This is a genomic window from Streptomyces sp. NPDC001514 (genome assembly GCF_053597075.1).
In genome coordinates, this window is the sequence record NZ_JBSFHO010000003.1 from 264,058 (window position 1) to 319,086 (window position 55,029).

The following is a 55,029-nucleotide window of genomic DNA, read 5'->3' on the forward strand; positions in this document are numbered from 1 at the left end:
GCTCACGCTGATCGGCGACGAGCCGTACGAGCCCTACGACCGGCCCCCGCTGTCCAAGCAGGTCCTTCTGGACGTGGCGACTCCCGAACGCACCGCTCTGCCCCGGCGCCGGAAACTGGACGCGCAGTGGCGGCTGGGTGTCCCCGCCACCGGGCTGGACATGGCGGCCAAGCGGGTGCGGCTGGCCGACGGCGACGAAGTGGAGTACGACCGGCTGCTCATCGCCACCGGCGTACGCGCGCGCCCGTGGCCGAAGGAGACGGAAGCCGGGCTCGACGGCGTCTTCGTCCTGCGCACCCGCGACGACGCGACCGCGCTGCACCGACGGCTCGCGCAAGGACCCCGCCGGGTGTTCGTGATCGGCGCAGGCTTCACCGGCTCGGAGATCGCCTCCGCCTGCCGTGAGCGCGGCCTGCCCGTCACCGTCGCCGAACGCGGAGCCGCGCCGCTCGTCGGTGCGCTCGGCGGCGTCGTCGGCGAGGTCGCCGCCGAGCTGCAGCGCGAGAACGGAGTGGACCTGTGCTGCGGTGTCATGGTCACCGCCCTGGAGGGCGACTCGGCGGGACGCGTCCGAGCGGCCCACCTCTCCGACGGTTCCACCGTGGAGACCGACGTCGTGGTCGTCTCGCTCGGCGCGACGCGCAACACCGAGTGGCTCGCCGGTTCGGGCCTGGGCGCGGGGCCCCGGGGCATCGCCTGCGACGCCGGCTGCCGGGCCTTCGACATCCGGGGCATCGTCACTGACGACGTCTTCGTGGCCGGTGACGTGGCACGGTCCCCCCACCCGCTGTTCGCGTACCAGTTCCTGTCCCTGGAGCACTGGGGCAATGCCGTCAGCCAGGCCGAGACCGCGGCGCACAACATGCTCTGCGAGAGCGTGGAGCGCCGTCCCCACATCTGGGTCCCGGCCTTCTGGTCCTCGCAGTTCGGCGTGAACATCAAATCGGTCGGCGTGCCGTCCATGGGCACGGAGATCCTCATCTCACAGGGCTCGCTCGCCGAGCGCAGATTCGTCGGTGTGTACGGGTTCCAGGACCGCGTCATCGGCGCCGTCACCTTCGACCAGGCGCGGTGGCTGCCGTTCTACGAGCGGCTGATCGAGGCCACGGCGCCGTTCCCGCCGCAGTTCCCGACCGTGGACCGCCGTACCGAGGGCATGCGACCCGTGCCGGCCGACTTCCCCGACCCGTCGGTGCCCACCCACGCACCGACCGTCACCCTCAGCGGCTATTCGCCGTCCGACCGGCGGATCACCTTCACACCCGGCCGGCACTGACGCCGTGCGCGACCCCAAGGACTGGTCATGACCCAGGACAGTCTGCTGCGGCAGATCCTCGACTACGGCAACCGTCACAACCCCTACCCGCTGTACGCGGAGCTCCGCAGGACCCCGGTCCACAGCGAGGGCGACGGCGCCTATGTGGTGAGCACCTACCACGAGATCCTGAGCCTGCTGCACGACCCGCGGGTCAGCTCCGACCCCCACAATCTGGCCGTGCCCGGGGGCCCGGGGTTCGACGAGCAGAATGATTCGAGCCTGCCGCCCAGCTTCATCCGGCTCGACCCCCCGGAGCACGACAGGCTGCGCCGGATGACGAACACGTCGTTCGGACCGCCCCACAAGCCGCGCCGCGTCCACGAGATGCGCGACGAACTGGGGGAGATCGTCTCCGGGCTCATCGAGGGCATCGGGAACACGGACCGGATCGATCTGGTGGAGCAGTTCTCGTACCCGTTCCCGGTGACCGTGATCTGCCGGCTGCTCGGTGTGCCGCGCGAGGACGAGTCACGCTTCCACACCTGGGCGGACACCCTGGCCGCCAGCCTGGACCCGATGCCAGGGCAGGACCCGACCGAGCGGAACAAGATCACTCAGCAGGCCCGGACGGAACTCGGCATGTATCTGGCCGGCCTCATCGAGGAACGCCGCAAGAACCCCAGGGACGACATGCTCTCCGAACTGGCCACGCTCCACGGTCCGGACGGATCCATGTCGACCATGGAGCTGCTGAGCACCTCGGCCCTGCTGCTGATCGCCGGCCACGAGACCACGGTCAATCTGATCACCAACGGGATGCTGACGCTCCTGCGCAACCCGGACGTGCTCCAGCGGCTGCGCGAGAACCCGAAGCTGGCGGTCCCCGTCGTGGAGGAGCTGCTGCGCTTCGAGCCGCCGGTGCAGCTGGTGCCGAACCGCACCACGCTCACGGACATCGACGTCGACGGCGTCACCATCCCCAAGGGCGCGTCACTGTGGCTCGTCGTGGCCGCCGGCAACCGCGACCCGAAGCGCTTCGAGAACCCCGACCGCTTCGACCCGGACCGCACGGACATCCAGCACCTGGGCTTCGGCAGCGGCGTCCACAGCTGCTTCGGTGCGCCGCTCGCCAGGCTGGAGGCTCAGCTCGCGCTGAGCGAGCTGGCCCGCAGGCTCGTGAACCCCCGGCTGCTGGAGGACCCGCCCGAGTACCGGCAGAACGCGGTCCTGCGCGGCCCCCGCCATCTGCCCATCGCCTGCGACGACATCCGGGCGTGAGCGCCCGGCGCCGAGTGCTCAGAGGGCGGTCAGAATGCGCGGGCCCTCGTCCGTGATCGCCACGGTGTGCTCCGCATGGGACGCCCGTGAGCCGTCCGACGTACGGAGCGTCCAGCCGTCGCGATCGGTGTAGTAGCCGTCGCCGCCGCCTCCGATCAGCATCGGCTCGATCGCGAGGACCATCCCGTGGCGCAGCGGCATTCCGCGGCCCGGGCGGCCTTCGTTCGGAACGCTCGGGTCCTCGTGCATCGTGCGGCCCACGCCATGGCCGCCGAAGCCGGACGGGATGCCGTACCCCGCAGCCCGGCAGACCCGGCCGATCGCATGGGCAATGTCCCCGATGCGGTTGCCGACGACCGCGGCGGCGATGCCGGCTTCCAGGGCCTCGTAGGCCGTGTCGACGAGGCGGACGTCCGCGGAGCGGGGGCGCCCGACGGTGAAGCTGATGGCCGAGTCACCGACCCAGCCGCCCAGGACCGCGCCGCAGTCGATGCTCACGAGGTCGCCGTCGCGAAGCCGGTGACCGTCCGGGATGCCGTGCACGATCGCGTCGTTGACGGACGTGCAGACGACGGCGGGGAAGGGGATGGGGGCCCAGTCCGGCCGGTAGCCCAGGAAGGGCGAGCCCGCGCCGGCCTCGCGCAGAACGGTCCGGGCGGTCTCGTCCAGGGCCCGGAGTGTGACACCCACGGCCGCCGCGTCCCGTACCGCCGCAAGGGCTTGTGCGACGACCCGGCCGGCGGCCCGCATGGCGTCCAGGGATGTGTCTGTCTTGATCTCCACCATACCAATTACTATACCGGTCGAGGCGGTATTACAATAACGGCATGGTTCGTACGCCCCTGACCCCCGAAGAGCGTGAACGCGGCGAGCGGCTCGGCCGGTTGCTCCGCGAGGCGCGCGGTCCCCGCAGCATGGTGGAGGTCGCGGCGGCCGCCGGGCTCTCCGCCGAGACCCTCCGCAAGATCGAGACGGGCCGCGCCCCGACCCCGGCCTTCTTCACCGTGGCCGCGCTGGCCGGGACGCTCGGCCTGTCCATGGACGACCTCGTGACGCGCTGCGCGCTCGTGCCCCTGTGAACGCGTGATCTCGTAGCCGCATAGCCGCATAGCTGCGTCGCCGCGCAGCACCGCAGCCGCGCAGCCGTGCGCGCGTCACCGCGTGCCTACGCGGCGACCGCCAACTGCACCCGGCTGTGGCGCGGCGACTCGATCTCGTCCAGCAGTGCGATCGCCAGATCCGCGTGCGAGATACGGCCCGGACCGTCCGGCACCGTGCCGATCGCCGTCCGGTAGCCCCCGGTCCGCGGGGCCTCGGCGTCGAGCTGCATGGGCGGCACGACCATCAGCCAGTCCAGTGCCGCCGGATCCGCCGTGGACAGCACCTCGAACTCGGCGACATGGCCCTGCGAGAACGCCCGGTACTCCGCCGGGAAGTCCGGCGCGTCCATGATCCGTACGCCGGACGAGGCCTCCAGCGTCGTCGCGATGCCCAGCACCAGCAGGCGCCGGACGCCTGCCTCGCCCAGGCCCGCGACCAGGGCCTTCGCCGTCGCGGTGAAGTATGCGTCGGACGGGATGTCCAGCCGCGCCGATGCGTTGATCGCGGCGTCGTGGCCGGCCGCGAGTGCCGCCACCGACGCCGCATCGGTCGCGTCGCCCCGTACGACCGTGATGCCGTCTCCGCCCAGGGCCGGGTACTTCGCGGGGTCACGCACCACCGCCGTCACCCGGTGGCCGCGCGCGACCGCCTCCGTCACGGCCGCCCGGCCGACCCGTCCACCTGCTCCGAAGATGATGATGTCGCTCATGGCCCGGACGGTAGAACGGACATGCCTGGTTACTTCAACGGTACTGGGCTAGCGTCTGAGGACATGTCCCTCACCCGCGAGCCCCTGCGTGCCGACATGTTCCCCGGGGCCGACTGCTTCGCCGAGCCCGGTTCGCGGCCGTTCCGGGTGGGCGACAAATGGTCCGCATGGGTGCTGCGCTGCCTGGAGGACGGGCCGCGCCGCTTCTCCGAACTGCGCGTACCGCTCCACTGGATCACCCCCAAGGTGCTCACCGAGACCCTGCGGTCGATGGAGCGCAACGGCTTCCTCGCGAGGACCGCGTACGACGAGAACCCTCCGCGCGTCGAATACGAACTCACCGCGCTCGGCCGCTCGCTGCTCGGCCCGCTCGACACCGCCTGCGCCTGGACACGGGCCCATGCGGCCGCGCTGGCGGAGGCGAGGGCGGCCTTCGATTCCCACTCGGCCCGGTGAGGCGTAGTCTCGCGCCCGTGGATCTCCAGGAGCTCGACCGCGCGAAATACATCAGCCTCACCACGTTCCGGAAGGACGGGACGGGCGTCGCGACGCCCGTGTGGTTCGCCGTCGAGGGCCGTGAGCTGTACGTCTGGACCCGCTCCGACTCGTGGAAGGTCAAGCGGCTGCGCAGGGACGGCCGTGTCACCGTGGCCGCGTGCGATGTGCGCGGACGGGTCGCGGAGGGCGCCGAGGCCGTGGAGGGAACGGCGCGGCTGCTGGACGACGCGGACCTGAAGAAGGTCCGGAAGCTCCTGGCCCGTAAGTACACCTGGCAGTTCTGGCTCGTCGACCGGCCCGCCGCCGTCGTACGCCTCGGCAGGCGCCCGCACACGGGCATCGCAGTGGCGCTCGGCCCGTGTTGAGCCTTCCGCTCCGCCCCCGAAAACTCCGCGTAGCCGTCCCGTAACACGGTTGAGGTCGAATGCCTGCCAACCGGGTGCGGAGGGCAGGCGGAGATGGTGGTGCATCAACTCCCCGTGGAAGTAGGGGTTTTCGCGCGATATCTGAGGCAGCTGGCCGAGCGCCTCGACCGGGGCGGCGGCTGGTACGGCGTCTTCTGGCAGCGCGACCCCGACGGACTGGCCGCCTGTCTGCAGGGCGCGGAGATCCCGCCCTGGGACGTGGTGGAGTCGCTCCTCCAGGACCTCCCGGCCGACGGCGGCGAGACGGTGCGCGCCCGGGCCCTGCACTCGGCCGCGGCCGCCGCGCACGACCGGCTGTCCGGGGGGCCGGAGGCCCTCCAGGAGCGCCTGGAGCTGATGCGCCGCGAGCAGGCGTACGCGGAGGACCGCGCCCAGGAACTCCTGCACCGGCTGGCCGCCCTGCCCGAGGGCACCGCCGAGTACCAGCACCTCGCCCACGAACTGTCCTGGACGAACGACGACCACACCCGTGCGACGGCTCGCTGTGCGGAGCTGTCGGCCCGCCTCGCGGCCCTGGCGCCGGCCGCCGCGGCGGGGGAGTGGGCCGACGGGGCGCCGCACGCCCCGGGCGGCCGGACCGGCGAAGGGCCGGGCGGGCGGCCTGCGTCGGCTCTGCCCGCCGCATGGTTCCGGCTGGATGGCGCAGACGAAGGTGCTCCGGCGGCGTCCCCGGTCGGGGCCCCCGCGGTCGCGCACGGCCCTTCTGACGACGGCCGTGGCGGAGAGCGGAAGCGGCCAGGAAGGAAGCGGCGGCCGCGAGGGGCCCGGTACGCGTGGCTGGACGAGGGCGGCGACGGGGACGAGGGCGAGGGCGAGGCCGTCGGCGTCCCCGGACTGCCCGTTGCCGAAGAGCGGCCGAGGGGGGCGCGGTTCGGCGGGGGCGAGGACCAGCAGGAGGTGCCGCCCCAGCGTGTCGCACGCGGGCGCCCGGGAGCGGAGGCGGCGGGCGCCGAGTCGCGCCGCGCCGCCGCCGAGACCGTCGTCGCCCTCGTGCAGCTGCGCGCGGAGGGGCGGGGCGGCGAGGCGCATGCCGTGCTGTGCGAAGCCGCGGCCCGCCCCGCCGCCTGGCTGCCGGTGCTGGCGTCGGAGCTGCACCGGGCGGGTCTCGGAGCCGACTGGGCCACGCTGCTCTGGGAGGCCGCGTCGCTGCCGCCCGGGCAGCTCGCCGCCGCCGCGGGGGCGCTCGCGGCGGCCGGGAGGACCGAGGACTGCGGGCATCTGCTGCGCCAGGGCGTCGCCCGCCCCGCCGCCGAGATCGCCGACGCCGTGCTCGCCCTCGGTGAGGCCGGCGACCGCAGTGAGGCGGAGGCCCTGCTCACCGCCTTCGTCCGGGCCCGTAGTCCGGAGGATGCCGCACAGCTCGCGGCCCCCGACCCCCGCAGGCTCGTACCGCAACTGCTCCTCGCCGCCCGCGCCGTGTCGCCCGAGCGGGAGCGCGATCTGGTGCACGCCCTGCGCGTCGCAGGGATCATCAACGGTTGAAAAAGTACGGTATACGCTGATTGTCGACCGCACAGGTGTGAAACATGATCGACACTGCGGGTTGACGACGATGGTCTTGCCCCAGTGTGTGACGGGGCTTACTTTCTCCTCCTACGCATCGTGTCTACGTGCGTAGAGGCTCTCTGACGTCCTGTCGAAGGAGCAGCTCATGACCAACGTCGTACGCGCCGCACTCGTCCAGGCGACCTGGACGGGCGACACCGAATCCATGATCGCCAAGCATGAGGAGCACGCCCGCGAGGCGGCCCGGCAGGGCGCCAAGGTCATCGGATTCCAGGAGGTCTTCAACGCGCCGTACTTCTGCCAGGTGCAGGAGCCGGAGCACTACCGCTGGGCCGAGCCCGTCCCGGACGGCCCCACGGTCCTGCGCATGCGCGACCTCGCCCGGGAGACCGGCATGGTGATCGTCGTCCCCGTCTTCGAGGTCGAGGGCTCCGGCTTCTACTACAACACCGCCGCGGTCATCGACGCCGACGGCACCTATCTCGGCAAGTACCGCAAGCACCACATCCCGCAGGTCAAGGGGTTCTGGGAGAAGTACTACTTCAAGCCGGGCAACGCCGGCTGGCCCGTCTTCGACACCGCCGTCGGCAAGGTCGGCGTATACATCTGCTACGACCGCCACTTCCCCGAGGGCTGGCGCCAGCTCGGCCTCAACGGCGCCCAGTTGGTGTACAACCCGTCAGCCACCTCGCGCGGCCTCTCGGCCTACCTCTGGCAGCTGGAGCAGCCCGCGGCCGCCGTCGCCAACGAGTACTTCATCGCCGCGATCAACCGCGTCGGCCAGGAGGAGTACGGCGACAACGACTTCTACGGCACCAGCTACTTCGTCGACCCGCGCGGCCAGTTCGTCGGCGACGTCGCCAGCGACAAGGAGGAGGAACTGATCGTCAGAGACCTCGACTTCGGGCTCATCGAGCAGGTCCGCCAGCAGTGGGCGTTCTACCGCGACCGCAGGCCCGACGCCTACGAGGGGCTGATGCAGCCGTGAGCGACCTGTACGACCGGCACCGGGCCGTCATCCCCGACTGGGTCGCCCTCTACTACCAGCAGCCCGTCGAGATCACCCACGGCGAGGGCCGCCACGTCTGGGACGCGGCCGGCAACCGCTACCTCGACTTCTTCGGCGGCATCCTCACCACCATGACCGCCCATGCGCTTCCCGAGGTCACCAAGGCGGTGAGCGAACAGGCCGGGCGGATCATCCACTCCTCCACGCTCTACCTCAACCGCCCCATGGTCGAGCTCGCCGAGCGCGTCGCCGCCCTCTCCGGAATCCCCGACGCCCGCGTCTTCTTCACCACCTCCGGCACCGAGGCCAATGACACCGCCCTGCTCCTTGCCACCGCGTACCGCAGGTCGGGGCAGATCCTCGCGATGCGCAACAGCTACCACGGCCGCTCCTTCTCGGCCGTCTCCATCACCGGCAACCGCTCCTGGTCCCCGACCGGGCTGTCCCCGCTGCAGACGCTGTACGTGCACGGCGGCGTCCGCACCCGGGGGCCGTACGCCCAGCTGTCCGACGCGCAGTTCATCGAGGCCTGCGTCGCCGACCTGGAGGACCTGCTCGGCCAAACCCACGACGTCGCCGCGCTGATCGCCGAGCCCATCCAGGGCGTCGGCGGCTTCACCTCCCCGCCCGACGGGCTGTACGCCGCGTTCCGCGAGGTACTGAACCGGCACGGCATCCTGTGGATCTCCGACGAGGTGCAGACCGGCTGGGGCAGGACCGGCGACCACTTCTGGGGCTGGCAGGCCCACGCCGCGAGCGGCCCGCCGGACATCCTCACCTTCGCCAAGGGCATCGGCAACGGCATGTCCGTCGGCGGAGTCGTCGCCCGCGCCGAGGTCATGAACTGCATCGACGCCAACTCCATCTCCACCTTCGGCGGCTCGCCCGTCACCATGGCGGCCGGCCTCGCGAACCTCACGTACCTCCTCGAACACGACCTGCAGGGCAACGCGCGCCGCGTCGGCGGACTCCTGATCGAGCGGCTGCGGGCCATCGCCGCCGCCGTCCCGGCCGTCCGCGAAGTGCGCGGCCGCGGACTGATGATCGGCGTGGAGCTCGTCAAGCCCGGCACGGACGAGGCGAGCCCGGCAGCCGCGACCGCCGTACTGGAAGCGGCCCGCGAAGGCGGCCTGCTCATCGGCAAGGGCGGCGCACACAACACCAGCGTGCTGCGGATCGCACCGCCGCTGTCGCTCACCGTCGCGGAGGCCGAGGAAGGGGCCGCGATCCTCGAACGGGCCCTGCGCAGCGTCTAGTCCGTCCCATGCGTTCGTCCCATGCGAGGGAGACCGGGAAACCATGAGCAACCGCACCCTGATCCGCGGCGGACTCGTCATCACCGCCGCCGACGAGATCCACGCCGACGTCCTCATCGAGGACGGACGCGTCGCCGCCCTCGCGGCGCACGGCTCCACGGCGGCCGAGAGCTGGACCGCCGACCGCACCATCGACGCCACCGGGAAGTACGTCATCCCGGGCGGCGTCGACGGCCACACGCACATGGAGCTGCCGTTCGGCGGCACGTTCGCCTCCGACACCTTCGAGACCGGTACCCGGGCCGCCGCCTGGGGCGGCACCACCACCATCGTGGACTTCGCCGTCCAGTCGGTCGGCCACGGCCTGCGCGAAGGACTCGACGCCTGGTACGCGAAGGCCGACGGCAACTGCGCCGTCGACTACGCATTCCACATGATCCTCTCCGACGTCAACGAGTCGTCGCTCAAGGAGATGGACCTGCTCGTCGAGGAGGGCGTCACCTCCTTCAAGCTCTTCATGGCCTACCCCGGCGTCTTCTACAGCGACGACGGACAGATCCTGCGGGCCATGCAGCGCGGCACCGGCAACGGCGGGCTGATCATGATGCACGCCGAGAACGGCATCGCGATCGACGTCCTCGTCGAACAGGCCCTGGCCCGCGGCGAGACCGACCCCCGCTACCACGGCGAAGTACGGAAGGCGCTGCTGGAGGCCGAGGCCACGCACCGGGCCATCCAGCTCGCCCGCGTCGCCGGTGCCCCGCTGTACGTCGTCCACGTCTCCGCCGAGGAGGCCGTCGCCGAGCTCGCCGCCGCCCGTGACAAGGGGCTCAACGTCTTCGGCGAGACCTGCCCGCAGTACCTCTTCCTCTCCACCGACAATCTCGCCGAGCCCGATTTCGAGGGCGCGAAGTACGTGTGCAGTACGCCGCTGAGGCCCAAGGAGCACCAGGCGGCGCTCTGGCGAGGGCTGCGCACCAACGACCTCCAGGTCGTCTCCACCGACCACTGCCCCTTCTGCTTCGTCGGCCAGAAGGAGCTCGGCCGGGGCGACTTCTCCAAGATCCCCAACGGGCTGCCGGGCGTGGAGAACCGCATGGACCTGCTCCACCAGGCGGTGCTCGACGGACACATCAGCAGGCGGAGGTGGATCGAGATCGCCTGCGCCACGCCCGCCCGGATGTTCGGGCTCTACCCGAAGAAGGGCACGATCGCGCCCGGTGCCGACGCCGACGTCGTCATCTACGACCCGGGCGCCTCGCAGATCCTGTCGGCCGAGACCCACCACATGAACGTCGACTACTCGGCCTACGAGGGCAAACGGATCACCGGACAGGTCGAAACCGTCCTCTCGCGCGGCGAAGTCGTCATCGACCAGCGGGAGTTCACCGGCCGGGCCGGACACGGCGTGTACACCCCCCGCTCCACCTGTCAGTACCTGAACTAGGAGGTCCCGGTGGACTTCGGACTCGTCCTGCAGACAGACCCGCCCGCCTCGGCGGTCGTCGGCCTGATGCGGCGCGCGGAACGCAACGGCTTCCGGTACGGCTGGACCTTCGACTCGGTGGTGCTCTGGCAGGAGCCCTTCGTCATCTACAGCCAGATCCTGGAACACACCCAGAAGATGCACGTCGGCCCCATGGTCACCAACCCCGGCACCAGGACGTGGGAGGTCACCGCGTCGACCTTCGCCACGCTCAACGACATGTACGGCAACCGGACGGTGTGCGGCATCGGGCGCGGCGACTCCGCGATGCGCGTCGCCGGCCGCAAGCCCAACACCCTGGCCCGTCTGGGCGAGGCCATCCCCGTCATCCGCGACCTCGCCGAGGGCCGGGAGGCCGTCGTCGACGGACAGCCGGTGCGGATCCCCTGGGTGCGGGGCGGAAAGCTGCCGGTGTGGATGGCGGCGTACGGCCCGAAGGCGCTGGCCCTCGCCGGGCAGAAGGCCGACGGGTTCATCCTGCAGCTCGCCGATCTCTACCTCACCGAATGGATGGTGAAGGCGGTGCGCGACGCGGCGGCAGATGCCGGGCGCGACCCGGACTCGATCACGATCTGCGTCGCGGCGCCCGCGTACGTCGGCGACGACCTGGCGTACGCACGGGACCAGTGCCGCTGGTTCGGCGGGATGGTCGGCAACCACGTCGCCGATCTCGTCGCCCGGTACGGCGAGCACTCGGACATGGTGCCCGAGGCGCTCACCGCGTACATCAAGGAACGGCACGGGTACGACTACAGCCACCACGGGCGCGCCGGGAACCCGTCGACGGACTTCGTGCCCGACGAGATCGTGGACCGCTTCTGTCTGCTCGGGCCCGCGTCCGCGCACATCGAGAAGCTGAAGGCGCTGCGCGAGCTGGGCGTGGACCAGTTCGCGGTGTACGCGATGCACGACGCGAAGGAAGCGACGATCGACGCGTACGGGGAGCACGTCATCCCTGCGCTGGGCTGACCCCGTGAGGGCTTCGCCCCAGGCCCCGCGTGCCCTTCGGGCGGGCTTCGAAGTGCACCGGTTCCGTCCGGTCGACCTGCGTGTCCGTCCTTGAACGCCGGACGGGCTCCACCGGAGCCCGTCCGCACACGCAACCCCACCGAAAGGGTCCGCCCATGACCGGCACCGCCGCCATACCTCCGACCCCCACCCCTCCCCACACGCCCCGCCTCGACGGACGCGTCGAACTCGCACCCGACGCCGTCCCCGACGACAGCCGGTTCGTGAACGCCGATCTGCTTCCCGTCCCCGTCGCCCGCCGCCACTGGACGACGTACAACTTCGCCGCGCTCTGGGTCGGCATGGCCCACAACATCCCGTCCTGGCTGCTCGCCTCCGGGCTCGTCGCGCTCGGCATGGACTGGAAGCAGGCCGTCTTCACGATCGCGCTGGCCAATGTGATCGTGCTGCTGCCGATGCTGCTCACCGGGCATGCGGGGCCGAAATACGGCATTCCCTTCCCGGTGCTCGCCCGCGCCTCCTTCGGGCTGCGCGGGGCCAACCTCCCGGCGCTGATCAGGGCCGGCGTGGCCTGCGCCTGGTTCGGTATCCAGACATGGATCGGCGGGCAGGGGATCTTCGTCCTGCTCGGCAAGATCTTCGGCGGCTGGACCGGCGCGGCGGAGGTCGGTGGCCAGCCGTGGACGCTCTGGCTCTGCTTCGTGCTCTTCTGGGCACTCGAACTGGCCATCATCTACCGGGGGATGGAGACCCTGCGGCGGTTCGAGAACTGGGCGGCGCCGTTCGTCATCGTCGGCGCGCTGGTGCTGCTCGTGTGGATCGCGGTCAAGGCGGGCGGTTTCGGACCGCTGCTCGACCAGCCGTCCGAACTGGGCTGGGGCGCCGACTTCTGGACCGTCTTCTTCCCCTCCCTCATGGGCATGATCGCCTTCTGGTCCACGCTCTCGCTGAACATCCCGGACTTCACCCGCTTCGGCGCAGGCCAGCGCGCCCAGGTCTGGGGCCAGACGCTCGGGCTGCCGACGACCATGACGCTGTTCGCCCTGCTGTCCGTGCTTGTCACCTCCGGATCCCAGGCGGTGTACGGGGCGCCGATCTGGGACCCGGTCCAGCTCGCCGCCAAGACCGACAACGTCTTCGGGCTGCTGTTCGCCCTCGTGACCGTGCTGATCGCGACGATCTCGGTGAACATCGCGGCGAACGTCGTCTCGCCCGCGTACGACCTCGCGAACCTCGCTCCGCGCTTCATCAACTTCCGTACGGGCGCACTGATCACGGGGGTCGTCGGCGTCCTCATGATGCCGTGGAGGCTGACCGAGACCCCCGAGCTCTACATCTTCACCTGGCTGGGTCTGGTCGGCGGGCTCCTCGGCACGGTCGCGGGCATCCTCATCGCCGACTACTGGATCGTCCGCCGCACCCGCCTCCAGCTGGCGGACCTCTACCGGCCGGGTGGCCGCTACTGGTACGCGTCCGGCTGGAACTGGCGGGCGCTGGCCGCTTTTGCGGTCGGCGGGATTCTGGCCGTGGGCGGCTCCCACTCCCAGCCGGGCAAGGGGCCCTTCCCGGAGGACGGGCTGATCCCCTTCCTGAAGCCGCTCGCGGACTACGGCTGGGCGGTGGGGCTCGCGGCGGCGCTGCTGCTGTACACGCTGCTGATGCTGCCCGAGCGCAGAGCTGTCACCGACCGCTGAACACCGGCCCGAGCGCCCGGACCAGCCGCTCCCGCAGCTGGTCCGGGTCCCCGGGGCAGCCCTCTCGGTCCACCTGCCAGCCGCGTACGGTTTCAGGCCCCAAGCCGGGGGCGTGTGAACCGAGGACCCTGCGCAGCAGCCGCCGGGTGAGCCGCGTCTCCGGGCACTCGGCCAGCAGCACCGCGTCGTACAGGTCCTTGCCGCCGCCGATACCCTCCTCCGCGCAGTCGGTGCAGAGCCACAACAGCTTCCAGGCCAGGGACAGTTCGCGGCCGGCGGTACGCACCGGCGTGGGCGGGCCACCGTCGCCGCGCGGGACAGCCGTCCACACCGGGGCGTCGTGAAGGGTCTCGTCGAGCGCGAAGTCGATCTGGATCTCACCCTGTGGCCCACCGGCCCCGGCCCCCGAGACCCGCCACGGGAGGAACATCCGCATACCGGGTGACCCGTAGTCCCAGGAGTACTCGTTCAGGGTGCCGTAGCCCCAGAGCCCGTCCTCCCGCACACCGTCGGCGTCGAGAGTGACACCGCCCGGCGCGACCGGGCTGCTGCGGACCGCCTCGACCAGCTCGTCCGCCGGTGAGGGCGCACCGTCGAAGCATTCGGCGTCCACCCAGCGCAGCCCCTCGGGTGGGAGCACCGGTCGCGTCCCGTACGTCGAGAACTCCTCCTCGCCCCATATCTCGTAGCGCGCAGCACCGTCCACGGCCTCGGGCCACTGCTGCACCGTCTCGACGTCGTCGACGTACGGATACGGGCTCAGCGGATCCGGGAACGAGACAGGGCCGGGCGCGTGCACGATCCAGTCCAGATCGCCGGGCTCGCGTGCCGCGGGTCCGAGCCAGGCCTGCAACGGCATGCTGCCGCGCAGCACCAGTCCCTCGCCCCACGGCGCATCGGCGATCAGCCGCAGCACATGGTCGAGAGCTGCCTTCCGCAGCGACTCCACGCCCGTCATCGACCCGCGCCGACGATCCAGCCGGCGTCGACCGACGGACGGTCGTCGTGGACGACGAACTCCTCCTCCACCTCCACGTACCGGAAACCGGCGGCCGAGAGAGCGGCGAGGAGTCCGTCGAGACTGCGGCGCGCCTCGGAGCGGCCGACACCGTGGCAGCGCTGCGTGACGAACCGCTCGTGCCGGCCGTGCCGGAGCCCACGGCGGGCGTTGCGGGAGACATGGGCGTCGTGCGCCTCCGCCACGGCCCGGACCGCCGCGATCGCTTCACCGTCGTCCAGCAGCAGCTTCACATGGTGCTCGAAGCCGCAGTGCGACGGGAGCTGCCGGGCCTCGGCCGCGGTGCGTGGCACGTCCTCGTTCCACGGAGCCGCCTCGATCTTGGTGCGTATCACCGGGAAGCCCGCCTCACCCAGCTGCCGGGCCGTGCGGTGTGCGGCGGCCAGCTGACCGCCGAGTCCGCCGCTGCCCCTGCCGGTGAGCATCGGCTGGTCGGGGGTTGCACCCCGGTCGAGGACGATGCGGGTCAGCTTCAGACCGTGGTCGGCGGCCCACGTGCCGAGCCGCTCGTCCTCGACCGGCGTCCGGGGCGGGCGCACGGTCAGATGCGTCTCGAAGTCGCCGGTGAATTCCCGTACTGCGAACATGCGGCCGACCGTAGCAAGGGTGTCTGACAGTCCCGCCTGCCCGGCGGGACGAAGCGGTCAGCGGCTGTCGCGCTGGGCCTCCACGATGCGGCGGAGCGTGCGCTCGGCGCCGCTCGCGCGGCGCTGGACGCGTTCGGAGAAGCCCGGGAACTGGCCGCCGATCGCGGTGAGGACCTTCATCTCGACGGGGGCGACGTTGATTTCGGCGCGGTCGCGTTCGATGGCGCGCACGACACCCGCGACGACCTGGCGGGGCGAGACCGTACGCAGGCCGGCCGGGGCCTCGGCGCCCGTCGCCGCGAACATGCCCGCGTCGCGTACGAAACCGGGCTGGACGAGGGAGACCCCGACGCCGTGCTCGTGGAGGTCCTGGCGCAGCGAGAGCGCGAAGCCCCGCAGCCCGAACTTGGTGGCGTCGTAGAGAGCGGAGTACTTGGTCGCCGTCTTGCCGGACATCGAGCCGACGAAGGCCAGATGGCCGCGGCGCGCCTCGACCATGGCGGGGGCGAGCAGACGGGCCAGCATGGCGGGCGCGCGAAGGTTGACCGCGAGGGAGCGGTCGATCTGGTCCGGCGTGTAGTCGAGGAGTTCGCCGCTGGAGGGCAGGGCGGCGTTCGCGACGAGGATCTCGGTGCCGGCCGCCTCGTGAGCGAGTCGTTCGACATCGTCGGGGTCGGCCAGATCGGCGACGATGCCCCGGGCGTCGTAGCGTGCCACGAGAGGTTCGAGGGCCTCGGCGCGTCGCCCCGTGAGGATCAACTTTGCGCCGCGCGCGGCGAGTTCGGCGGCCAGGGCCGCGCCGATGCCACCGGTGACACCGGTGAGCAGAACGGTTGATCCGGTGATGCGCATCTGGTTACCCTCCAGTTCTGTTCGTTCGAACGAACAATAAGGAGCACAGGGTGGGCATGTCCACAGCAGATTTCTCGGGACTGGCCGAACAGGCAAGGAAGTTGAGGGAGGGCCAGATCACCGCGCGAGAGCTCGTAGCCGCGTCGCTCGAGCGCATCGAGGCGAGCCGACCGGTGCTCAACGCCTTCCGGCACGTACGCACCGAGGCCGCGCTCGCCGAGGCCGAGGCCGCCGACCGGCGGCTCGCCGCGGGGGAGCAACTGCCTTTGCTCGGCGTCCCCCTCGCCGTCAAGGACGACACCGATGTGGCCGGGCTGCCCACGCTGTTCGGCTGCCGGGGCGACCTCGCCCCGGCCCCCGCCGACGGTGAATCCGTACGACGGCTGCGCGCGGCCGGGGCCGTCATCGTGGGCAAGACCAACGCCTGCGAGCTGGGCCAGTGGCCGTTCACCGAGGGACCCGCCTTCGGAGCCACCCGCAACCCCTGGTCACCCGGACACACCCCCGGCGGCTCGTCCGGCGGCTCGGCGGCCGCGGTCGCCGCCGGGCTCGTACCTGCCGCGCTCGGCTCCGACGGAGCCGGCTCCATCCGGATCCCCGCCGCCTGGACCCATCTCGTCGGCATCAAACCCCAGCGCGGCCGGGTCTCGCTCCACCCGCATCTCGACGCGTTCCAGGGCCTCGCCGTCAACGGCCCCCTGGCCCGCACCGTCGCCGACGCCGCCCTGCTCCTCGACGTCGTCCAGGGCGCGCATCCCGAGGACCTCCACCGGCCCGATGCCATCGACGCCTCCGCCGCCGCCCGCCGCGACCCCGGCCGACTGCGCATCGCCCTCGCCTGGCGGCCCCCGCTCACCCTCACCGGAGCCAGACCCCACCCGGACGTGCGCCGCGCCGTGACCGAGCTCGCCGAGGCACTCGCCCGCCTCGGCCACCACGTCGAAGAGGCCAGGCCCCGCTACGGCCTCATCGGACTCGGCTTCGTCCCCCGCGGCACGGCGGGCGTCGCCGAGATCGCCGCCCTGCACCCCGAGCCAGGCCTGCTCGACCCACGCACGCGCACCGCCATGCGGAACGGCCGGCTCCTCGGCGGCAGGATCGTGCGTGCCGCTCGTGCCCGCGAGGCCCGCCAGCACCGTCGCATCGGCGCCATCTTCGACACGTACGACGTCGTCCTCACCCCGACCACGGCGGCGCCCCCGCCCGCCATCGGCACCTTCGACGGGCTCAGCACCTGGCGCACCAACGCCATCATGGCAGCGGCCTGTCCGTACGCCTGGCCGTGGAACGTCCTCGGCTGGCCCGGCGTGAACGTCCCCGCCGGGTTCACCGCCGACGGACTGCCCGTCGGCGCGCAGCTCCTCGGGCCCGCGGGCGGTGAGGAGCGGCTGATCTCCCTGGCCGCCCAGCTCGAGGCCGACCGCCGCTGGTACGAGAAGTGCCCCGACCCCCTGATCACCTGGAGCGCGCCGGTGGAACAATGACGCGCATGTCCAGCGAGCCCGCCGCGCCCGTCATATCCCCACCCGCGATATCCCCGGCCGCCACATCCTCACCTGTCATGTCCTCGCCCGTCACGTCCCCGCCCCCGACCCGGCAGCGCATCATCGGTGCCGTCCTGCGCATCATCGGCCGGGACGGCATCGCCGCGGTCACCAACCGGCGGATCGCCAAGGAGGCCGGGGTCTCGCTCGGTTCGGTCACCTACCACTTCACCAGCCAGCACGAGCTGCTGCGTGAATCGCTGCTGCACTTCGTGCGCGAAGAGACCCGGCGCTTCACCGAACTCGCCGACGCCGGCCAGGCCGAGGGTGTCGACATCGACGGCGCGGCCGCCCTCGCGGCACAGGTCGCGGGCGGTACCGCCTTCGACAGCGAACACATCGCACCCTTCGAGCTGTACGTCCAGGCGGGCCGCGACGACCGGCTGCGCGAGGCTGCGGCGGAGTGCTTCGCGGCGTACGACCGCCTCGCCGCGCAGATCCTCAGCGCCCTCGGCGTCCCGGACGCCGAGCGCCTCGCCGCGACGACCGTCGCCCTCGTCACGGGCCTCCAACTCCGCCGCCTGGCGACGGGCTCCCCGGCGGAGGACCTCACTGACGCACTGCTGCTTCTGGTGCGCGGAGCCGGCTGAGCACACGTCGGGACGGCGAAGTCCCCGCTGCCGAACGGGTCAGTGCCGGGCCCGGTCTCGCCGTGGGACGCGTATCCGCGACGTACGTTGTGGCGCATGGCACGTCTGTCCTCCGGAATCACAGCGACAGTACTGGTCGTCGCGGGGCTGCTGGGCGCCCCGGCATGCACCACTTCGCCGGCCTCCGCCCCACCGGCAGCGGCGGTTCCGACGCCGTCTCCCAGCGTTTCGGTCCGCGCGCTGACGCCCTCGGTGTCGGCACAGCTCGACAAGGCCGTCACCCGGACGCTGCGTCAGGCCGGCGTGCCCGGCGCCATCGTGGGGCTGTGGATCCCGGGGAAGGGCAGTTACGTCCGTGCGTTCGGCGTCGCGGACAAGAGCAGCGGCGCCGCCATGTCGGACGGCCTGCGCATGCGGATCGGCAGCGAGACCAAGACCTTCACCGTGACCGCGCTCCTGCAGTTGGTGGACGCGGGAAAGCTCCGTCTCGACGACCCGGTGTCGAGATACGTGACGGGCGTCCCCGGCGGAGACAGGATCACCCTGCGCCAACTGGCCGAGATGCGCAGCGGGCTCTTCTCCTACACCGAGGATCCGGACTTCGACAAGGCCTTCCTCTCCGACCCCGACCGACGGTTCACCCCGCAGCAACTGCTCGACTACGCCTTCAAGCACCCCCCGACTGCCGAGCCCGGCCAGCAGTTCCAGTACTCCAACACGAACACGATCCTGCTCGGCCTGGTCGTGGAGAAGATGAGCGGCGAGCGGCTGGCCGACTACCTGAAGAAGCATGTGCTGGAACCGAGCCACTTGGACCACACGCTCTTCCCCGACGGGGCCGAGTTCCCCGTGCCGCACGCGCACGGCTACACCAATCAGACGGCGAACGGTGAGACCGCGGACGCGACCGACTGGGATCCGTCCTGGGCCTGGGCCGCCGGCGCGATCATCTCGGATCTGTCCGACCTCCGTGCGTGGGCGCGCATCGTCGCGACGGGCACCCTGCTCAAGCCCGCGACCCAGGCGCAGCGACTGCGGGCGCTGCCCACCGGCTTTCCCGGCACCGCATACGGCCTCGGCATCTTCACCAACCACGGCTGGATCGGGCACAACGGTTCACTGCCCGGCTACCAGTCCGTGGTGGTCTATCTGCCCTCGGCGCAGGCGACGCTGGTCGTGCTGAGCAACACGGACACCGGCTATCAGGGCAACGAGAACAGCACGCTCTTCGCAAAGGCCATCACCTCCATCGTGACTCCCGGCAACGTCTACGACCTGCCGCCCGCACCGTCCGCCCCGGTGTCTCCGTCCGCCCCGGTGTCTCCCTCCGGCTGACGGGAACCCGCCACGCCCTGACGTCATCCTCCCCTCCGGATGCCAACCGAGGGCGAGGGTGAGGACGGGGCGATGGGCGAGACGGTGCGGCGGGGGACCGGGACGGCAGCGGGTGCGGGAGGCACGGGGACGGGCGGGTTCACCCGTCGCGGCCTGCTGGGCGCGGCTGCTGCCGTGGGCGTGGGCGTGGGTACGACCGCGGGGGCCCGGGCTCCCCGCCCGCCTCGCGCGGGCGACTGGACCGCTCTGGCACGGGGGTTGGACGGGACGCTCGTACGGCCCGGGAACCGCGACTACGACACCGCCCGCAGGCTCTTCAACCCCCGGTTCGACGGGCTGCGGCCGGCCGGGATCGCGTACTGCGCACGGCCCGAGGACGTACGCAGCTGCCTGGAGTTCGCCCGCCGGCACGGCGTGCCCGTCGCGGTGCGCAGCGGCGGCCACTCGTACGCCGGCTGGTCGTCCGGGCCCGGCCTGATCGTCGACGTACAGAAGATGGCGTCCGTCTCGCTCTCGGGGGGTACGGCGACGATCGGCGCCGGCGCCAAACTGATCGACGTGTACGACCGGTTGACGGCCCGCGGGCGGACCGTGCCCGCCGGGTCCTGTCCCACCGTGGGCATCTCCGGGCTCGCCCTCGGCGGCGGCATCGGCGTCGTCAGCCGCGCGTACGGTCTGACGAGCGACAGCGTCACCGGCGCCCGTGTCGTCACCGCCGACGGCCGGATCCGGTACGTGGACGCGCAGCACGACCCCGATCTGTTCTGGGCCCTGCGCGGCGGCGGCAACGCCCAGTTCGGCGTCGTCACCGAGCTGCGGCTGCGCACCCACGCGGCGCCGCAGTGCACCACGTTCTTCCTCAGCTGGCCGTGGTCCAGGGCCGAGGCAGTGGTGCGCGAGTGGCAGCGCTGGGCGCCCACCGCACCCGAGGAGATATGGGCCAACCTGCACCTGGCCGCTCCGGTCGGCGGACGGCCGGGATCGGTGCGGGTGGGCGGCCTGAGCCTCGCCTCACGCGGGGACCTCGAGAACCGCCTCGACCGGCTCGCCGGCGCCATCGGCACGCCCGCACGGTCCGTGTCCGTGCGCACCCGGCCGTTCATGGACGCGATGAAGGTGATGGGCGGCGTCTCGGGCTTCACGATCGCCCAGGCCCACCAGAAGGGGAACCTGCCCGGTCGTACTCCCCAGGGCCGGATGGCGCGCGAATCGTACGCAGCACGCTCGGACTTCTACACCCGCCGCATCCCGGCCGACGGTGTCAACGCCCTGCTCGCCCGGGTCGAAAAGCTGGCCGCTCTCGGTGGAGGCGGCGCGGGCAGCATCGCCCTGGACGCCCTCGGCGGCGCGGTGGGGCGCATCCGGCCGGCGGACACGGCGTTCGTGCACCGCAACGCGCTGTTCCTGGCCCAGTACATCGTCTCGTGGCCGGACAGCGCTTCCGCGACCACCGTGGCCCGGCACCAGGCCTGGCTCGACGGTACGCACGGGGCGATGCGGCCCTGGGCGAGCGGCCAGGCGTACCAGAACTACACGGACCCCAAGCTGCCGGACTGGCGCCGGGCGTACTACGGCGCGAACGCCGACCGTCTTGCCCGGGTGAAGGCGGCCTACGACCCGGGTCGGCTCTTCCGCCACCCACAGGCGTTCTGACGTCCCGTGGGCCGGACGCCTCCCGTGCGCCTGACGGATCCGGTGCGCGGGACGGCCACGGTAAGCGGGACGGATCCGGTGCGCGGAACGGCTACGGTACGCGCGCGGTCCACTCCTGCGTCGCGAACTTCGTCGCCACCAGCTCCCGCGCCCGCGCCATCTCCTCGTCCGTCACCTTCCCCGCCGTCAGCCCGTACCGGCCGCGGAACGAGTCGATCATCCGCTCGATGACCGCCTCGCGCGGCAGACCGGTCTGCCGGCGCAGCGGATCCACCCGCTTCTTCGCGCTCTTCGTGCCCTTGTCGGAGAGCTTCTCGCGGCCGATACGCAGCACATCGACCATCTTGTCGGCGTCGATGTCGTACGCCATCGTCACGTGGTGGAGCACCGCCTCGCCGTCCACCACCCGCTTCTGCGCCGCGCCGGCGATCTTGCCGGCGTCGGTGGCGATGTCGTTGAGCGGCTGGTACCAGGCCTTGATGCCCATGTCGCCGAGCGCGCCGAGTACCCAGTCGTCCAGATAGGCGTAGCTGTCCGCGAAGGACAGCCCGGAGACGAGCGAGCCGGGCAAGGACAGGGAGTACGTGATGGTGTTGCCCGGCTCGACGAACATCGCGCCGCCGCCGGAGATCCGCCGCACCACCGTGATGCCGTGGCGCTCGGCCGCGACCGGGTCGACCTCGTTGCGCAACGACTGGAAGCTCCCGATGACGACGGCCGGCGCGCCCCACTCCCATACGCGCAGCGTCGGCGGGCGCCGCCCGGCAGCGACCTCGGCGGTGAGGACCTCGTCGAGGGCCATGTGGAGCGCGGGCGGCTGCGGTTCGTCGCGGATGAGCTGCCAGGCGTGGTCGGTCCAATCGGTGGCGTGCGCGAGGGCGCGGCGGACGGCGACGCCGACACCCTCGGTCGTCAGGCCGTACATCTCGGTTCCGGGCGGCAGCGCCGCGTCGACACGGAGCGCGAGGCCGGCCGCGTCGGTGTCGGCGGGGGCGCCTTCCAGGGCGCGGTCGATGGCGCGGAGAGCGTCGTCGGGTTCGAGGAAGAAGTCGCCCGACACCCGGACGTCGCGCAGGGCGCCGTCCACGACGTCGAGATCGACGACGACGAGCTTGCCGCCCGGGACCTTGTACTCACCGTGCACCGCGCCGCCTCCAGCCTCTGCGTACTGTCAGCAGAACACCGGCCGTGCGGCCGACGATTCCCGTGCATCCCTCGTGGATCCTTCGCACGCACGCACGCACGTACGGCCCTCACGTGTGCGCAGCACGCGCGCGTACGCTGCCCGGAGGCGCCGCATCCGCTTCCGCCCGGTGAAGGAGTCCCCGCACATGTTCACCACCCGGCCGACCCTTCAGGGCACCTTCGGCATGGTGTCCTCCACCCACTGGCTGGCCTCCCAGTCCGCGATGGCCGTCCTGGAGGACGGCGGGAACGCATTCGACGCCGCCGTCGCCGCGGGCTTCGTGCTGCACGTGGTCGAGCCCCACCTCAACGGCCCCGCCGGCGAGGTTCCGATCGTCCTCGCCCCGGCGGGTGGCGAGGTGCGGGTGCTGTGCGGGCAGGGGCCGGCCCCCGCGGGCGCCACGATCGAGCACTACCGGGCGCTCGGCCTCGATCTCGTCCCCGGGACCGGGCCGCTGGCCGCGGCCGTACCCGGCGCGTTCGACGCGTGGATGGTGCTGCTCCGTGACCACGGGACCAAGACGCTCGCCGAGGTGCTCCGGTACGCCATCGGGTACGCCGAGGACGGGCACGCGCCGGTCGAGGGGGTGGGGCGGACCGTGGAGACCGTACGCGCACTCTTCGAGACCGAGTGGACCTCGTCCGCGGAGGTGTACCTGCCGGGCGGCAGGGCGCCGCGCCCCGGCGAACTGCTGCGCAACCCCGCGCTGGCCGCGACCTGGCGGCGCCTCGTCGAGGAGGCGGGCGACGGGGAAAGGGCCGAACAGATCGAGCGGGCGCGGGCGGTGTGGCGCGAAGGCTTCGTCGCCGAGGCGCTCGTACGCCAGTCGGGCATCCCGACCATGGACACCAGCGGCACCCGGCACACCGGCACGCTCACGAGGGCCGATCTGGCGGGCTGGTCGGCGACGTACGAGGCGCCGGTGACGTACGACTGGCGCGGCTGGACGGTGTGCAAGGCGGGCGGCTGGAGCCAGGGCCCGGCGTTCCTGCAGCAGCTGGCGCTGCTGCCGCCGGAACTGCCGGCCTACGGCTCCGCCGAGTACGTCCATCTCCTCGTCGAGGGCTGCAAGCTGGCCATGGCCGACCGGGAGGCCTGGTACGGCGACGCCGCCGAGGTGCCCGTCGAGGCGCTGCTGTCGGAGCCGTACAACGCGGAGCGGCGGGCGCTGATCGGCGCGAAGGCGTCGTACGAGCTGCGGCCCGGCGCTCCCGGCGGGCGGGTGCCCGTGCTCGCCGCGCACGCCCTCGCGGTGGCGGCGGGGGAGCCCGGCTTCGGCGCGCCGGGCGTCCGGGCCGCCGGGGCGGGGGAGCCGACCGTGGCCGATGACGGCGGCACCCGGGGCGACACCTGCCACCTCGACGTGGTCGACCGCTGGGGCAACATGGTCGCGGCCACGCCGAGCGGTGGCTGGCTCCAGTCCAACCCGGTCGTTCCGGAACTGGGCTTTCCGCTGGGCACGCGGCTGCAGATGGCGTGGCTGGACCCGGGCCTGCCCAACTCGCTCACGCCGGGGCGGCGCCCCCGGACCACCCTGACGCCGTCGCTCGCACTGCGGGACGGGGTGCCGGTGATGGCGTTCGGTACGCCGGGAGGCGACCAGCAGGACCAGTGGCAGGTGCACTTCTTCCTGGCCGTGGCGCTGCGGGGACGCGTGCGCGGCGGGCTGGATCTGCAGGGGGCGATCGACGCCCCGAACTGGCACAACGACGGCTTCCCTTCATCGTTCTACCCTCGCTCGATGCGGCCCGGTTCCGTCACGGTCGAATCGCGGATGGACCCGGCGGTGGTCGCGGAGCTGCGCCGGCGGGGCCACGACGTCACGGTGGGCGGGGCATGGTCGGAGGGCCGGCTGTGCACTGTGGCCCGGGACCCGGAAACGAGTGTGCTGTCGGCGGCGGCGAACCCGCGCGGCATGCAGGGTTATGCGGTAGGCCGCTGAGCAGACACCGGGCGTTCAGCTCAGGGAGGCCCGGAGTAGGTCTGTTGTCCACCACCCGTTCACCGGGCGTCGGCGGGGATGTCAGTCGGGCGTGCTTTGCTGGACGCATGACCGAAGAGTTTCTGTCCGGGAAGACCGGGAACCCCTGGGAGTCCGGCAACCTTGCCCTGGTCGAGGAGGCGGTCCGCAAGGCGGCCGCCACCGAGATCATGCCGCGCTTCCGGCAGCTCGCGGCGCACGAGATCGTCGAGAAGAACGGCCCGCACGACCTGGTGACGGTCGCCGACCGCAGCGCGGAGGAGCACCTCACCGCGTCGCTGACGGCGCTGCTCCCGGGCTCCGTTGTGGTGGGCGAGGAGGCGGTCCACGCCGATCCGGCGGTGTACGACGCGCTGCGGGGCGACGCGCCGGTGTGGATCGTCGACCCGGTCGACGGTACGCGCCAGTTCGTCCACGGCGACCCCGGCTTCTGCACGCTCGTCGCGCTCGCGCGCCACGGCGAGGTGCTCGCGTCCTGGACGTACGCCCCTGCGCTGGACGAGATGGCGGTCGCGGTGCGCGGGCACGGAGCCCGCGTCGACGGGGTGCCGATACGGTCGGGCGCTCCCGAGCCCGCAGCGGTGCTCGAAGTGGCCATGTCCCACCCGGACTTCACCACCCCCGAGGAGAAGCAGGCCCTCCTCGCCCTTCGCACCGACGGCATCCACGGCCGCCCGTGCGGCTCCGCGGGCCTGGAGTACCTCGCGGTCGCGCGCGGCGAGCTCGACGCGGTCGCCTTCTCCTGGGAGAACGCCTGGGACCACGCGGCGGGCCTCCTCCTCGTCCACGAGGCGGGCGGCACCGACCTGACCCTCACGGGCGAGCCCTTCCGCATCACGGGCGCCAACGCCCTCCCCTTCACCGCGGCCCGCGACGAACCCACGGCCCGCACCCTCCACAACCTCCTGCGCGCGGCGCGCTCCGCGTAGCCCGCGGGGCGGGGGGAACGGCTCCTCGGGAGCTGACGCCCCGCGCGACGGGCCCAGGGGCACGCGCCACAGGCCCGAGGGGCCCGCGCCGACTCGCCCGGAGGGCCCCGCGCCGACCGGCCCGGGGGTGCCCCGTGCCCCGGACCAGGGCCGGGAGTGCCTCCGTCAGGCCAGGCTCGCCCTTGTCTCCCTGACCAGGGCTGCCGCCGTGGCGACCGCGTCCGCGTTCAGGGTGCGCAGCGCCGCCGTCACGCGGGTCGCGAAGTCCGGCGGGGCGGACGGGAGGGAGGCCGCGGCCGCGAGGGCGCCCTTTTCGTTGAGGAGCCACACGCGGTGGTGGGCGTGCAGCGACTGCGTGAGGACGCCGAAGGCGCGGGAGAGGCACAGCGAGGCGTGCAGCGCATCCCCGGGCTCCACGCCTGTGCCCACGGACTTCGCCGCAGCCGCCACCGAGAAATCCGCCTCCCAGGCCGCCTCGACCAGCGCCTTCCGCAGCGGCTCCGGGTACGTCGCCGTCTGCGCCCGCAGGGCGGTCAGCTCGCCCGACGGGTCGGCGAGGACCCGGCACAGGGCGACCTCGCCGGCGTACGCGGGAGACCAGAAGCCCAGAGGGTGGCCGGCCTGGACGCCCACCTCGTAGTGACCCGCCCCGCAGTCCGCCCAGACGCTTTCCACGCGGTCCAGGTCGCGGAGGATCCAGTCCACCTGGACCCCGTCCACGGACAGCCACGCTCCGCCGTTCACCCACGGGCCCCACCCGCCCGGCCCAGCCACCTCCACCGGTGAGCCGGTCAGCTCGCCGGCCAGCGTGGCCAGCCCCGCCACGTCCAACGAACCCCGGTAGTAGACGCCCAGATCCCAGTCGGAGTCCGGCCGGTGCGCCCCGCGCGCCCGGCTGCCGCCGAGTGCGACGGCGCGCACGCCCCGTACCTCCACGAGCCGCGCAGCCATCGCTTCGACCAGGTCGTTCATGGCAACGGACGCTACCCCCGACAGCGCTGTCCGTGCCGACGAATATCCTGGATCCCTTGGCCATCGGCTGACGAAGGAGTCCGAAGGTGACGTCGATGCTCGATGCCGTCGTCGTGGGGGCGGGACCCAACGGGCTGACCGCGGCTGCCGAGTTGGCCCGCAGGGGCTTCTCGGTCGCCGTGTTCGAGGCCCTGGACACCGTCGGCGGCGGCGCCAGGACCGAGGAGCTCACCCTCCCCGGCTTCCGCCACGATCCCTGCTCCGCCGTGCACCCGCTGGGCGCGGGCTCGCCCGCCTTCAAGGCCATGCCGCTCGCGCGCTACGGGCTGGAGTGGCTGCACCCCCCGCTTCCCATGGCGCACCCCTTCGACGACGGCACCGCCGCCGTGCTGTCCCGCTCGGCGGCGGAGACCGCCGCCTCCTTCGGGCCCCGTGACGCGGGTGCGTACCGCCGCCTCGTCACCCCGTACCTCGGCAAGTGGGACACCCTCGCGCGGGACTTCATGTCCCTGCCGCTCACGGCGCTGCCCCGCGACCCCGTCACCCTCGCCCGCTTCGGTCTCACCGGCCTGCCGCCGTCCACCTGGCTGCTCCGCCGCTTCCGCGACGACCGCGCCCGCGCCCTGTTCGCCGGGCTCGTCGCCCATGTCATGGCCCCGCTGAGCGGCATCGGCACCGGAGCCGTCGGGCTCGTCTTCGCGCTCGCCGCGCACGCCGGGGGCTGGCCGATGCCCCGGGGCGGCTCGCAGTCGATCTCCGACGCCCTCGCCGCGTACGTACGGGACCTGGGCGGCACGATCCACACCGGCACCGAGATCAAGCGCCTCGACGATCTGCCGCCCGCCCGCGCCTATGTCTTCGACACCTCCCCGACCGCCCTCGCCCGGATCGCGGGCCTCGGCCGGGTCTACGACGGCTACCGGTACGGGGCGGGCGTCTTCAAGATCGACTACGCCCTGGACGGCCCTGTCCCCTGGACCGCCGAGGAGCCCCGCCGCGCCGGCACCGTCCAGATCGGCCCCAGCAGCCGCGAGATCGGCGCCGCTCTCCGGCAGGCCTCAGGCGGCCGCGCTCCCGGGACGCCGTTCCTGATCACCGCCCAGCCCAGCCTCGTCGACCCTTCCCGCGCCCCCGAGGGCAAGCACGTCTTCTGGGCGTACGGCCATGTGCCCCACCGCTGGGAGGGCGACCTCACCGACGCGATCGAGCGCCAGATCGAGCGCTTCGCACCCGGCTTCCGTGACCGCGTTCTCGCCCGCGCCACGGCCGGCCCGCCCGAACTGGCCGCGCGCAACGCCAACTACGTGGGCGGGGACATCGCCTGCGGCGCCGCGAGCGGACTCCAGCTGCTGCTGCGCCCCAAGCTCTCCCTCTTCCCCTACTCGACCCCGCACCCGGCGGTCTTCCTCTGCTCCTCGGCGACCCCGCCCGGCCCGGGCGTGCACGGAATGTCCGGGCACAACGCCGCGAAGGCGGTGTGGCGGCACCTCCGCGGGCGCTGAACGCGATCAGCGCGATGCGATCAGCGCGATCAGCGTGACGAGCGCGATGATGGGGCGCATGAGCACGCGCCCTGCCATCACACTCGTCCAAGGCGACATCACCGAGCAGCACGTCGACGTCATCGTCAACGCCGCGAACTCCTCGCTCCTCGGCGGCGGCGGTGTCGACGGCGCGATCCACCGCCGCGGCGGGCCCGAGATCCTCGACGAGTGCCGGAAACTGCGGGCCTCGCACTACGGCAAGGGCCTGCCGACCGGCCAGGCCGTCGCCACCACCGCCGGGAACCTGCCGGCCCGCTGGGTCGTCCACACCGTGGGCCCCGTCCACAGCGCGACCGAGGACCGCTCCGCCCTGCTCGCCTCGTGTTACCGCGAGTCACTGCGCGTCGCCGACGAGCTCGACGCCCGGACGGTCGCCTTCCCGGCCATCTCCACCGGCGTCTACCGCTGGCCCATGGACGACGCCGCCCGCATCGCCGTCGAGACAGTGCGGGATGCGGAGACATCGGTGGAGGAGGTCCGCTTCGTCCTCTTCGACGAGCGGGCGTACGAGGCGTTCGCCGCGCAAACTGCCTGATCCGACCTGGACCTGGGCCGCGCGCCCCGGTGCGTGTCCCCTCGATACTGGTATTGCGGTATTCCGGCAGCGGAGCCCCGACGCCAGGATGCCCTGACCCGGAGGTGTGAGCCATGACCGAGAAGGACCGCGGAGTGGCGCCGGAGCAGCTGGACGAAGGACTGCTGCTCAAGGAGCTGGAGGCGATCCATCGCACGCGCCACGAAACCCTGCTGTTCGGGTCCGACGACGCGCTGAGAACGCACACCGCCCGTATGGAGGCGCTGGAGAGCGAGTACCTACGGCGTCATCCGCAGCGGGCCCAGTCGACGGGCCGGACCAGGGCAGGCGCGCGGGCCCGTAGCCCCGAGGAGTGAGGCCGGTGAGGTCCGCCTGGCCTGTCCGGCGTACTACCTGCAGATGAGCTTGAAGGCCGTCGCACCCGGTCGGGCGCGGAACGTCACCTCGTGCCCCGCGTCGTCGGTGAAGACGGCTTCCGTCGCGGACTTCAGGGTCATCGTGCCGTGCTGGGTGGGGTTGTCCCAGCCTTCGGGCGGGTTTCCCGCTCCGTCGGAGAGCGGGGTCTCCGCTTCGAAGTACGTCGAGCCGATGCGGGCCTCATCGATGCCGCAGTGCGTGTAGAGGTCGAAGGGCATCTCCCGGCCGGACGCCGCGGCGTCCCGCCGGACCACGGCGGCGCCTCCGTCACCGGCCCCGGCACAGCCCGTGAGTGCGCCGACAGCCAGCGTGAGCACGATGGCCATCCGGCCGGCAGTCCAGGTCATGGTGCTTCGACGTGCGGGCCCTGCGGGTGGTTCCAGGGCTCGCACGTCGGGGGAGGGGACGGGGGCGCCGACTGTCGAGGCCGGGGCCGCCGGGCCGCGGTGCAGTACTGGCAGCGGAAGGTTGATGTCGTTTTTTCGCCAGCGAGTAGGCGCCGGGGTGCCCGATCCTTGAGCCATGCATCCCGCCATGCACACCGACACCGAGCGCTGCGTACGGGCCGTCCGGTCCAAGGACGCCCGCTTCGACGGCTGGTTCTTCACCGCGGTCCTGACGACCGGGATCTACTGCCGTCCCAGCTGCCCCGTCGTACCGCCCAAGGCCGAGAACATGACGTTCTACCCCAGCGCGGCCGCCTGTCAGCAGGCAGGCTTCCGGGCGTGCAAGCGCTGCCGGCCCGACACCAGCCCCGGCTCGCCGGAGTGGAACGCCCGGGCCGATGCCGTCGCCCGCGCCATGCGGCTCATCCAGGACGGGGTCGTCGACCGCGAAGGAGTCCCCGGGCTGGCCGCACGGCTCGGCTACTCCGCCCGGCAGATCGAACGCCAGCTGCTCGCCGAGGTCGGGGCCGGGCCGCTCGCCCTGGCCCGCGCACAGCGCGCCGAGACTGCCCGGCTGCTCATCGAGACGACGGACCTGCCCATGGCCGAGGTCGCCTTCGCCGCGGGCTTCTCGTCCATCCGCACCTTCAACGACACCGTCCGCGAGGTCTTCGCACTCTCCCCGAGCGAGCTGCGCACGCGCACCGCCGCCCGGCGCGGAACGAAACCCGGGGCGGGGACCCCCGGGGTGCTCGCCCTGCGTTTCCCGTTCCGCGCGCCCCTCAACCCCGACAACCTCTTCGGGCATCTCGCCGCGACCGCGGTGCCCGGCGTGGAGGAGTGGCGGGACGGTGCGTACCGCCGCACCCTCGCGCTGCCGCACGGCCACGGCATCGTGTCCCTCGCCCCCCGCCCCGACCACATCGCCTGCCGGCTCTCCCTCACTGATCCCCGCGACCTCACGATCGCCATCAGCCGTTGCCGCCGCATGCTCGACCTCGACGCCGACCCCGTCGCCGTCGACGACCAGCTGCGTGCCGACCCGCTGCTCGCGCCACTGGTCGACAAGGCGCCGGGCAGGCGGGTGCCGCGCACCGTGGACGCTGCGGAATTCGCGGTACGGGCCGTCCTCGGCCAGCAGGTCTCCACCGCGGCGGCCCGCACCCACGCGGCCCGGCTCGTCACCGCCCACGGCACACCGGTCGACGACCCCGAGGGTGGGCTCACACACCTCTTCCCGACCCCGGAAGCACTGGCCGGGCTCGACCCGGAGACCCTCGCCTTCCCGCGCAGCCGCCGCACCACGCTGACCACGCTGTTCGGCGCCCTCGCCGACGGCAGCCTGCGGCTCGGCGCCGACAGCGACTGGGACGAGGCCCGCGCGCGGCTCACCGAGCTGCCCGGCTTCGGCCCCTGGACCGTCGAGGTCATCGCGATGCGCGCGCTCGGCGACCCCGACGCGTTCCTCCCCACCGACCTCGGGATCCGCCGCGCCGCAGCGGACCTCGGCCTGCCCGCCACCCCGGCGGCGCTCACGGCCCGCGCGGCGGCCTGGCGGCCCTGGCGCGCGTATGCCGTCCAGTACCTCTGGGCCACCGGCGATCACCCCATCAACCGCCTGCCCGTCTGAGGACCATGACCAGGACGAAGATCATGACCAGGACCAGAGCCCACACCGTCGTCGACAGCCCGTACGGCCCGCTCACCCTCGTCGCCACCGACTCCGTCCTGAGCGGCCTCTACATGGACGGGCAGCGCCACCGCCCCGCCGAGGAGACCTTCGGCGAGGCCGACCCGCGCCCCTTCGTGGAGGCGATCCGCCAGCTCGACGCCTATTTCGCGGGCGAGTTGAAGGACTTCGACCTGCCGCTCCACCTGGAGGGCACGCCGTTCCAGCGCAGCGTCTGGGAACAGCTGTGCCTGATCCCGTACGGCGAGACCCGCACCTACAGCGATCTCGCCGACGCCCTCGGCAACCCGGGCGCGTCCCGCGCGGTCGGGCTCGCGAACGGTAAGAACCCGGTCGGGATCATCGTGCCGTGCCACCGGGTGATCGGCTCCACGGGGAGCCTGACGGGGTACGGGGGCGGGCTGGACCGCAAGCAGCGGTTGCTGGCGTTCGAGAGCGGGGCGGCGGGCGATGTGCTCTTCTAGCCCGTGAGTGGTGATGCTCCCCACCCCGCCCCTTCCCGAACCGGGGCTCCGCCCCAGCCCCCGTTCCGGGGCTGTGCCAGGGCCCCGCGGGGCTGCGCCCCGCGCTCCCCCCTACGCCCTTCGGGCGCGGCGGAACGCAAGCGAGGCGGGGTTCCGGGGGCCTGCCCCAGACCGTCCCCCGCGCCCTTCGGGCGCGGGGAAGGGGACCTCCGCCTCCATTGCGGGCGTGGCTCTTTCGCAGCCCGGTCGCCGGTGCCGGCGCATCTCCAGCCTGTCCGGCGTTTGAGGACGGACACGCGGGCCCACCGCGCGGTGTCGGCGCGCCGGTGTGCCGGGGTCGGGGCTAGGCGGTCCCCGAGATTCGGTGCAGCAGCGCAGGCAATGCCGTGCCGATCGGCTCGCGGATGACTTCCGCCGCGCGGTCGTCGTACGGTGTCGGCTCGGCGTTCACGACGATCAGCCGCGCGCCGCTGTCCGCGGCGATCCCCGCCAGCGACGCGGCAGGCTGCACCTGCAGGCTCGAGCCGACCGCGATGAAGACCTCGCTGGCCTTCGCGATGCCCATCGCCTCACCGAGCACGACGGGGTCGAGGCGCTCCCCGAACATGACCGTCGCCGACTTGAGGATGCCGCCGCACTCCAAGCACGGCGGATCTTCCTCGCCGGCCTCGACCCGGGCGAGAGCGTCCTCCATCGGAGCCTTGGCGTGGCACTTCGTACACACGATGCTGCGCGCGGTGCCGTGCAGTTCGAGCACCTTGCGCGCGGGCATGCCGGCGAGCTGGTGCAGTCCGTCCACGTTCTGCGTGATGACCCGCACGGGCACTCCGGCACGCTCCAGCTCGGCGACGGCCCGGTGCGCGGCGTTCGGCTCGGCTTTCAGCGTCCGGTTCTTACGCCGCATCTGCCACGACCTGCGCCGGATGTCCGGATCGCCCATGTAGTACTCGTACGTCACGAGCTTCTCGGCCTCGGGATCCCGTCGCCATAGCCCGTTGGGGCCGCGATAATCAGGGATCCCGGAATCGGTAGAGATACCTGCTCCACTGAGGATGGTGACGAGGGGCCTGTTCATGGGCCGAGAGTAGGACGCCCACCCGCTTGGGGCGAACGGATATCAGGGTGCGCCCGTCTCCATCGTGTCCGTCTTCCGGCAGTGGGATGTCCAGCACTCCCGGAGGCGGAGTCGCGCAGTCGACCGAGGCGACCAAATCCGGGTGGCCGACCCAGTAGCGTCCGACGACGACACATCGCTGCGCCGTCGTCGGACGCAGCTCTATCTGGGGGTGGGCTGGTTAGTTGCAGCGACCAGTTGATGACGTGCTGCAGAATTCCCTGCTCGCGTTTCGCGACGCGAACCTACCGCCGAGTTGGGGCATCAACGGTGCTAGGTACTGCCCCTCCGAGTGTGGCGGGCAGCGGTCTCACGGTAGCGCCGGCCACTGACAGAGCTCTCCCGCGTGCGCGGGAACGTTCCGCGGGCGAGGCTGGTCCCATGGCCGAACGTCGAGTGATCGTGTCCCCGCCCGGTGAGGGCGGCGGTCGGCATGTCCAGGTCGACGACGAGTCCCTCGGTAAGGCCTACAGCCTGCATGAGCTGACCGTGTTCCTGCAGCGTGCCGGCCTGGAGGACGCGGACGAGCTGGATGTGGCCATGTCGCCGTTGATTGAGTGGCATGGTGGCGGGCCTGAGGTGTGGCCCGCGGTGGAGTGACCTACCTACTGGACGATGCGCGTGACTGTCCCGTCTTCGGGGTCCCCGTACTTCGAGATCAGCTGCCCGTCGCTCATGCGGTCAACTTCTTCGCTTCGTTCGACGGGAAAGATCACGTGGGTGTCCTTGTCCGTCCAGTACTCGACGATGCGGTGTGTGTCGGTGGCTCGGCTCATGCTGTGCTCCCTTGCGGCGCGTGGGGTTCAGGGTGCGTCTGAGCATGTTGAGGGGTCAATAGGGAAGGGGTCTTCCGTTTCGGCTGGCGGAAGTGTAGGTTCCGCTTACCTCGCGACAGCGCCTTTCGAGGCGCCGGCCCGCCGCTCCCGGGGCGGCGGGCCGCGCGGGGGCCAACTAGCCTACGAACCTGCGCTTCAGCAGGGTGGCGATCTCGCGGTCGTAGTCCTCGCGGATCGGTAGCAAAGGCTTGTCCGACGTCACTTTCAACAGTGCGACGTGCTTGGAGACGCGCAGCTTCGGCGCTCCGTCGCCCAGGGTCGCATCGGCCGCTGCCCGCCGAAGGTCGCACGGGGCGACGTGGAGTCCGGCCTGGAGCATCGCATGGTGGAACGCGCAGGCTTGTACCCGTCCCCTTTGAAGGACTGCCGGCCGCCAGGAGTGACGCGCCCCGGCGGCGTGCTGGTGAGCGCGCACCACCGTGGATCGACGCTGACCGGGCCTCAGACGATCTTCATCCACAAGGATGATCTACACCAACCCCCCCAAAGACCACGGGCACGCTCTATTGGCGGCGGGCCAGCAAGTGGGCGTCGAGGAAGCCCCGCTCGGAGGCCGGGTCGTGGAGCAGCCTTGCGAGCGTGAAGAGCCCGGCCCCGGCCAGCAACTCGGCGAACCGGTCTACCGGCCAGCAATAGGCGGGCGTCACCTTGTGGTCGAAGCGGACCGGCTCCGGTCCGTCGGTCGCGAAGAACGAGACCAGGAGCAGGCCCCCTGGTGCCAGAACACGCACCTGCTCGGCGAGCAGCGCGGGCAATTCCCCAGGCGGGGTATGGATCATCGAGTAGTGGGCCAGCACGCCGCCGAGCGCGCAGTCCTCGACTGGCAGGGCCTCCATCCGCGCCTCGTCGAACCGCAGCGCCGGATGGGCCCGCCGGGCGTGGTCGACCATGGCCGGGGAGAGGTCGAGCCCAAAGGCGTCCAGCCCCAGGTCGTGCAGCATGGCCGTCAGGTGTCCCGGCCCGCACCCGACGTCGGCCGCCCGCAGGTTCCCCGTCCCGCGCACCAGCTCGGCGAAGATGTCGACCATGGACCGCGCGAACGGCTGTGTCTCCAGCCGATCAGCGAACATCGACGCATACAGTTCGACGATCCCGTCGTAGGCCGCCCTGGTCTCGTCCTGGTGTTCCACCACGGGAATGAAGCTAACACCCGCGCCGTTCGCAGCTGTTCTCCGGCCCCGTGCCCACCCCCGCCCTGGGGACTGACCGTTCCGTCACATGATCACGGGACAGGCCCTAGGTCACCCCAGTGGGCTCGCTGTACCAAGTCATCGGTCATGCCGTGGGGTTACTTCCGCCAATGCTCTGCTCGGTGGAGATCCCGGCGCCGCTGAGGATCGCGAGGAGAGTCATGCCGCGAGCGTACGCAGCGCGGTGACACGACGGCGACAGGATTACCCGGCCCGCCCGGTCCGGCCGCACCCGCCCGCCCGGTCCGGGCCCGAGCTGGCCCGCGCCGCCGCCGTCAGCCCGCCGGACGCCCGTCCACCAGCTCCACCGGCCCCGTACCCCCCGCGAGCGCGTCGAGGGCAGCCAGGACCCGCGAGCCCAAGGTGCCGAGGAGATACGTCGTGATCTCGTCGCGGGACACCAGCTTCCAGGAGATCAGCTCCTCCTCCTGCAGCCGTATCACCCTGAAGTCCTCGCCGCCGAGCACCCCTCCGTCGTAGATGTACGCCACGATCGGCGGGCGCTCCGCACCCCGTACCCAGTCGACCGCGAGCAGTCGGCCCGGCGCGACGTCCAGACCGATCTCTTCGAGGGTCTCGCGGCGGGCGGCCTCGCGTGGGGTCTCGCCGGCGTCGGACTCGATCGTGCCGCCCGGGAGGGCCCAGCCCTTGCGGTAGTTGGGCTCGACGAGCAGCACCCGGTCCTCCGCGTCACGGAAGAGCGTGGCGGCGCCGGAGAGGACACGGGGGAGGCCGGCGATGTACGTGGCGTAGTCCGAGGTGGTCACCGGTGCAGCCTAGTGGCCTGTCGGCCCGGCCCGGGATGCCGTGTCAGGTGGACGCCAACCGGGCCGTGCGGTCTGCCAGTTCGCCGATCCTCGCGCCGTCGAAGCCGAACACCGCGCTGCGTACGCGGTCCTCCAGCGGCCGGGTCCACTGGGTCGGGATGCCGGACGCGCCCGCGAGCACCCCGGCGACCGAGCCTGCCGTGGCGCCGTTGGAGTCCGTGTCGAGGCCGCCCCGGACCGTGAGGGCGATGGTGGTGGTGAAGTCCCCGGCGCCGTACAGCAGTCCGGCCGTGATGACCGCTGCGTTGGGGACGGTGTGGATCCAGCCGAGCCGCCCGGTCTCCTCGTCCAGCGCGGTGAGGGTGTCGGACCAGGGCAGCCCGCTGTCGTACAGGGCCGTCGTGCGGCGGACCGTGCGCGCGAGGCGGCTGCTCGCCGGGATGCGGTCGAGTGCCGTCTCGATCGCCTCGCGCGCGTCGGCGGCCGTGAACGCCGCCGCGACCATCGCGGCCGCCCACATCGCCCCGTAGACGCCGTTGCCGGTGTGGGACAGCACCGCGTCCCGGCGGGCGAGCGACGCGGCGCGGTGGGGGTCGCCGGGGGAGGTCCAGCCGAAGATGTCGGCGCGGATCAGGGCGCCGATCCACTCCTGGTACGGGTTGTCGTACGTGGCTGTCAGCGGCGGTTTCAGACCGGCCGTGAGATTGCGGTACGCCGCCCGCTCCGCGGTGAACGTCTGCAGATACGGGAGCCTCAGGAGCCACAGCTCGCCGACCTGTTCCGTGGTGAAGTCGAAGCCATGGGTCTCGAGGAGGTGCAGTCCGAGGATTGCGTAGTCCACGTCGTCGTCACGGCAACTGCCGTGGATCCGGCCGCGGACGCATTGCCGCCACTCCGGGCGCAGCTCGAACTCCGCTTCGGGCTCGCCCGGTGGGGGCTCGGGGAGGTAGTCGGTGAGCGGGAGCGCGTCGGTCAGCCGGAGGTACCGGTCGATGCGGTCGCGCGTCCAGTAGTCCCCGCGTTCGACGGGCTTCCCGAGCATGTTGCCGGCGATCCGGCCCAGCCAGCCGCCGAGGATCCGGTCGGCCGTCCGCGTGCCTTGAGGCGTCATGGTTCGGGTGTACCCGGTTCCGGCTCAGGAATCGGGGAGATTCGTCCGCAGCACCTCCAGGTAATGCGGGTTGTACATGATCCCCAGGATGTTTCCGAAGGGGTCGACGACGGACGCGGTGACGAAACCCGCGTCGCCGCGGGCCTTCGGCGCCTCGTGCTCCTTAGCCCCCATGGAGAGCAGCCGCTCGAACGTCTCCGTCACGTCGTCGACGTGCCAGTAGACGACGGCGCCGCCGACGTCGGACGCATGCCCGGCGGGGGCGTAGCGGCTGTCGATGATGCCCAGCTCGTGCTGGTAGTCGCCGATGCGGAACTCGATGTAGCCGGGTTTGACGAAGTACGGGGGGATGCCCAGCAGCTTCGTGTACCAGTCCCGCGCCGCGTCCAGGTCGGCGGCCCAGAAGCTGACGGTGGTGAGCCCTCGCAGCATGGTCTGCTCTCTTTCCTTTGCGGGTCCCGTCGCCGGGTCCCCTTGTCGGGTACGACGGTAGAGATGGAATAGGTCAGCTTCTGTCCTCATTGCCGGAGCTCCTTGGACGAGGCGAGGTGCGGTCGAACGAGTCCCGGCCGCCGCCGAGGGAGCAGGCGGCGCGGGTTGATCGATCAGATCCGTACGTTCCGTGCTCATGGCGGCCCACTATGGTGCGACATACGGCGTTATCAGGGGGTGGCACGCCGTCTCGGGGTGCGGATAGGGTCGGGGCGGCGCGACTGCCTGTTCGAAAGCAAGGGATAGCAAGGTGACGGACGGAGCAGTTACTGCCGCGCGAGTGCTCGTCGCGGCGGACAAGTTCAAGGGCTCGCTCACGGCCGTGCAGGTCGCGGAGCGGGTGACGGCAGGGCTGCGGCGGGTCGTCCCGGGGCTTCCAGTGGAGACCCTGCCCGTCGCCGACGGCGGAGACGGCACGGTCGCTGCGGCGGTCGCCGCGGGGTTCGAGCGCCGTGAGGTGCGGGTGACGGGACCGACCGGCGAGCCCGTGACGGCCGCCTTCGCGCTGCACGACACCACGGCCGTGGTGGAGATGGCGGAGGCGTCCGGCCTCCAGCATCTCCCCGAGGGGGCCTTCGCTCCTCTCACGGCGACGACATACGGCTCCGGCGAGCTGCTGAGTGCCGCGCTGGACGCGGGGGCGCGGACGATCGTCTTCGGCGTCGGGGGCAGCGCGACGACGGACGGCGGGGCCGGGATGCTGGCCGCGCTGGGTGCGCGCTTCCTGGACGCGGACGGCAAGCCCGTCGGCCCCGGCGGCGGCGCGCTGATCGACGTGGCCTCCGCGGACCTGTCCGGCCTCGACGCCCGTTTCAAGGACGTCGACCTGGTCCTCGCCAGCGACGTGGACAACCCGCTGACCGGACCGAAGGGGGCACCCGCCGTCTTCGGCCCGCAGAAGGGTGCGTCGCCGGAGGACGTCGCCGCGCTGGACGCCGCGCTCGCCCACTACGCCTCCGTCCTCGGCCCCGAACAGGCCGGGCTGCCCGGCGCGGGCGCGGCAGGTGGCATCGGCTACGGCGCGCTGGTCGCGCTCGGCGCGAGCTTCCGCCCCGGTATCGAGGTGATGCTCGACATCCTGGGCTTCGCCCCGGCGCTGTCCCGGGCGACGCTCGTCATCACCGGCGAGGGCTCCCTGGACGAACAGACGCTCCACGGCAAGGCCCCGGCGGGCGTAGCCGCGGCCGCCCGCGCGGAGGGCAAGGACGTCGTCGCGGTCTGCGGCCGCCTCGCGCTTCCGCCCGAGGCCCTCGGCAAGGCCGGCATCCGTCGCGCGTACGCCCTCCTGGACCTGGAGCCGGACCCCGCGGTCTGCATGGCGCAGGCGGGTCCGCTGCTGGAGCGCGTCGCGGAGAACATCGCACGGGACTTCCTCGCCGGAGGCTGACCCTCGGCCCTGGACCCAGCGGCCGCGTGCCCCCGCCGGAAACCGTCCGGCGGGGGCACGCGCGTGTCCCTACCACCAGTAGCTGGGATACCGGGGCGTCTTCCCGCTGCGCCCCGCGACGATGCCCATGGCGACGATGATCGCCGTGGCCAGCAGCAGAAGCAGCAGGAAGCTCGCTGGAGCGGGCTCGGTGAGCACCACGATGACCGACGTCGCGGCGGCGGGTGAGTGCGGCGCACGGGCCAGCCCCATCACGCCGATGGCGAGACCGCCGGCCACCGCAGCGGTCCACAGTGAACTGCCGCCCACCGCAAGGGCGATGAAACCGACGACGGTGGAGATGAGCTGGCCGCCGACGACGCTGCGGGGCTGGGCGAGCGGCAGCGCCGGGGCGGCGAAGACGAGGGCCGCGCTGGCGGCCAGCGGCGGGATGAGCACCGTCTGGTCGAGTGCCGCGCCGATCGCGACCAGAAGGACCAGCGCCACCACGCTGCCCAGGGTGGCGATCGAGATGGCGGACTTCGCCGCGCGTGACGGGGCCTTGCCGGCCCAGGCGATGGCGAGGCGTCGTACGGCGGTGCGCTCGGTCGTCGAGGTGTCGGACACGGCTGTTCCCTCCCACAGAGCTGCCCGGAGCTTGTGGGAGCACCATACTGTATGCAGTATGCATCTGGAATGAGGCTGCGACGTCCGCCCACAACCTGCTCCACCCGACCGTCCCCCGGCCGTTTCGCCGGTGTTCCGTTCTTGGTCGGACCTGCACGGCGCGAGGGGTCCTCTCCGTCGGGTCTGCCCGCCGCGGCGGACGAAGTTCGCGGCCTGGCGGAGCGCGCTGCTGGACCGGGTGGAGCGCGATGCGCCCACGAGGCCACTCGGCGCGCCACGCCTCCTCCGGGCCGTGAGCAGCACAGTGGCGGTCGAGCACGACGAAGGGCCCGGGTGCCGTGCACCCGGGCCCTTCGTCGTCGTACGAAAACGGCTACGGCAGCTGCGCCGAAGCCCGCGCCTCACGCCGGTTGTCCCGGAACGTGTTGACCCGCCGCGCCGTCGCGAACAGCGGGATCGTCGCCGCGAGCACGATCTGCAGCGCGCAGCCGGTCTGGAGCAGCAGCTGACCGCCCGGCGCGTCGAACGCCCAGGCCGCCAGCAGACCCATCGCGGACACGATCCAGCCGAGCATCGCCACCGCGAGGACACCCCGCGGCTTCGGGTACTCGACCCGGCTCACCATCAGCCAGGCCGTGCCGATGATCGCCAGCAGCGTCGGGATGAACGGCAGCTCGAGGAGCACGATCGAGACGACCGTCAGCGCACCGAAGGGGCTCGGCATGCCCTGGAACATGCCGTCCTTCATCGTCACGCACGAGAATCTGGCCAGTCGCAGCACGACCGCGAGCAGCACCACGATCGCGGCGACCGCCGAGACCTTCTGGTGGGCGTCGTCGGCGACCATTCCGTACACGAGGACGAAGTACGCCGGCGCCAGCCCGAAGCTGATCAGGTCGGACAGGTTGTCCAGCTCCGCGCCCATCGGCGAGCTGCGCAGCTTGCGCGCCACGAGCCCGTCGCAGAGGTCGAAGATCGCCGCGCAGAGCATGAGGATCACGGCGGTCGCGGCGGAGTGCCGCGCCATGCCGCTCTCGCCGCTGCCGACAAGGTGGGGAATCAGGATTCCGGTGGTGGTGAAGTACACCGCCATGAATCCGCACGTTGCGTTACCGAGCGTGAGGGTGTCCGCTATCGAGAGCCGCAGGGAGAGGGGCATCTCCTCGGCTTCGTCGGCGGCCCCGGACACGGACGCGGACTCGGAGCCTTCGGCATCCCGAACCCAGCCCGCCTCTGTCTCGGGATCAATCACGGTCAATGCGAGTCACCCCCGCAGTCGTGGCCTGGCCGACCTCGACAGCGACCTCGACACCCGCGGGGAGGTAGATGTCGACCCGCGAGCCGAATCGGATCAGGCCGATGCGCTCACCCTGCTCGACCTTGGTGCCCTGCGGGATGTACGGAACGATGCGACGGGCGACGGCGCCCGCGATCTGGACCATCTCGATGTCACCGAGCTCGGTGTCGAAGTGCCAGACAACGCGCTCGTTGTTCTCGCTCTCCTTGTTGAACGCCGGGACGAATCCGCCGGGCACGTGCTCGACGGACGTCACCGTGCCGGCGAGCGGAGCGCGGTTGACATGGACGTTCAGCGGGCTCATGAAGATGGCGACGCGGGTGCGCCCGTCCTTCCACGGCATGATGCTCTGCACCACACCGTCGGCCGGGGAGATGACCCGGCCCTGGGCGATCTCGCGCTCGGGGTCGCGGAAGAACCACAGCATGCCCGCCGCAAGCGCGGTGGTGGGCACGGCGATGGCGGCGGCACGCCTCGACCGGCGCGCACGCGCCAGGCTCAGGGCCGCGGTCGCGACGGTCGGCAGAAGCCACGGCGATGCTCCGCGCGCGAGGCGGACACGGCCGCGTGGTGCAGAGGTTTGGCTGTGGGGCATGGATGACCTTCGTAGCGGATGATGCCGCGCTGGCAACAGGGGGACGGCGGCTTTCCGGCGATGCTATCGGTTGCGGGCCGCAACTGGGCAAGCCAGAACTCGAGTCGGCGGCCGGAAGGCGATCACAGGGTGTGATCTTCTTCGCGGCCAAACCGACTCAAAAGTGACGATCAGCCCTGGAACCGGTACTCCTCGAGGAGCCGGCGACCAATGATCATTTTCTGGATCTCGGCGGTACCTTCGCCGATCAACAGCATCGGAGCCTCGCGGTAGAGGCGCTCGATCTCGTACTCCTTGGAGAAGCCGTAACCGCCGTGGATACGGAAGGCGTCCTCGACGACTTCCTTGCAGTACTCGGAGGCGAGGTACTTCGCCATCCCTGCCTCCAGGTCATTTCGTTCCCCGGAGTCCTTTTTGCGTGCTGCGTTGACCATCATGGCATGGGCGGCCTCGACCTTGGTAGCCATCTCGGCGAGCTTGAACTGAATGGCCTGGTGCTGCGCGATCGGCTTTCCGAAAGTGTGACGCTGCTGGGCATAGGAGACACCCAGTTCAAACGCACGCTGAGCGACGCCACAGCCACGCGCCGCCACATTCACGCGGCCGACCTCCACTCCGTCCATCATTTGGTAAAACCCTCGGCCGGTGGTGCCGCCGAGGACCCGATTGGCCGGAATGCGCAGTCCGTCCATGATGAGCTCGGTCGTGTCGACGCCCTTGTAGCCCATCTTGTCGATCTTCCCGGGGATGGTGAGGCCGGGCCGGACCTCTCCGAAGCCGGGCTCCTTCTCGATCAGGAAGGTCGTCATCGACTTGTGCGGGGCGGTGCCCTCGGGGTGTCCTTCGTCACTTCGGACGAGAACCGCGACCAGAGTCGACGTGCCGCCGTTCGTCAGCCACATCTTCTGGCCGTTCAGGACGTACTCGTCGCCGTCCTTCACCGCCTTCGACGTGATCGCCGACACATCCGAGCCGAGACCCGGCTCGGACATCGAGAACGCGCCACGCACCTCGCCGGCCGCCATCCGGGGCAGGAAGTAGTCCTTCTGCTCCTGCGTGCCGTGCTGCTTCAGCATGTACGCCACGATGAAGTGCGTGTTGATGATGCCCGAGACGGACATCCAGCCACGGGCGATCTCCTCGACGCACAGCGCGTACGTGAGCAGGGACTCGCCCAGGCCCCCGTACTCCTCGGGGATCATCAGGCCGAAGAGCCCGAGCTCCTTGAGGCCGTCGACGATCTGCTGCGGGTACTCGTCACGGTGCTCCAGCTCCGTCGCGACCGGAATGATCTCCTTGTCGACGAAATCCCGGACGGTCGACAGGATCTCCTGCTGGATGTCGGTCAGACCAGCGGTCTGGGCGAGTCGGGCCATGACTACTTCTCCGCCTTCTTCGAGGGCTCGATCAGCTCCGGGCGGCCGGGCTGCTCGCCGCCGCGCTCCTTGATGTACGTCTCGGTGGGGACCATCACCTTGCGGCGGAACACGCACACGAGCGTTCCGTCCTGCTTGTAGCCCTTGGTCTCGACGTAGACGATCCCTCGGTCGTTCTTCGACTTCGACGGGGTCTTGTCGAGCACGGTCGTCTCGCCGTAGATCGTGTCGCCGTGGAAGGTCGGCGCCACGTGCCGCAGCGACTCGATCTCCAGATTGGCGATGGCCTTGCCCGAGACGTCCGGCACGGACATGCCGAGCAGCAGCGAGTAGATGTAGTTGCCCACGACGACGTTCTTGCCGAAGTCCGTCGTCTTCTCCGCATAGTTCGTGTCCATGTGGAGCGGGTGGTGGTTCATCGTCAGGAGACAGAAGAGGTGGTCGTCGTACTCCGTGACCGTCTTCCCGGGCCAGTGCTTGTAGACCGCCCCGACCTCGAACTCCTCGTACGTGCGTCCGAACTGCATGATTCTCAGGCCTCCGGGGCTTCGAACTTCGAGGTACGGGTCATTCCGGCGGCGCGGCCCTTGCCGGAGATGACCAGGGCCATCTTGCGGCTGGCCTCGTCGATCATCTCGTCGCCGAGCATCGCCGAGCCCTTCTTGCCGCCGGCCTCGGACGTGTAGTACTCGTACGCGTCCAGGATCAGCTCGGCGTGGTCGAAGTCCTCCTGGGAGGGCGAGAAGATCTCGTTGGCCGCGGCGACCTGGTCCGGGTGAAGCACCCACTTGCCGTCGAAGCCGAGGGCGGCGGCGCGCTGGGCGACGGCGCGGTAGCCCTCCTGGTTGCGGATCTGCAGGTACGGGCCGTCGATCGCCTGGAGGTTGTGCGTACGGGCCGCCATCAGGATGCGCATGAGGATGTAGTGGTACGCGTCCGCCGGGTAACCGGGCGGCTGCTCGCCCACGACCAGCGACTTCATGTTGATGGAGGCCATGAAGTCGGCCGGGCCGAAGATGATCGTCTCGACGCGCGGCGAGGCGGCCGCGATCGCGTCGACGTTCACCAGACCCTTGGCGTTCTCGATCTGCGCCTCGATACCGATCTTGCCGACCTCGAAGCCCATGGTCTTCTCGATCTGGGTCAGCAGCAGGTCGAGGGCGACGATCTGCTCGGCGTCCTGCACCTTCGGCAGCATGATGCAGTCGAGGTTCTGGCCCGCGCCCTCGACGACCGTCACGACGTCCCGGTACGTCCAGTGGGTCGTCCAGTCGTTGACCCGCACGACGCGCGTCTTGCCCGTCCAGTCGCCCTCGTTGAGGAACTTGACGATCGTGTGCCGGGCCTCGGGCTTGGCGAGCGGCGCACACGCGTCCTCCAGGTCCAGGAAGACCTGGTCGGCCGGCAGGCCCTGGGCCTTCTCCAGGAACCGCGGGTTCGAACCGGGGACCGCGAGGCAGGAGCGGCGCGGGCGCAGCCGGTTGACGGGCGTGGTCATGCGGGGACCTCCAGAGGGTCGAGCTTGTTCGCTGTACGGATCTCGTCGACGATACGGCCGATGATCTCCGTGATACCGAAGTCCTTCGGGGTGAAGACGGCGGCCACACCCGCACGCTTCAGATCCTCGGCATCGCTGTTCGGGATGATCCCGCCCACGATCACCGGGATGTCGGACGCGCCCGCCTCACGCAGGCGCGACAGTACGTCAGGGACCAGCTCGGCGTGCGAGCCGGACAGGATCGACAGGCCCACGCAGTGCACGTCCTCCGCGAGCGCGGCATTGACGATCTGCTCAGGTGTGAGCCGGATGCCCTGGTAGACCACCTCGAACCCCGCGTCGCGGGCCCGCACGGCGATCTGCTCGGCGCCGTTGGAGTGCCCGTCCAGGCCGGGCTTGCCGACCAGCAGCCGCAGCCGGCCGGAGCCGAGCTCGTCGGCGGTACGGGCCACCTTCTCGCGTACGAGCGCCAGCGGCGTACCCTCCTCGGCGGTCACCGCGACCGGCGCGGACGAGACGCCCGTGGGGGCGCGGAACTCGCCGAAAACGTCCCGCAGCGCCCAGGCCCACTCGCCGGTGGTGACGCCCGCTCGGGCGCACTCGACGGTGGCGTCCATCAGATTGCCGTCACCGGCCGCCGTGGCCTTCAGCGCCGCGAGGGCGTCCTGGGCCCGGCCCTCGTCGCGGTTGTCGCGCCACTCGTGGAGCTTGGCCACGACACGGGCCTCGTTCGCCGGGTCGACCGTCATGATCGCGGTGTCGAGGTCCGCGGTGAGCGGGTTGGGCTCGGTGGTCTCGAAGATGTTGACGCCGATGATCTTCTCTTCGCCGGCCTCGATCCGGGCCCGCCGCTCGGCGTGCGAGGACACCAGCTGCGACTTCAGATACCCGGACTCGACGGCCGCCATCGCGCCGCCCATCTCCTGGATCCGCTCGATCTCGGCGAGCGACTCCGTGACCAGGGCGTCCACCTTGGCCTCGATGACATGCGAGCCCGCGAAGATGTCCTCGTACTCCAGCAGGTCGGACTCGTGCGCGAGGACCTGCTGGATGCGCAGCGACCACTGCTGGTCCCAGGGCCGGGGCAGACCCAGCGCCTCGTTCCACGCCGGGAGCTGTACGGCGCGGGCGCGGGCGTCCTTCGACAGCGTCACGGCCAGCATCTCCAGGACGATGCGCTGGACGTTGTTCTCAGGCTGGGCCTCGGTCAGGCCGAGCGAGTTGACCTGGACGCCGTAGCGGAAGCGGCGTTGCTTGGCGTTCTCGATGCCGTAGCGCTCACGCGTGACCTTGTCCCAGATGCGGCCGAAGGCGCGCATCTTGCACATCTCCTCGATGAAGCGGACGCCCGCGTTCACGAAGAAGGAGATCCGGGCGACGACATCGCCGAACTTCTCCTGGGGCACCTGCCCGGAGTCCCGTACCGCGTCCAGGACGGCTATCGCGGTGGACATCGCGTAGGCGATCTCCTGGACGGGTGTGGCCCCGGCCTCCTGCAGGTGGTAGCTGCAGATGTTGATCGGGTTCCACTTGGGGATGTGCGCCACCGTGTAGGTGATCATGTCGGTCGTCAGACGCAGCGAGGGACCCGGCGGGAAGACGTGCGTCCCGCGCGACAGGTACTCCTTGACGATGTCGTTCTGCGTCGTGCCCTGGAGCCTGGTGATGTCGGCGCCCTGCTCCTCCGCGACCACCTGGTAGAGCGCCAGCAGCCACATGGCCGTTGCGTTGATGGTCATCGAGGTGTTCATCTGCTCCAGGGGGATGTCCTGGAACAGCCGGCGCATGTCACCGAGGTGCGAGACCGGGACCCCGACCCGGCCGACCTCGCCGCGGGCGAGGACGTGGTCGGGGTCGTAGCCGGTCTGTGTCGGCAGGTCGAACGCGACCGAGAGGCCGGTCTGGCCCTTGGCGAGGTTGCGCCGGTACAGCTCGTTGGACGCCTCTGCCGTGGAGTGACCGGCGTACGTGCGCATGAGCCACGGCCGGTCCTTCTGACGCTCTGTCATCTGGTGGACCTCTGACTCAGATGTTCCGGAAGCGGTTGATGGCGTCGAGGTGCTTGGCGCGCATCTCCTCGTCGCGCACGCCCAGTCCCTCGCGGGGCGCCAGCGCGAGCACGCCGACCTTGCCCTGGTGGAGGTTGCGGTGCACGTCGTACGCGGCCTGGCCGGTCTCCTCCAGGGAGTAGACCTTCGACAGGGTGGGGTGGATCTTGCCCTTGGCGACCAGACGGTTGGCCTCCCAGGCCTCGCGGTAGTTCGCGAAGTGAGAGCCGATGATGCGCTTCAGGGACATCCACAGGTAGCGGTTGTCGTACTCGTGGTTGTACCCCGACGTGGACGCGCAGGTCACGATCGTGCCGCCCTTGCGCGTGACGTAGACGGACGCGCCGAAGGTCTCACGGCCCGGGTGCTCGAAGACGATGTCGACGTCCTCACCGCCGGTGAGCTCGCGGATGCGCTTGCCGAAGCGCTTCCACTCCTTCGGGTCCTGGGTGTGCTCGTCCTTCCAGAACTTGTAGCCCTCTGCGTTGCGGTCGATGATCGCCTCGGCGCCCATCGCGCGGCAGATGTCGGCCTTCTGGTCGCTGGAGACGACGCAGATGGGGTTGGCGCCGCCGGCGAGGGCGAACTGGGTCGCGTACGAGCCGAGGCCACCGCTCGCGCCCCAGATCAGGACGTTGTCGCCCTGCTTCATCCCGGCGCCGTTGCGGGAGACCAGCTGGCGGTACGCGGTGGAGTTGACCAGGCCCGGTGCCGCCGCCTCCTCCCAGCTCAGGTGCTGGGGCTTGGGCATCAGCTGGTTCGACTTGACCAGTGCGATCTCCGCCAGGCCGCCGAAGTTGGTCTCGAAGCCCCAGATGCGCTGCTCGGGGTCGAGCATCGTGTCGTTGTGGCCGTCCGAGGACTCCAGCTCGACGGAGAGGCAGTGTGCGACGACCTCGTCACCGGGCTGCCAGGCGTTGACGCCCGGGCCGGTGCGCAGGACGACGCCGGCGAGGTCGGAGCCGATGATGTGGTACGGCAGGTCGTGGCGCTTGGTGAGCTCGGAGAGCCTTCCGTAGCGCTCAAGGAAGCCGAAGGTCGAGAGCGGCTCGAAGATCGAGGTCCAGACGGAGTTGTAGTTGACCGAGCTGGCCATGACCGCCACGAGCGCCTCACCGGGGCCGAGCTCGGGGATGGGCACGTCGTCGAGGTGGAGCGACTTGCGCGGGTCCTTCTCGCGCGTCGTCAGGCCCGAGAACATCTCGGTCTCGTCCTTGTGCACGGTCACCGCACGGTACGACTCGGGGAGGGGCAGTGCGGCGAAGTCGGCGGACGTGGAGTCCGGCGACTGAATCGCGTCCAGGATTTCCTTCACGGTGTTGCCTCCGGCGAAGAGCGTTCGATTTCGGGGAACGCTGAGGGGAACGTCGGGGAGTGCTGCTTCGGAGGTGCCGTCGGTTCGGCGGGGGTGGTGCTGTGGCAGCGCTTTTGTGGGCGCGGGAGGTTGCCTGTGACGCAGGCGTCCGGGCGCGCGAGCCGGGAGGCTTGCGGGGACAGCCGGCGTACGAGTCTTCTCTGCACGCCGGCCGCCCGGACAACATCAACGTATGGCACCGCGTGCCAGGCCGCAAGACACTGGGTGCCAAGAATTTCACTCAGATGCAATCTGGGCGTCACAGATGAGCGATGATCGATCGAAGTGAGGGCGAGGAGACGGCAATGGCCGCCCCTGGGAGGGGCGGCCATGAGCGCGTGCGGCGTATGTGGAGCCTTGTGGCTCGTCTGTGCGGGCAGCCGTGGGGCCGCCCCGCGTCACCTCTTCCTGAGCGCCTGCTCGATCGTGCGCATGACCTCCGGCAGCGACGCGTCCGTGCGGGCCACTGCCACCAGGACCTCGCCGGTCGACTCCACCTGGGCGGCAGGGCCCCGGTCGGTCGCGGTGCGGCCGGCGCCGATGCCCGTGCCGAAGGTGTCGCGGACGATGTCGAAGGCGTGGTCCAGCTGCGCCTCCACGTCGCCCTGGCCGCCCGCCCGGAGCCAGCGGCGCAGCACGTGGTTGTGCGCGGTGACGACGGCGGACGCCGCCACCTCGGCGAGCAGCGGATCGTCATTGCCGTCGTGGTGGTCGCGCTCGTCGAAGTGGCCCAGCAGATAGCGGGTGAACAGCCGCTCGTAGCGGGCCACCGAGGCGATCTCGCGCTCGCGCAGCGTGGGTACCTCACGGGTGAGGCGGTAGCGCTCGACCGACACCGCGGGCGAGGACGCGTACATCTTCATGACTTCCTTGATGCCCCGGCACACGGTGTCGAGCGGGTGCTCATGGGCGGGGGCGGCGTTCAGCACCGCCTCGGCGCGCACCAGCGTGTCGTCGTGGTCCGGGAAGATCGCCTCTTCCTTGGAACGGAAGTGCCGGAAGAAGGTCCGGCGCGCGACCCCGGCCGCCGCCGCGATCTCGTCGACGGTCGTCGCCTCGTACCCCTTGGTCGCGAACAGTTCCATCGCCGCCGCGGCCAGTTCCCGGCGCATCTTGAGCCGTTGAGCGGCGGCGCGGCTGCCTGCGGCGCTCTCCGGGGCCTCGGAGGCGGCGGTGGCACGGGGTGACTTGGCGGGCTGGGGCATGACCTGAACGTACTGCATTTGTGCAGGAGAGTGCGCCTCCGGGGCAGGGCTGCCCGAAGACCGGAGCAGCCCTCCCCACGGCCCCTGCGGCTCAGCGCCGGGCATATTCGCGGAAGCCGCGCCCCGTCTTGCGGCCGAGGCAGCCCGCGGCCACCAGGTGCTCGAGCAGCGGTGCGGGGGCCAGGCCCGGGTCGCGGAACTCGCGGTGGAGCACCTTCTCGATGGCGAGCGAGACGTCGAGGCCGACGACGTCGAGCAGTTCGAAGGGGCCCATCGGGTAGCCGCCGCCGAGCTTCATCGCGGCGTCGATGTCGTCGAGGGACGCGTAGTGCTCCTGGACCATCTTGATCGCGTTGTTGAGGTACGGGAACAGCAGCGCGTTGACGATGAAGCCGGCGCGGTCGCCGCAGTCCACCGGGTGCTTCCTGATCTTCGCGGTGACCTCGCGGACGGTGGCGTGGACATCGTCGGCGGTCAGGACCGTGCGGACCACCTCGACGAGCTTCATCGCCGGGGCCGGGTTGAAGAAGTGCATGCCGATGACGTCCTGCGGGCGCGAGGTGGCACGGGCGCAGGCGACGACGGGCAGCGAGGAGGTGGTGGTGGCGAGCACCGCGCCCGGCTTGCAGACCTTGTCGAGGGTGGCGAACAGCTGCTGCTTGATCTCCAGGTCCTCGGCGACGGCCTCGACGGCCAGGTCGACCTCGGCGAAGGAGTCGAGCGAGCCGGCCGCGGTGATCCGGGCCAGCGTCTCCTCCCGGGCCTCGGCGGTCATCCGGCCCTTGTCGACAGAGCGCGAAAGAGACTTGGCGATACGGGACTTGGCCGTCTCGGCCTTCTCCTGGCTGCGGGCGGCGAGGACCACGTCGTAGCCGGCCTTGGCGAAGACCTCGGCGATGCCACTCGCCATCGTGCCCGACCCGGCGACACCGACCGCGTGAACCGGCCGGCCGCCGGCGGACTGCGCGGCCTCCAGGGGCGTCAGCGCGTCGCGCACCACCGTGCCGCTGTCCGGCGCCTCGTACGTGTAGAAGCCGCGGCCCGACTTGCGGCCGGTCAGGCCCGCCTCGCTGAGCTGCTTGAGGATCGGGGCGGGGGCGTGCAGCCGGTCCCGGGATTCGGCGTACATGGCGTCGAGGACGGTGCGGGCGGTGTCGATGCCGATCAGGTCGAGCAGTGCGAGCGGGCCCATGGGGAGGCCGCAGCCGAGCTTCATCGCGGCGTCGATGTCCTCGCGCGAGGCGTACTTCGCCTCGTACATGGCGGCGGCCTGGTTGAGGTAGCCGAAGAGTAGTCCGTCCGCGACGAACCCGGGCCGGTCGCCGACCGCGACGGGCTCCTTGCCCAGGTCACGGGCCAGCGCGGTGACCGCCTCCACGGCCTGCGGGGCGGTCAGCACGCAGGAGACCACCTCGACGAGCTTCATCGCCGGGGCCGGGTTGAAGAAGTGCAGGCCCAGCACGCGCTCGGGGCGCGCCGAGTCCGCGGCGAGGCGGGTGACGGACAGCGCGTTGGTGCCGGTGGCGATGATCGCGTCCGGGCGGACGATGGTGTCGAGCTCGCGGATGACCTGCTGCTTCGTCTCGTACGACTCGGGCACGACCTCGATCACGAGGTCCGCGTCCGCGGCCGCCTGCAGATCGGAGAAGGTGCGGAAGCGCGCGAGGGTGTTCCGGCGCTCCTCCTCGGTGATGCGTTCGCGCTCGACGGCGCGAGCGGTGGCGGCTTCGAGGGTGGTGGCGGCGTGGCGGGCGGCGGCGTCGCTGATGTCGATGCCGATGACCTCACGGCCGGCGCGGGCGAGGACCTCGGCGATACCGGTGCCCATCGTGCCGAGGCCGACGACGGCGATGGTGGAGAGAGGGGTGTCCATCACGGGACTCCAGGAATGAGTGACGACTGAGGGAGGGCGCGCGTGCGCAAGGGGCGCGGAGATGCGCGGAGGTGCGTGTCGCGGTGAGGCGCGCGGCGATGCGCGCTCTGGGGGCGACGGACTCTGTCCCGGAGTCGCGTCGTACAGAACTGCCGAACCGACAAGCACTCGCGGCGGCTGCGTCACCAGGCCGCCGAGAGCTGTGCGGGTGTGGCCCGCTCACATGAGGTTAACCGGTGGGTAATGAGCGCGCCAGCCCTGTGCGGATGTGATCTGCACCGCGTGCCGCCCGCCCTGCTCCTCTACGCTTCCCGGCATGGACGCGGATCTGCTCGACCTCGCCCGGCGTACCGAAGCGGACCTGACCGGTCCCGCGGACGAGGAGCTGCACCGCCGGCTGACCGTCACCGCGGACCTCGATGAACTCGCCCTCGTGCTCACCGAGTACGAACGCCCCTTATGGGCGCGGGAGATCGCCGCCTTCCGCCTCGGCTGCGCCGGGGACCGCCGCGCCTTCGAGTCGCTCGTGCTGCTCCTCAACCACCGCGACCCCGAGCGCTGTGTCTCCGCCTCCTACGCCCTGACCCGCCTCGGTGACCCTCGCACGCCCCGCGCGGCGGCCGCCCTCGCCACCAATGAGCTGCGGGTCGCCTACGCCCTCCTGCCGGTCCGCCTCCTTGCCCGGCTCCGCGCCCCCGAATCGGCCCCGGCGCTGATCACCACCCTGGAGCGGCGGCTGGCACCGGGCGACCCCCACTGGCGCGTCGCCCTCGCCTGTGTCGAGGGCCTCGGCGCGCTCGCCGACGAACGCGCCCGCCCGGTCCTGGAGTCGGCCCTCGCTCACCCCCGGCTGTCCGCCGCCGCCTCCGCCGCGCTCAGCCGCCTCACGTAGACCGCCTCACATAGCGCACCTCGTCCACCGCGACCCCGCCCACCTCGAACGGCTCCTCGGCACCGTCGGGTGCGAACCCGGCCTTCTCGTAGAAGCGGCGCGCCCGTGCGTTCTCCTTGAGCACCCACAGCAGGAGTGTGCGCCGGCCGTCCGCTTCCGCCCGGGCCAGCAGCTCCGCCATCAGCGCCCGCCCCACGCCGGTGCCGATGCACCCCGGCCGCACGTAGAGCGCATACACCTCGCCGTCGCCGCTCGCCGTGCCGTCCTCTTCGCGGTACGGCCCGTAGCAGCCCCAACCGACCACCTCGCCGGCCTGCTCCGCGACCACATTGACCATCCCACTGCCGGCCGCGGCGGCGAGACGGTCCCGGCGGCGCTCGGCGTCCTCCGCCTCGCTCATCGCGTCGAGATACGCCTGCGGCATCAGACCCGCGTATGCGTGCCGCCATCCGGCGACCCGGACGGCCGCGACCGCCTCGCAGTCGGCGTCGGTCATGTCCCTCAGCCGCATGCTCATGCCTCACACGCCCCGGGCACCACCGCGAACGCCTCGATCTCCATCAGCAGCCGGGGATCGACCAGCGAGGCGACCTGCACCGCGGAGCTCGCCGGAAGGCGGTCGCGGTCGATGAAGGCGTCGCGGGCGTCGCGGACGGCGGTTATGTGGGCGATGTCGGTCAGGAAATACGTCAGCTTCACCACGTCCTCGAAGCCGGCGCCCGCCGAGGCGAGGCAGCGGCGCAGGTTCTCGAAGACCTGGTGGGCCTGGGCGGCGGGGTCTCCCTCGCCGACCACCTTGCCGTCCTCGTCCAGGGCGATCTGGCCGGATACCGCGATGAACGTGCCGGTGCCCATCACCACATGGGTGTAGCCGGTGCCGGGGGCGACGCCGTCAGGGGCGTGGACGCGGGTGAGGTGCGAAGGCAGCCTCGAAGGCGGGTGCGAGGTCATGTCCTGCATCCTGGCTCACGCCACTGACAGCGAGCCAGTCAGTTCCGGTCCAGTCAGTTCCGGTCCAGTCGGTTCCGGTGACCGAGGGCCCTGTGCAGCGCCGCCCCCGCGCGGGCCTCGTCCGTCGTGCCGGCGCGGGCCGTGGTCTTCAGGGGCTTCGGCTCAGGGGTGCGTGCGCAGACCGCGTCGGCCTCGCCGGCCGTGCTCGACGCGGGCACCCTGCCGGTGGCCAGATAGCCCGTCAGATAGCGGTCCAGGCATCTGTTTCCGGCCAGCGTGATCGCGTGGTTCCCGCCGCCCTCCTCGACGACCAGACGGGAGCCGTGCAGCCGGTGGTGGAGGGCGACGCCGCCCTCGTAGGGAGTCGCCGCGTCGTCCGTCGCCTGGAAGATGAGCACCGGGGGGAGCGCGACGTTCGACACGTCCGTCGGGTGGAGCGGCGGGACGGGCCAGGTGGCGCACGGCGCGTTGTACCAGACGTTGTTCCAGGCGGAGAACGGTGCCTTGGCGTGGATCGTCCAGTTGTCCCTGCGCCAGAGAGTCCAGTCCCGGGGCCACTCGGCGTCGCGGCACTGCACCGCCGTGTAGACGGAGTAGCTGTTGTCGCGCTCGCTGTCGGGCGCGCCGAAGTTCTGGTACGCCTCCACCAGCGGGCCCCCGTCCTTGTGATTCACGTACGCCGCGAACGCCTCGGCCAGGTGCGGCCAGAAGCCGTCGTAGTAGCCGCCCGGCATGAACGTGTCCTCCAGTTCGCCCGGGCCGACCTTCCCGCCCGCCGGCTCCCGGCGCAGTGCCTCGCGCATCGTGTACCACGCGGCCTCGACCTTCGCCGGGTCGGTGCCCAGCCGGTACGTCCTGTCGTGCTTGGCCACCCACGCGACGAAGGCCTTGTGGCGGGCGTCGAAGCCGAGGTCCTGGGCGAGGTTGTCGTCGTACCAGACACCGCTCGGGTTCACCACGGAGTCGAGCACCGCACGCCGCACCCGGTTCGGGAAGTACTTGGCGTACACGGCACCCAGATACGTGCCGTAGGAGTATCCCAGGTAGGAGATCTGCTGGGCGCCCAGCGCGCGCCGGATGGCGTCCATGTCCTTCGCCGCGTTCACGGTGCTCATATGGGGCAGCAGATCCCCGTACTTGGCCGCGCATGCCTGCGTGAACGCCGCCGCCCGCGCCAGATTCGCGACCTCCTCCGTCTGCGCGTGCGGCACCGAGTCGGGGCGTACGGGCGCGAAATGGCCCGGCTTGCAGTCGAGCGCCGGCCTGGAGGCGCCCACACCGCGCGGGTCGAAGCCGATCACGTCGTACTGCGCGGCGACCTTGGCGGGCAGCGAGGCCGCCACGAACCCGGCCAGTTTCACCCCGCTCGCACCCGGTCCGCCCGGGTTGACCAGCAGCGGTCCCTGGAAGGCCTTGGCGGTGTGCCGCACCCGTGACAGAGCGAGCGTGATCTGCCGGCCGCGGGGCTCCGCGTGGTCGAGCGGCACCTGCAACTCGGCGCACTCGAGCTTCGGATGCTCCTCCGTGGCGCAGCTCCGCCAGGTCAGGACGCCCGCGGCCGGTGGCTGCGCCGGTCCTGCCGTCGCCGGGGACGGCGCGCCGGCGATCAGCCCGGTCACCGCCGCTCCGGCGGCGACCAGCGCTCCTGTGCGTCTGTACATATGGCCTCCCGTGGTGGCGGGGGCGCGGCCCGGAGCGGCACAGCCCCGGCGGCAGCGTTCCCGGATTCCCTCCCGGAAGGACATGTTCGATTCAGACTTGACCCGTTTGCGCCCGAAGCTTCGCTTCCGGCTGCTCAGAGCAGGGTGAGTTGCGTGGCGCCCGGCTCCGCGAGAGCCGGCTCGACGGGCACCGGGATCCGCCGGGGAGTGCCCCGCTGTGCCGGGCCGATCCCGAACTCCGCGGCGAGTTCGTGCACATGACGTGTGATGCGCCGCTGGTACCACTTGGGCGCGTACGCCCCCTCCGCGTACAGCCGCTCGTACCGCCGCACCAGATGCGGATGCTCCCGGCCGAGCCACGCCATGAACCACTCGCGCGCCCCGGGCCGCAGATGCAGCACCAGCGGTGTCACGGATGTCGCCCCGGCCGCGGCGATCGCCCGGACGGTCGCCCTCAGCTGGTCCGGGTGGTCGCCCAGGAAGGGGATGACCGGCGCCATCAGCACCCCGCAGCCGATGCCGTGCTCCGTCAGCGTCCGTACGACATCGAGGCGCCGCTCCGGCGACGGCGTCCCCGGCTCCACCGTCCGCCACAGCTCCCGGTCCGTGAAGCCGACCGAAACGGAGATGCCCACCTCGGTGACCGCGGCGGCCTGCCGCAGCAGGTCCAGATCGCGCAGGATGAGCGTTCCCTTGGTGAGGATCGAGAACGGGTTCGCGTAGTCGCGCAGGGCGCCGATGATCCCCGGCATCAGCCGGTAGCGCCCCTCCGCCCGTTGATAGCAGTCGACATTCGTGCCCATCGCTATGTGCGCGCCCTGCCAGCGGCGCGAGGCCAGCTGGCGGCGCAGCAGCTCGGGCGCGTTGATCTTGACGACGATCTGGCTGTCGAAGCCCAGCCCGGTGTCGAGATCCAGATAGCTGTGTGTCTTGCGGGCGAAGCAGTACACGCATGCGTGGGTGCAGCCACGGTACGGATTGACGGTCCACTCGAACGGCATCCGCGAGGCCCCCGGCACCCGGTTCAGGATCGAACGGCCACGGACCTCGTGGAAGGTGATCCCGCGGAACTCCGGGGTGTCGAAGGTGCGGGTGGTCACGGCGTCCGTGCCGAAGAGCGCGATGTCCCCGGTCGCGGCGGCGCTCTCGGAGTCCGTGGCGTTCCGGTCGGCCCGGTTGTTCCGGGGGTTCTCGGCGAGATTGTCCCAGCGCATGGGCGCCTCCTCGGTAGCACTGAGCACAGAATAGAACACATGTTCCCTTGATCGTCGCAACTCTGATTTGGGGGGCCGCGCGGAAGGTGATTGGCTGGGGATCACCCCAACAACCGAGTGCTGGAGGATGAGCCATGGCGCAGGTCGAGGCCACGACGGAGCGGATCATCGCGGCGGACGCGGAGACCGTGTTCGACATGCTGGCCGACTACAAGGACACCCGCGCGAAGCTCCTGCCCGGGCACTTCAGCGAGTACGCGGTGCGCGAGGGCGGCGACGGCGAGGGCACCCTCGTCCACTGGAAGCTCCAGGCCACCAGCAAGCGCATCCGCGACTGCCTGCTCGAGGTGACCGAGCCGACCGACGGGCAGCTCGTGGAGAAGGACCGCAACTCCTCCATGGTCACCACGTGGACGGTCACGCCGGCGGGCGAGGGTCGCTCCAAGGCCGTGGTCACGACCGTCTGGAACGGCGCCGGCGGCATCGGCGGCTTCTTCGAGCGGACGTTCGCCCCCAAGGGTCTCGCGCGGATCTACGACGAGCTCCTCGCCAAGCTCGCCGCCGAGGTGGAGAAGTAGTCCCCGGCACGCCCCCTCGCGGGTCGCGGTAACGGTCACCGTTTCGAGTGGTTTTCCCCGCGGCTCCACCGTGCGCCCGGCGCACAGGACGCCGCGGGAAAGCTCCTGATGA

General features: G+C 71.2%; 56 protein-coding genes (1 of these 56 only partly in view). 27 read left to right on the top strand and 29 right to left on the bottom strand.

Annotated elements, in window-relative coordinates:
• Together ACWCXB_RS05715 and ACWCXB_RS05720 are read left to right on the top strand one after the other, a co-directional pair.
• On the top strand, positions 1–1,276 hold the 3' portion of the coding sequence (locus ACWCXB_RS05715) for an NAD(P)/FAD-dependent oxidoreductase (RefSeq protein WP_450719337.1). Its footprint begins 119 nt before the window's first position; only the last 1,276 of its 1,395 coding nucleotides appear in the window; the start codon falls outside the window, past its left edge; the stop codon is at positions 1,274–1,276.
• A 27-nt stretch (positions 1,277–1,303) separates the two neighbouring features.
• A complete protein-coding gene (locus ACWCXB_RS05720) occupies positions 1,304–2,536 on the top strand; it encodes a cytochrome P450 (protein ID WP_450719339.1) in 1,233 nt (410 codons plus the stop codon).
• A gap of 18 nt (positions 2,537–2,554) precedes the next feature.
• Here the strand turns inward: ACWCXB_RS05720 and map are convergent, their stop codons facing one another.
• The gene (gene map / locus ACWCXB_RS05725; protein ID WP_450719341.1) at positions 2,555–3,322 is read right to left on the bottom strand and encodes a type I methionyl aminopeptidase; all 768 of its coding nucleotides are present in this window, start codon (positions 3,320–3,322) and stop codon (positions 2,555–2,557) included.
• 41 nt (positions 3,323–3,363) lie between these two features.
• Here map and ACWCXB_RS05730 point away from each other — a divergent pair, with 41 nt between their 5' ends.
• Positions 3,364–3,615, top strand: coding sequence for a helix-turn-helix domain-containing protein (locus ACWCXB_RS05730; RefSeq protein ID WP_450719343.1), 252 nt, complete (start codon positions 3,364–3,366; stop codon positions 3,613–3,615).
• An 86-nt stretch (positions 3,616–3,701) separates the two neighbouring features.
• Here ACWCXB_RS05730 and ACWCXB_RS05735 read toward each other — a convergent pair whose 3' ends face one another.
• Positions 3,702–4,346, bottom strand: coding sequence for an NAD(P)-dependent oxidoreductase (locus ACWCXB_RS05735; protein WP_450719345.1), 645 nt, complete (start codon positions 4,344–4,346; stop codon positions 3,702–3,704).
• A gap of 63 nt (positions 4,347–4,409) precedes the next feature.
• Between ACWCXB_RS05735 and ACWCXB_RS05740 the strand changes: the two genes are divergently transcribed.
• The 8 genes from ACWCXB_RS05740 to ACWCXB_RS05775 all read left to right on the top strand — a co-directional run bounded on the left by ACWCXB_RS05740 (position 4,410) and on the right by ACWCXB_RS05775 (position 13,189).
• Positions 4,410–4,802 carry a winged helix-turn-helix transcriptional regulator gene (locus tag ACWCXB_RS05740; RefSeq protein ID WP_450719347.1) on the top strand — a complete coding sequence of 131 codons (393 nt, stop codon included), beginning with the start codon at positions 4,410–4,412 and terminating at the stop codon, positions 4,800–4,802.
• Positions 4,803–4,819: 17 nt separating this feature from the next.
• On the top strand, positions 4,820–5,209 hold the full coding sequence (locus ACWCXB_RS05745) for a PPOX class F420-dependent oxidoreductase (protein WP_385420414.1): 390 nt from the start codon (positions 4,820–4,822) through the stop codon (positions 5,207–5,209).
• Positions 5,210–5,323: 114 nt separating this feature from the next.
• Entirely contained in the window at positions 5,324–6,751 is a 1,428-nt protein-coding gene (locus ACWCXB_RS05750; protein ID WP_450719349.1) for a UL36 very large tegument protein, read from the top strand.
• A gap of 169 nt (positions 6,752–6,920) precedes the next feature.
• Positions 6,921–7,763: a nitrilase-related carbon-nitrogen hydrolase gene (locus tag ACWCXB_RS05755; RefSeq protein ID WP_450719351.1), complete on the top strand. Its 843-nt coding sequence runs from the start codon at positions 6,921–6,923 to the stop codon at positions 7,761–7,763.
• Positions 7,760–9,040 (top strand): aspartate aminotransferase family protein, encoded by a 1,281-nt coding sequence (locus ACWCXB_RS05760; RefSeq protein WP_450719353.1) that lies wholly within the window; start codon positions 7,760–7,762, stop codon positions 9,038–9,040. Before ACWCXB_RS05755 ends, ACWCXB_RS05760 begins: the two co-directional genes overlap by 4 nt.
• 43 nt (positions 9,041–9,083) lie before the next feature.
• Positions 9,084–10,487 (top strand): dihydropyrimidinase, encoded by a 1,404-nt coding sequence (gene hydA / locus ACWCXB_RS05765; RefSeq protein ID WP_450719355.1) that lies wholly within the window; start codon positions 9,084–9,086, stop codon positions 10,485–10,487.
• Positions 10,488–10,496: 9 nt separating this feature from the next.
• Positions 10,497–11,495, top strand: a complete 999-nt coding sequence (locus ACWCXB_RS05770; protein WP_450719357.1) for a TIGR03842 family LLM class F420-dependent oxidoreductase — start codon at positions 10,497–10,499, stop codon at positions 11,493–11,495.
• A 155-nt stretch (positions 11,496–11,650) separates the two neighbouring features.
• Complete coding sequence (locus ACWCXB_RS05775) at positions 11,651–13,189, top strand: NCS1 family nucleobase:cation symporter-1 (RefSeq protein ID WP_450719359.1); 1,539 nt, start codon at positions 11,651–11,653, stop codon at positions 13,187–13,189.
• Here the strand turns inward: ACWCXB_RS05775 and ACWCXB_RS05780 are convergent.
• The 3 genes from ACWCXB_RS05780 to ACWCXB_RS05790 are packed head-to-tail and all read right to left on the bottom strand — an operon-like array spanning position 13,176 to position 15,646.
• Complete coding sequence (locus ACWCXB_RS05780; RefSeq protein ID WP_450719361.1) at positions 13,176–14,147, bottom strand: nucleotidyl transferase AbiEii/AbiGii toxin family protein; 972 nt, start codon at positions 14,145–14,147, stop codon at positions 13,176–13,178. The genes ACWCXB_RS05775 and ACWCXB_RS05780 overlap by 14 nt on opposite strands.
• On the bottom strand, positions 14,144–14,794 hold the full coding sequence (locus ACWCXB_RS05785) for a hypothetical protein (protein WP_450719363.1): 651 nt from the start codon (positions 14,792–14,794) through the stop codon (positions 14,144–14,146). The genes ACWCXB_RS05780 and ACWCXB_RS05785 overlap by 4 nt, the downstream gene beginning before the upstream one ends.
• 57 nt (positions 14,795–14,851) lie before the next feature.
• A complete protein-coding gene (locus ACWCXB_RS05790) occupies positions 14,852–15,646 on the bottom strand; it encodes an SDR family NAD(P)-dependent oxidoreductase (RefSeq protein ID WP_450719365.1) in 795 nt (264 codons plus the stop codon).
• A 56-nt stretch (positions 15,647–15,702) separates the two neighbouring features.
• Here ACWCXB_RS05790 and ACWCXB_RS05795 point away from each other — a divergent pair, with 56 nt between their 5' ends.
• From ACWCXB_RS05795 to ACWCXB_RS05810, 4 genes are all read left to right on the top strand, one after another.
• On the top strand, positions 15,703–17,130 hold the full coding sequence (locus ACWCXB_RS05795) for an amidase (protein ID WP_450719367.1): 1,428 nt from the start codon (positions 15,703–15,705) through the stop codon (positions 17,128–17,130).
• Positions 17,131–17,207: 77 nt separating this feature from the next.
• Positions 17,208–17,780: a TetR/AcrR family transcriptional regulator gene (locus ACWCXB_RS05800; RefSeq protein ID WP_450719369.1), complete on the top strand. Its 573-nt coding sequence runs from the start codon at positions 17,208–17,210 to the stop codon at positions 17,778–17,780.
• 96 nt (positions 17,781–17,876) lie between these two features.
• A complete protein-coding gene (locus ACWCXB_RS05805; RefSeq protein ID WP_450719371.1) occupies positions 17,877–19,115 on the top strand; it encodes a serine hydrolase domain-containing protein in 1,239 nt (412 codons plus the stop codon).
• Positions 19,116–19,154: 39 nt separating this feature from the next.
• Positions 19,155–20,768 carry an FAD-binding oxidoreductase gene (locus tag ACWCXB_RS05810; protein ID WP_450719373.1) on the top strand — a complete coding sequence of 538 codons (1,614 nt, stop codon included), beginning with the start codon at positions 19,155–19,157 and terminating at the stop codon, positions 20,766–20,768.
• A 91-nt stretch (positions 20,769–20,859) separates the two neighbouring features.
• Here the strand turns inward: ACWCXB_RS05810 and ACWCXB_RS05815 are convergent, their stop codons facing one another.
• Positions 20,860–21,912 carry a lipoate--protein ligase family protein gene (locus ACWCXB_RS05815; protein WP_450719375.1) on the bottom strand — a complete coding sequence of 351 codons (1,053 nt, stop codon included), beginning with the start codon at positions 21,910–21,912 and terminating at the stop codon, positions 20,860–20,862.
• 187 nt (positions 21,913–22,099) lie between these two features.
• Here ACWCXB_RS05815 and ACWCXB_RS05820 point away from each other — a divergent pair, with 187 nt between their 5' ends.
• Together ACWCXB_RS05820 and ACWCXB_RS05825 are read left to right on the top strand one after the other, a co-directional pair.
• Positions 22,100–23,896, top strand: a complete 1,797-nt coding sequence (locus tag ACWCXB_RS05820) for a gamma-glutamyltransferase family protein (RefSeq protein ID WP_450719377.1) — start codon at positions 22,100–22,102, stop codon at positions 23,894–23,896.
• 107 nt (positions 23,897–24,003) lie between these two features.
• On the top strand, positions 24,004–24,864 hold the full coding sequence (locus ACWCXB_RS05825; protein ID WP_450719379.1) for an inositol monophosphatase family protein: 861 nt from the start codon (positions 24,004–24,006) through the stop codon (positions 24,862–24,864).
• Between the two features lie 165 nt (positions 24,865–25,029).
• Here the strand turns inward: ACWCXB_RS05825 and ACWCXB_RS05830 are convergent, their stop codons facing one another.
• Entirely contained in the window at positions 25,030–25,836 is an 807-nt protein-coding gene (locus ACWCXB_RS05830) for a nucleotidyltransferase domain-containing protein (protein WP_450719381.1), read from the bottom strand.
• A gap of 86 nt (positions 25,837–25,922) precedes the next feature.
• Here ACWCXB_RS05830 and ACWCXB_RS05835 point away from each other — a divergent pair, with 86 nt between their 5' ends.
• From ACWCXB_RS05835 to ACWCXB_RS05845, 3 genes are all read left to right on the top strand, one after another.
• Entirely contained in the window at positions 25,923–27,338 is a 1,416-nt protein-coding gene (locus tag ACWCXB_RS05835) for a phytoene desaturase family protein (RefSeq protein ID WP_450719383.1), read from the top strand.
• 58 nt (positions 27,339–27,396) lie between these two features.
• Positions 27,397–27,915 carry an O-acetyl-ADP-ribose deacetylase gene (locus ACWCXB_RS05840; RefSeq protein WP_450719385.1) on the top strand — a complete coding sequence of 173 codons (519 nt, stop codon included), beginning with the start codon at positions 27,397–27,399 and terminating at the stop codon, positions 27,913–27,915.
• Positions 27,916–28,028: 113 nt separating this feature from the next.
• Positions 28,029–28,271, top strand: coding sequence for a DUF6158 family protein (locus ACWCXB_RS05845; RefSeq protein ID WP_450719387.1), 243 nt, complete (start codon positions 28,029–28,031; stop codon positions 28,269–28,271).
• A 33-nt stretch (positions 28,272–28,304) separates the two neighbouring features.
• On the opposite strand, the gene ACWCXB_RS05850 is transcribed toward ACWCXB_RS05845, so the two are convergent.
• Positions 28,305–28,679: a hypothetical protein gene (locus ACWCXB_RS05850; RefSeq protein ID WP_450719389.1), complete on the bottom strand. Its 375-nt coding sequence runs from the start codon at positions 28,677–28,679 to the stop codon at positions 28,305–28,307.
• A 187-nt stretch (positions 28,680–28,866) separates the two neighbouring features.
• On the opposite strand from ACWCXB_RS05850, the gene ACWCXB_RS05855 reads away from it, so the two are divergent.
• Both ACWCXB_RS05855 and ACWCXB_RS05860 read left to right on the top strand, forming a co-directional pair.
• The gene (locus ACWCXB_RS05855) at positions 28,867–30,348 is read left to right on the top strand and encodes an AlkA N-terminal domain-containing protein (RefSeq protein ID WP_450719541.1); all 1,482 of its coding nucleotides are present in this window, start codon (positions 28,867–28,869) and stop codon (positions 30,346–30,348) included.
• A gap of 23 nt (positions 30,349–30,371) precedes the next feature.
• On the top strand, positions 30,372–30,872 hold the full coding sequence (locus tag ACWCXB_RS05860; RefSeq protein ID WP_450719391.1) for a methylated-DNA--[protein]-cysteine S-methyltransferase: 501 nt from the start codon (positions 30,372–30,374) through the stop codon (positions 30,870–30,872).
• Positions 30,873–31,215: 343 nt separating this feature from the next.
• On the opposite strand, the gene ACWCXB_RS05865 is transcribed toward ACWCXB_RS05860, so the two are convergent.
• Positions 31,216–31,947 (bottom strand): SIR2 family NAD-dependent protein deacylase, encoded by a 732-nt coding sequence (locus ACWCXB_RS05865; RefSeq protein WP_450719393.1) that lies wholly within the window; start codon positions 31,945–31,947, stop codon positions 31,216–31,218.
• Between the two features lie 420 nt (positions 31,948–32,367).
• Between ACWCXB_RS05865 and ACWCXB_RS05870 the strand changes: the two genes are divergently transcribed.
• A complete protein-coding gene (locus tag ACWCXB_RS05870) occupies positions 32,368–32,586 on the top strand; it encodes a hypothetical protein (RefSeq protein WP_450719395.1) in 219 nt (72 codons plus the stop codon).
• A gap of 5 nt (positions 32,587–32,591) precedes the next feature.
• Here ACWCXB_RS05870 and ACWCXB_RS05875 read toward each other — a convergent pair whose 3' ends face one another.
• The 6 genes from ACWCXB_RS05875 to ACWCXB_RS05900 all read right to left on the bottom strand — a co-directional run bounded on the left by ACWCXB_RS05875 (position 32,592) and on the right by ACWCXB_RS05900 (position 36,322).
• Positions 32,592–32,762 (bottom strand): hypothetical protein, encoded by a 171-nt coding sequence (locus ACWCXB_RS05875; protein ID WP_450719397.1) that lies wholly within the window; start codon positions 32,760–32,762, stop codon positions 32,592–32,594.
• A gap of 175 nt (positions 32,763–32,937) precedes the next feature.
• Positions 32,938–33,141 (bottom strand): hypothetical protein, encoded by a 204-nt coding sequence (locus ACWCXB_RS05880; protein ID WP_450719399.1) that lies wholly within the window; start codon positions 33,139–33,141, stop codon positions 32,938–32,940.
• Between the two features lie 184 nt (positions 33,142–33,325).
• A complete protein-coding gene (locus ACWCXB_RS05885; RefSeq protein WP_450719401.1) occupies positions 33,326–33,955 on the bottom strand; it encodes a class I SAM-dependent methyltransferase in 630 nt (209 codons plus the stop codon).
• A gap of 332 nt (positions 33,956–34,287) precedes the next feature.
• Positions 34,288–34,779: an NUDIX domain-containing protein gene (locus tag ACWCXB_RS05890; RefSeq protein WP_450719403.1), complete on the bottom strand. Its 492-nt coding sequence runs from the start codon at positions 34,777–34,779 to the stop codon at positions 34,288–34,290.
• A gap of 43 nt (positions 34,780–34,822) precedes the next feature.
• Positions 34,823–35,890: an ADP-ribosylglycohydrolase family protein gene (locus tag ACWCXB_RS05895; RefSeq protein ID WP_450719405.1), complete on the bottom strand. Its 1,068-nt coding sequence runs from the start codon at positions 35,888–35,890 to the stop codon at positions 34,823–34,825.
• Between the two features lie 24 nt (positions 35,891–35,914).
• Positions 35,915–36,322 (bottom strand): VOC family protein, encoded by a 408-nt coding sequence (locus ACWCXB_RS05900; protein WP_450719407.1) that lies wholly within the window; start codon positions 36,320–36,322, stop codon positions 35,915–35,917.
• A 310-nt stretch (positions 36,323–36,632) separates the two neighbouring features.
• On the opposite strand from ACWCXB_RS05900, the gene ACWCXB_RS05905 reads away from it, so the two are divergent.
• On the top strand, positions 36,633–37,769 hold the full coding sequence (locus ACWCXB_RS05905; RefSeq protein WP_450719409.1) for a glycerate kinase: 1,137 nt from the start codon (positions 36,633–36,635) through the stop codon (positions 37,767–37,769).
• A gap of 69 nt (positions 37,770–37,838) precedes the next feature.
• Here ACWCXB_RS05905 and ACWCXB_RS05910 read toward each other — a convergent pair whose 3' ends face one another.
• From ACWCXB_RS05910 to ACWCXB_RS05920, 3 genes are all read right to left on the bottom strand, one after another.
• A complete protein-coding gene (locus ACWCXB_RS05910) occupies positions 37,839–38,282 on the bottom strand; it encodes an HPP family protein (protein WP_450719543.1) in 444 nt (147 codons plus the stop codon).
• Positions 38,283–38,748: 466 nt separating this feature from the next.
• On the bottom strand, positions 38,749–39,633 hold the full coding sequence (gene pssA, locus ACWCXB_RS05915; protein ID WP_450719411.1) for a CDP-diacylglycerol--serine O-phosphatidyltransferase: 885 nt from the start codon (positions 39,631–39,633) through the stop codon (positions 38,749–38,751).
• Positions 39,620–40,267: a phosphatidylserine decarboxylase gene (locus tag ACWCXB_RS05920; protein WP_385422841.1), complete on the bottom strand. Its 648-nt coding sequence runs from the start codon at positions 40,265–40,267 to the stop codon at positions 39,620–39,622. Before ACWCXB_RS05920 ends, pssA begins: the two co-directional genes overlap by 14 nt.
• Before the next feature lie 2 nt (positions 40,268–40,269).
• Between ACWCXB_RS05920 and ACWCXB_RS05925 the strand changes: the two genes are divergently transcribed.
• Entirely contained in the window at positions 40,270–40,434 is a 165-nt protein-coding gene (locus ACWCXB_RS05925) for a hypothetical protein (protein ID WP_450719413.1), read from the top strand.
• Between the two features lie 3 nt (positions 40,435–40,437).
• On the opposite strand, the gene ACWCXB_RS05930 is transcribed toward ACWCXB_RS05925, so the two are convergent.
• The 7 genes from ACWCXB_RS05930 to ACWCXB_RS05960 form a co-directional block, all read right to left on the bottom strand.
• Positions 40,438–41,643: an acyl-CoA dehydrogenase family protein gene (locus ACWCXB_RS05930; RefSeq protein ID WP_450719415.1), complete on the bottom strand. Its 1,206-nt coding sequence runs from the start codon at positions 41,641–41,643 to the stop codon at positions 40,438–40,440.
• 2 nt (positions 41,644–41,645) lie between these two features.
• Entirely contained in the window at positions 41,646–42,170 is a 525-nt protein-coding gene (locus ACWCXB_RS05935; protein WP_450719417.1) for a MaoC family dehydratase, read from the bottom strand.
• 5 nt (positions 42,171–42,175) lie between these two features.
• A complete protein-coding gene (locus tag ACWCXB_RS05940) occupies positions 42,176–43,141 on the bottom strand; it encodes an HpcH/HpaI aldolase/citrate lyase family protein (protein ID WP_450719419.1) in 966 nt (321 codons plus the stop codon).
• Entirely contained in the window at positions 43,138–45,150 is a 2,013-nt protein-coding gene (locus ACWCXB_RS05945; protein ID WP_450719421.1) for a protein meaA, read from the bottom strand. Before ACWCXB_RS05945 ends, ACWCXB_RS05940 begins: the two co-directional genes overlap by 4 nt.
• Positions 45,151–45,166: 16 nt before the next feature.
• Positions 45,167–46,504 carry a crotonyl-CoA carboxylase/reductase gene (gene ccrA, locus ACWCXB_RS05950; protein ID WP_450719422.1) on the bottom strand — a complete coding sequence of 446 codons (1,338 nt, stop codon included), beginning with the start codon at positions 46,502–46,504 and terminating at the stop codon, positions 45,167–45,169.
• A gap of 437 nt (positions 46,505–46,941) precedes the next feature.
• The gene (locus tag ACWCXB_RS05955; protein ID WP_450719424.1) at positions 46,942–47,748 is read right to left on the bottom strand and encodes a TetR family transcriptional regulator; all 807 of its coding nucleotides are present in this window, start codon (positions 47,746–47,748) and stop codon (positions 46,942–46,944) included.
• A 91-nt stretch (positions 47,749–47,839) separates the two neighbouring features.
• A complete protein-coding gene (locus ACWCXB_RS05960; protein ID WP_450719426.1) occupies positions 47,840–49,621 on the bottom strand; it encodes a 3-hydroxyacyl-CoA dehydrogenase family protein in 1,782 nt (593 codons plus the stop codon).
• A gap of 316 nt (positions 49,622–49,937) precedes the next feature.
• Here ACWCXB_RS05960 and ACWCXB_RS05965 point away from each other — a divergent pair, with 316 nt between their 5' ends.
• Positions 49,938–50,513 (top strand): HEAT repeat domain-containing protein, encoded by a 576-nt coding sequence (locus ACWCXB_RS05965; protein ID WP_450719428.1) that lies wholly within the window; start codon positions 49,938–49,940, stop codon positions 50,511–50,513.
• On the opposite strand, the gene ACWCXB_RS05970 is transcribed toward ACWCXB_RS05965, so the two are convergent.
• The 4 genes from ACWCXB_RS05970 to ACWCXB_RS05985 form a co-directional block, all read right to left on the bottom strand.
• Positions 50,506–51,030 carry an N-acetyltransferase family protein gene (locus ACWCXB_RS05970; RefSeq protein WP_450719430.1) on the bottom strand — a complete coding sequence of 175 codons (525 nt, stop codon included), beginning with the start codon at positions 51,028–51,030 and terminating at the stop codon, positions 50,506–50,508. The genes ACWCXB_RS05965 and ACWCXB_RS05970 overlap by 8 nt on opposite strands.
• On the bottom strand, positions 51,027–51,464 hold the full coding sequence (locus ACWCXB_RS05975; protein ID WP_450719432.1) for a RidA family protein: 438 nt from the start codon (positions 51,462–51,464) through the stop codon (positions 51,027–51,029). Before ACWCXB_RS05975 ends, ACWCXB_RS05970 begins: the two co-directional genes overlap by 4 nt.
• Positions 51,465–51,517: 53 nt before the next feature.
• Positions 51,518–53,125 carry an alpha/beta hydrolase gene (locus ACWCXB_RS05980; protein WP_450719434.1) on the bottom strand — a complete coding sequence of 536 codons (1,608 nt, stop codon included), beginning with the start codon at positions 53,123–53,125 and terminating at the stop codon, positions 51,518–51,520.
• Between the two features lie 134 nt (positions 53,126–53,259).
• On the bottom strand, positions 53,260–54,339 hold the full coding sequence (locus ACWCXB_RS05985) for an Rv2578c family radical SAM protein (RefSeq protein ID WP_450719436.1): 1,080 nt from the start codon (positions 54,337–54,339) through the stop codon (positions 53,260–53,262).
• A gap of 134 nt (positions 54,340–54,473) precedes the next feature.
• Here ACWCXB_RS05985 and ACWCXB_RS05990 point away from each other — a divergent pair, with 134 nt between their 5' ends.
• Positions 54,474–54,917 carry an SRPBCC family protein gene (locus ACWCXB_RS05990; RefSeq protein WP_450719438.1) on the top strand — a complete coding sequence of 148 codons (444 nt, stop codon included), beginning with the start codon at positions 54,474–54,476 and terminating at the stop codon, positions 54,915–54,917.
• The last annotated feature ends 112 nt before the right edge of the window (positions 54,918–55,029 follow it).

Coding starts and splice junctions, on each gene's coding strand:
- ACWCXB_RS05795 (WP_450719367.1), top strand. CDS start 15,703: ATGTCCACAGCAGATTTCTCGGGACTGGCCGAACAGGCAAGGAAGTTG.
- ACWCXB_RS05830 (WP_450719381.1), bottom strand. CDS start 25,836: ATGAACGACCTGGTCGAAGCGATGGCTGCGCGGCTCGTGGAGGTACGG.
- ACWCXB_RS05985 (WP_450719436.1), bottom strand. CDS start 54,339: ATGCGCTGGGACAATCTCGCCGAGAACCCCCGGAACAACCGGGCCGAC.
- ACWCXB_RS05870 (WP_450719395.1), top strand. CDS start 32,368: ATGGCCGAACGTCGAGTGATCGTGTCCCCGCCCGGTGAGGGCGGCGGT.
- ACWCXB_RS05875 (WP_450719397.1), bottom strand. CDS start 32,762: ATGAGCCGAGCCACCGACACACACCGCATCGTCGAGTACTGGACGGAC.
- ACWCXB_RS05970 (WP_450719430.1), bottom strand. CDS start 51,030: ATGAGCATGCGGCTGAGGGACATGACCGACGCCGACTGCGAGGCGGTC.
- ACWCXB_RS05735 (WP_450719345.1), bottom strand. CDS start 4,346: ATGAGCGACATCATCATCTTCGGAGCAGGTGGACGGGTCGGCCGGGCG.
- ACWCXB_RS05965 (WP_450719428.1), top strand. CDS start 49,938: ATGGACGCGGATCTGCTCGACCTCGCCCGGCGTACCGAAGCGGACCTG.
- ACWCXB_RS05775 (WP_450719359.1), top strand. CDS start 11,651: ATGACCGGCACCGCCGCCATACCTCCGACCCCCACCCCTCCCCACACG.
- ACWCXB_RS05895 (WP_450719405.1), bottom strand. CDS start 35,890: ATGACGCCTCAAGGCACGCGGACGGCCGACCGGATCCTCGGCGGCTGG.
- ACWCXB_RS05805 (WP_450719371.1), top strand. CDS start 17,877: ATGGCACGTCTGTCCTCCGGAATCACAGCGACAGTACTGGTCGTCGCG.
- ACWCXB_RS05755 (WP_450719351.1), top strand. CDS start 6,921: ATGACCAACGTCGTACGCGCCGCACTCGTCCAGGCGACCTGGACGGGC.
- ACWCXB_RS05855 (WP_450719541.1), top strand. CDS start 28,867: ATGCACACCGACACCGAGCGCTGCGTACGGGCCGTCCGGTCCAAGGAC.
- ACWCXB_RS05780 (WP_450719361.1), bottom strand. CDS start 14,147: ATGACGGGCGTGGAGTCGCTGCGGAAGGCAGCTCTCGACCATGTGCTG.
- ACWCXB_RS05845 (WP_450719387.1), top strand. CDS start 28,029: ATGACCGAGAAGGACCGCGGAGTGGCGCCGGAGCAGCTGGACGAAGGA.
- ACWCXB_RS05960 (WP_450719426.1), bottom strand. CDS start 49,621: ATGGACACCCCTCTCTCCACCATCGCCGTCGTCGGCCTCGGCACGATG.
- ACWCXB_RS05720 (WP_450719339.1), top strand. CDS start 1,304: ATGACCCAGGACAGTCTGCTGCGGCAGATCCTCGACTACGGCAACCGT.
- ACWCXB_RS05940 (WP_450719419.1), bottom strand. CDS start 43,141: ATGACCACGCCCGTCAACCGGCTGCGCCCGCGCCGCTCCTGCCTCGCG.
- ACWCXB_RS05820 (WP_450719377.1), top strand. CDS start 22,100: ATGTTCACCACCCGGCCGACCCTTCAGGGCACCTTCGGCATGGTGTCC.
- ACWCXB_RS05810 (WP_450719373.1), top strand. CDS start 19,155: ATGCCAACCGAGGGCGAGGGTGAGGACGGGGCGATGGGCGAGACGGTG.
- ACWCXB_RS05980 (WP_450719434.1), bottom strand. CDS start 53,125: ATGTACAGACGCACAGGAGCGCTGGTCGCCGCCGGAGCGGCGGTGACC.
- ACWCXB_RS05850 (WP_450719389.1), bottom strand. CDS start 28,679: ATGACCTGGACTGCCGGCCGGATGGCCATCGTGCTCACGCTGGCTGTC.
- ACWCXB_RS05925 (WP_450719413.1), top strand. CDS start 40,270: ATGACCTTCGTAGCGGATGATGCCGCGCTGGCAACAGGGGGACGGCGG.
- ACWCXB_RS05900 (WP_450719407.1), bottom strand. CDS start 36,322: ATGCTGCGAGGGCTCACCACCGTCAGCTTCTGGGCCGCCGACCTGGAC.
- ACWCXB_RS05790 (WP_450719365.1), bottom strand. CDS start 15,646: ATGCGCATCACCGGATCAACCGTTCTGCTCACCGGTGTCACCGGTGGC.
- ACWCXB_RS05920 (WP_385422841.1), bottom strand. CDS start 40,267: ATGCCCCACAGCCAAACCTCTGCACCACGCGGCCGTGTCCGCCTCGCG.
- ACWCXB_RS05800 (WP_450719369.1), top strand. CDS start 17,208: ATGTCCTCGCCCGTCACGTCCCCGCCCCCGACCCGGCAGCGCATCATC.
- ACWCXB_RS05975 (WP_450719432.1), bottom strand. CDS start 51,464: ATGACCTCGCACCCGCCTTCGAGGCTGCCTTCGCACCTCACCCGCGTC.
- map (WP_450719341.1), bottom strand. CDS start 3,322: ATGGTGGAGATCAAGACAGACACATCCCTGGACGCCATGCGGGCCGCC.
- ACWCXB_RS05730 (WP_450719343.1), top strand. CDS start 3,364: ATGGTTCGTACGCCCCTGACCCCCGAAGAGCGTGAACGCGGCGAGCGG.
- ACWCXB_RS05945 (WP_450719421.1), bottom strand. CDS start 45,150: ATGACAGAGCGTCAGAAGGACCGGCCGTGGCTCATGCGCACGTACGCC.
- ACWCXB_RS05825 (WP_450719379.1), top strand. CDS start 24,004: ATGACCGAAGAGTTTCTGTCCGGGAAGACCGGGAACCCCTGGGAGTCC.
- ACWCXB_RS05990 (WP_450719438.1), top strand. CDS start 54,474: ATGGCGCAGGTCGAGGCCACGACGGAGCGGATCATCGCGGCGGACGCG.
- ACWCXB_RS05865 (WP_450719393.1), bottom strand. CDS start 31,947: ATGAACAGGCCCCTCGTCACCATCCTCAGTGGAGCAGGTATCTCTACC.
- ACWCXB_RS05880 (WP_450719399.1), bottom strand. CDS start 33,141: ATGCTCCAGGCCGGACTCCACGTCGCCCCGTGCGACCTTCGGCGGGCA.
- ACWCXB_RS05840 (WP_450719385.1), top strand. CDS start 27,397: ATGAGCACGCGCCCTGCCATCACACTCGTCCAAGGCGACATCACCGAG.
- ACWCXB_RS05740 (WP_450719347.1), top strand. CDS start 4,410: ATGTCCCTCACCCGCGAGCCCCTGCGTGCCGACATGTTCCCCGGGGCC.
- ACWCXB_RS05785 (WP_450719363.1), bottom strand. CDS start 14,794: ATGTTCGCAGTACGGGAATTCACCGGCGACTTCGAGACGCATCTGACC.
- ACWCXB_RS05860 (WP_450719391.1), top strand. CDS start 30,372: ATGACCAGGACCAGAGCCCACACCGTCGTCGACAGCCCGTACGGCCCG.
- hydA (WP_450719355.1), top strand. CDS start 9,084: ATGAGCAACCGCACCCTGATCCGCGGCGGACTCGTCATCACCGCCGCC.
- ACWCXB_RS05955 (WP_450719424.1), bottom strand. CDS start 47,748: ATGCCCCAGCCCGCCAAGTCACCCCGTGCCACCGCCGCCTCCGAGGCC.
- ACWCXB_RS05930 (WP_450719415.1), bottom strand. CDS start 41,643: ATGGCCCGACTCGCCCAGACCGCTGGTCTGACCGACATCCAGCAGGAG.
- ACWCXB_RS05935 (WP_450719417.1), bottom strand. CDS start 42,170: ATGCAGTTCGGACGCACGTACGAGGAGTTCGAGGTCGGGGCGGTCTAC.